The 57,671-nt window shown below is 35.7% G+C and carries 54 protein-coding genes (2 of these 54 running past the window's edge); 38 read left to right on the top strand and 16 right to left on the bottom strand.

Annotated features, from left to right (window positions below):
- The 6 genes from AAC069_RS01255 to AAC069_RS01230 all read right to left on the bottom strand — a co-directional run.
- Positions 1-1,098, bottom strand: partial view of an esterase-like activity of phytase family protein gene (locus AAC069_RS01255; RefSeq protein ID WP_339918718.1) — the 5' portion only. It extends 33 nt beyond the left edge of the window; the window shows 1,098 of its 1,131 coding nt (coding positions 1-1,098); it begins with the start codon at positions 1,096-1,098; its stop codon lies beyond the left edge, outside the window.
- Positions 1,099-1,104: 6 nt separating this feature from the next.
- Positions 1,105-1,512: a group III truncated hemoglobin gene (locus tag AAC069_RS01250; protein WP_339918717.1), complete on the bottom strand. Its 408-nt coding sequence runs from the start codon at positions 1,510-1,512 to the stop codon at positions 1,105-1,107.
- Positions 1,513-1,572: 60 nt separating this feature from the next.
- Positions 1,573-2,106, bottom strand: a complete 534-nt coding sequence (locus AAC069_RS01245) for a DUF4136 domain-containing protein (protein ID WP_339918716.1) — start codon at positions 2,104-2,106, stop codon at positions 1,573-1,575.
- 37 nt (positions 2,107-2,143) lie between these two features.
- A complete protein-coding gene (locus AAC069_RS01240) occupies positions 2,144-4,126 on the bottom strand; it encodes a urocanate hydratase (protein WP_339918715.1) in 1,983 nt (660 codons plus the stop codon).
- 211 nt (positions 4,127-4,337) lie between these two features.
- Complete coding sequence (locus AAC069_RS01235; protein WP_339918714.1) at positions 4,338-4,514, bottom strand: DUF5522 domain-containing protein; 177 nt, start codon at positions 4,512-4,514, stop codon at positions 4,338-4,340.
- Positions 4,515-4,777: 263 nt separating this feature from the next.
- Positions 4,778-8,740, bottom strand: coding sequence for a GEVED domain-containing protein (locus AAC069_RS01230; protein WP_339918713.1), 3,963 nt, complete (start codon positions 8,738-8,740; stop codon positions 4,778-4,780).
- 336 nt (positions 8,741-9,076) lie between these two features.
- Between AAC069_RS01230 and AAC069_RS01225 the strand changes: the two genes are divergently transcribed.
- The 5 genes from AAC069_RS01225 to hemL all read left to right on the top strand — a co-directional run bounded on the left by AAC069_RS01225 (position 9,077) and on the right by hemL (position 14,865).
- Entirely contained in the window at positions 9,077-9,415 is a 339-nt protein-coding gene (locus AAC069_RS01225) for a hypothetical protein (RefSeq protein ID WP_339918712.1), read from the top strand.
- A 411-nt stretch (positions 9,416-9,826) separates the two neighbouring features.
- Positions 9,827-11,659: a T9SS type A sorting domain-containing protein gene (locus AAC069_RS01220; RefSeq protein ID WP_339918711.1), complete on the top strand. Its 1,833-nt coding sequence runs from the start codon at positions 9,827-9,829 to the stop codon at positions 11,657-11,659.
- Positions 11,660-11,745: 86 nt separating this feature from the next.
- On the top strand, positions 11,746-12,651 hold the full coding sequence (locus AAC069_RS01215) for a pyridoxal-phosphate dependent enzyme (RefSeq protein ID WP_339918710.1): 906 nt from the start codon (positions 11,746-11,748) through the stop codon (positions 12,649-12,651).
- Positions 12,644-13,525, top strand: coding sequence for a glucosaminidase domain-containing protein (locus AAC069_RS01210; protein WP_339918709.1), 882 nt, complete (start codon positions 12,644-12,646; stop codon positions 13,523-13,525). The genes AAC069_RS01215 and AAC069_RS01210 overlap by 8 nt, the downstream gene beginning before the upstream one ends.
- A 53-nt stretch (positions 13,526-13,578) precedes the next feature.
- Complete coding sequence (gene hemL / locus AAC069_RS01205) at positions 13,579-14,865, top strand: glutamate-1-semialdehyde 2,1-aminomutase (protein ID WP_339918708.1); 1,287 nt, start codon at positions 13,579-13,581, stop codon at positions 14,863-14,865.
- 36 nt (positions 14,866-14,901) lie between these two features.
- Here the strand turns inward: hemL and AAC069_RS01200 are convergent, their stop codons facing one another.
- On the bottom strand, positions 14,902-15,357 hold the full coding sequence (locus tag AAC069_RS01200; RefSeq protein ID WP_339918707.1) for a hypothetical protein: 456 nt from the start codon (positions 15,355-15,357) through the stop codon (positions 14,902-14,904).
- Positions 15,358-15,483: 126 nt separating this feature from the next.
- Between AAC069_RS01200 and AAC069_RS01195 the strand changes: the two genes are divergently transcribed.
- From AAC069_RS01195 to AAC069_RS01175, 5 genes are all read left to right on the top strand, one after another.
- Complete coding sequence (locus AAC069_RS01195) at positions 15,484-15,858, top strand: hypothetical protein (protein ID WP_339918706.1); 375 nt, start codon at positions 15,484-15,486, stop codon at positions 15,856-15,858.
- A 103-nt stretch (positions 15,859-15,961) separates the two neighbouring features.
- Complete coding sequence (locus AAC069_RS01190) at positions 15,962-16,759, top strand: MbnP family protein (RefSeq protein WP_339918705.1); 798 nt, start codon at positions 15,962-15,964, stop codon at positions 16,757-16,759.
- Between the two features lie 143 nt (positions 16,760-16,902).
- A complete protein-coding gene (locus AAC069_RS01185; protein WP_339918704.1) occupies positions 16,903-17,940 on the top strand; it encodes a cytochrome c peroxidase in 1,038 nt (345 codons plus the stop codon).
- Positions 17,941-17,945: 5 nt separating this feature from the next.
- Positions 17,946-18,917 (top strand): transporter, encoded by a 972-nt coding sequence (locus AAC069_RS01180; RefSeq protein ID WP_339918703.1) that lies wholly within the window; start codon positions 17,946-17,948, stop codon positions 18,915-18,917.
- 178 nt (positions 18,918-19,095) lie between these two features.
- Positions 19,096-20,100 (top strand): 2-hydroxyacid dehydrogenase, encoded by a 1,005-nt coding sequence (locus tag AAC069_RS01175; RefSeq protein ID WP_339918702.1) that lies wholly within the window; start codon positions 19,096-19,098, stop codon positions 20,098-20,100.
- Positions 20,101-20,118: 18 nt separating this feature from the next.
- On the opposite strand, the gene nadB is transcribed toward AAC069_RS01175, so the two are convergent.
- Together nadB and nadA are read right to left on the bottom strand one after the other, a co-directional pair.
- Positions 20,119-21,702 carry an L-aspartate oxidase gene (gene nadB, locus AAC069_RS01170; protein WP_339918701.1) on the bottom strand — a complete coding sequence of 528 codons (1,584 nt, stop codon included), beginning with the start codon at positions 21,700-21,702 and terminating at the stop codon, positions 20,119-20,121.
- Positions 21,702-22,631, bottom strand: a complete 930-nt coding sequence (gene nadA / locus AAC069_RS01165) for a quinolinate synthase NadA (RefSeq protein ID WP_339918700.1) — start codon at positions 22,629-22,631, stop codon at positions 21,702-21,704. Before nadA ends, nadB begins: the two co-directional genes overlap by 1 nt.
- A 244-nt stretch (positions 22,632-22,875) precedes the next feature.
- On the opposite strand from nadA, the gene AAC069_RS01160 reads away from it, so the two are divergent.
- Entirely contained in the window at positions 22,876-24,684 is a 1,809-nt protein-coding gene (locus AAC069_RS01160) for a hypothetical protein (protein WP_339918699.1), read from the top strand.
- A gap of 55 nt (positions 24,685-24,739) precedes the next feature.
- On the opposite strand, the gene AAC069_RS01155 is transcribed toward AAC069_RS01160, so the two are convergent.
- From AAC069_RS01155 to ric, 7 genes are all read right to left on the bottom strand, one after another.
- Positions 24,740-25,174: an Rrf2 family transcriptional regulator gene (locus AAC069_RS01155; protein ID WP_339918698.1), complete on the bottom strand. Its 435-nt coding sequence runs from the start codon at positions 25,172-25,174 to the stop codon at positions 24,740-24,742.
- 44 nt (positions 25,175-25,218) lie between these two features.
- Positions 25,219-26,454 carry a hypothetical protein gene (locus AAC069_RS01150; protein ID WP_339918697.1) on the bottom strand — a complete coding sequence of 412 codons (1,236 nt, stop codon included), beginning with the start codon at positions 26,452-26,454 and terminating at the stop codon, positions 25,219-25,221.
- 116 nt (positions 26,455-26,570) lie between these two features.
- Positions 26,571-27,035 carry a hemerythrin domain-containing protein gene (locus AAC069_RS01145; RefSeq protein WP_339918696.1) on the bottom strand — a complete coding sequence of 155 codons (465 nt, stop codon included), beginning with the start codon at positions 27,033-27,035 and terminating at the stop codon, positions 26,571-26,573.
- A gap of 40 nt (positions 27,036-27,075) precedes the next feature.
- A complete protein-coding gene (locus AAC069_RS01140) occupies positions 27,076-27,792 on the bottom strand; it encodes an anaerobic ribonucleoside-triphosphate reductase activating protein (protein WP_339918695.1) in 717 nt (238 codons plus the stop codon).
- Positions 27,746-27,913, bottom strand: coding sequence for an anaerobic ribonucleoside-triphosphate reductase (gene nrdD / locus AAC069_RS01135; RefSeq protein WP_339918694.1), 168 nt, complete (start codon positions 27,911-27,913; stop codon positions 27,746-27,748). Before nrdD ends, AAC069_RS01140 begins: the two co-directional genes overlap by 47 nt.
- A 117-nt stretch (positions 27,914-28,030) precedes the next feature.
- Positions 28,031-30,142, bottom strand: coding sequence for a ribonucleoside triphosphate reductase (locus tag AAC069_RS01130; protein WP_339918693.1), 2,112 nt, complete (start codon positions 30,140-30,142; stop codon positions 28,031-28,033).
- Positions 30,143-30,299: 157 nt separating this feature from the next.
- Complete coding sequence (ric, locus tag AAC069_RS01125; RefSeq protein ID WP_339918692.1) at positions 30,300-31,028, bottom strand: iron-sulfur cluster repair di-iron protein; 729 nt, start codon at positions 31,026-31,028, stop codon at positions 30,300-30,302.
- A 339-nt stretch (positions 31,029-31,367) separates the two neighbouring features.
- On the opposite strand from ric, the gene AAC069_RS01120 reads away from it, so the two are divergent.
- The 27 genes from AAC069_RS01120 to AAC069_RS00990 all read left to right on the top strand — a co-directional run.
- Positions 31,368-31,799 carry a cytochrome c gene (locus AAC069_RS01120; RefSeq protein ID WP_339918691.1) on the top strand — a complete coding sequence of 144 codons (432 nt, stop codon included), beginning with the start codon at positions 31,368-31,370 and terminating at the stop codon, positions 31,797-31,799.
- Positions 31,800-31,910: 111 nt separating this feature from the next.
- Positions 31,911-33,245: a cbb3-type cytochrome c oxidase subunit I gene (locus AAC069_RS01115; RefSeq protein WP_187017805.1), complete on the top strand. Its 1,335-nt coding sequence runs from the start codon at positions 31,911-31,913 to the stop codon at positions 33,243-33,245.
- 408 nt (positions 33,246-33,653) lie between these two features.
- On the top strand, positions 33,654-34,445 hold the full coding sequence (locus AAC069_RS01110) for a CbbQ/NirQ/NorQ/GpvN family protein (protein ID WP_339918690.1): 792 nt from the start codon (positions 33,654-33,656) through the stop codon (positions 34,443-34,445).
- An 80-nt stretch (positions 34,446-34,525) separates the two neighbouring features.
- Entirely contained in the window at positions 34,526-36,301 is a 1,776-nt protein-coding gene (locus AAC069_RS01105; RefSeq protein WP_339918689.1) for a VWA domain-containing protein, read from the top strand.
- 8 nt (positions 36,302-36,309) lie between these two features.
- The gene (locus AAC069_RS01100) at positions 36,310-37,275 is read left to right on the top strand and encodes a PAS domain-containing protein (protein ID WP_339918688.1); all 966 of its coding nucleotides are present in this window, start codon (positions 36,310-36,312) and stop codon (positions 37,273-37,275) included.
- A gap of 296 nt (positions 37,276-37,571) precedes the next feature.
- On the top strand, positions 37,572-38,153 hold the full coding sequence (locus tag AAC069_RS01095) for a cytochrome c oxidase subunit 3 (RefSeq protein WP_339918687.1): 582 nt from the start codon (positions 37,572-37,574) through the stop codon (positions 38,151-38,153).
- A gap of 3 nt (positions 38,154-38,156) precedes the next feature.
- Positions 38,157-38,399 carry a cytochrome C oxidase subunit IV family protein gene (locus AAC069_RS01090; RefSeq protein WP_339918686.1) on the top strand — a complete coding sequence of 81 codons (243 nt, stop codon included), beginning with the start codon at positions 38,157-38,159 and terminating at the stop codon, positions 38,397-38,399.
- A 112-nt stretch (positions 38,400-38,511) separates the two neighbouring features.
- Positions 38,512-39,990: a copper-containing nitrite reductase gene (nirK, locus tag AAC069_RS01085; RefSeq protein WP_339918685.1), complete on the top strand. Its 1,479-nt coding sequence runs from the start codon at positions 38,512-38,514 to the stop codon at positions 39,988-39,990.
- Positions 39,991-40,029: 39 nt separating this feature from the next.
- Complete coding sequence (locus tag AAC069_RS01080; RefSeq protein ID WP_339918684.1) at positions 40,030-40,407, top strand: cytochrome c; 378 nt, start codon at positions 40,030-40,032, stop codon at positions 40,405-40,407.
- A gap of 32 nt (positions 40,408-40,439) precedes the next feature.
- Positions 40,440-41,201: a formylglycine-generating enzyme family protein gene (locus tag AAC069_RS01075; protein ID WP_339918683.1), complete on the top strand. Its 762-nt coding sequence runs from the start codon at positions 40,440-40,442 to the stop codon at positions 41,199-41,201.
- An 88-nt stretch (positions 41,202-41,289) separates the two neighbouring features.
- Positions 41,290-41,880 carry an SCO family protein gene (locus tag AAC069_RS01070; protein WP_339919013.1) on the top strand — a complete coding sequence of 197 codons (591 nt, stop codon included), beginning with the start codon at positions 41,290-41,292 and terminating at the stop codon, positions 41,878-41,880.
- A 7-nt stretch (positions 41,881-41,887) separates the two neighbouring features.
- Complete coding sequence (locus tag AAC069_RS01065; protein WP_339918682.1) at positions 41,888-43,147, top strand: alginate export family protein; 1,260 nt, start codon at positions 41,888-41,890, stop codon at positions 43,145-43,147.
- Between the two features lie 177 nt (positions 43,148-43,324).
- Positions 43,325-44,494 (top strand): molybdopterin molybdotransferase MoeA, encoded by a 1,170-nt coding sequence (locus AAC069_RS01060; RefSeq protein ID WP_339918681.1) that lies wholly within the window; start codon positions 43,325-43,327, stop codon positions 44,492-44,494.
- Between the two features lie 52 nt (positions 44,495-44,546).
- A complete protein-coding gene (locus AAC069_RS01055; RefSeq protein ID WP_225738176.1) occupies positions 44,547-44,876 on the top strand; it encodes a LysR family transcriptional regulator in 330 nt (109 codons plus the stop codon).
- A complete protein-coding gene (locus tag AAC069_RS01050; RefSeq protein ID WP_339918680.1) occupies positions 44,873-45,622 on the top strand; it encodes a sulfite exporter TauE/SafE family protein in 750 nt (249 codons plus the stop codon). The genes AAC069_RS01055 and AAC069_RS01050 overlap by 4 nt, the downstream gene beginning before the upstream one ends.
- Complete coding sequence (locus tag AAC069_RS01045; RefSeq protein ID WP_339918679.1) at positions 45,619-46,188, top strand: molybdenum cofactor guanylyltransferase; 570 nt, start codon at positions 45,619-45,621, stop codon at positions 46,186-46,188. The genes AAC069_RS01050 and AAC069_RS01045 overlap by 4 nt, the downstream gene beginning before the upstream one ends.
- Positions 46,185-46,427, top strand: coding sequence for a MoaD/ThiS family protein (locus AAC069_RS01040; RefSeq protein WP_339918678.1), 243 nt, complete (start codon positions 46,185-46,187; stop codon positions 46,425-46,427). Before AAC069_RS01045 ends, AAC069_RS01040 begins: the two co-directional genes overlap by 4 nt.
- A gap of 34 nt (positions 46,428-46,461) precedes the next feature.
- Positions 46,462-47,541 (top strand): HesA/MoeB/ThiF family protein, encoded by a 1,080-nt coding sequence (locus AAC069_RS01035; protein WP_339918677.1) that lies wholly within the window; start codon positions 46,462-46,464, stop codon positions 47,539-47,541.
- Between the two features lie 13 nt (positions 47,542-47,554).
- Complete coding sequence (locus AAC069_RS01030) at positions 47,555-48,001, top strand: molybdenum cofactor biosynthesis protein MoaE (protein ID WP_339918676.1); 447 nt, start codon at positions 47,555-47,557, stop codon at positions 47,999-48,001.
- A 196-nt stretch (positions 48,002-48,197) separates the two neighbouring features.
- Complete coding sequence (gene moaCB, locus AAC069_RS01025; protein WP_339918675.1) at positions 48,198-49,112, top strand: bifunctional molybdenum cofactor biosynthesis protein MoaC/MoaB; 915 nt, start codon at positions 48,198-48,200, stop codon at positions 49,110-49,112.
- On the top strand, positions 49,102-50,106 hold the full coding sequence (gene moaA, locus AAC069_RS01020; protein ID WP_339918674.1) for a GTP 3',8-cyclase MoaA: 1,005 nt from the start codon (positions 49,102-49,104) through the stop codon (positions 50,104-50,106). Before moaCB ends, moaA begins: the two co-directional genes overlap by 11 nt.
- A gap of 303 nt (positions 50,107-50,409) precedes the next feature.
- Complete coding sequence (locus AAC069_RS01015) at positions 50,410-51,888, top strand: MFS transporter (RefSeq protein ID WP_339918673.1); 1,479 nt, start codon at positions 50,410-50,412, stop codon at positions 51,886-51,888.
- 81 nt (positions 51,889-51,969) lie between these two features.
- Complete coding sequence (locus AAC069_RS01010; RefSeq protein ID WP_339918672.1) at positions 51,970-53,562, top strand: MFS transporter; 1,593 nt, start codon at positions 51,970-51,972, stop codon at positions 53,560-53,562.
- A 118-nt stretch (positions 53,563-53,680) separates the two neighbouring features.
- Complete coding sequence (locus tag AAC069_RS01005; protein ID WP_339918671.1) at positions 53,681-54,730, top strand: MFS transporter; 1,050 nt, start codon at positions 53,681-53,683, stop codon at positions 54,728-54,730.
- Positions 54,731-54,798: 68 nt separating this feature from the next.
- Positions 54,799-57,015, top strand: a complete 2,217-nt coding sequence (locus AAC069_RS01000; RefSeq protein ID WP_339918670.1) for a molybdopterin oxidoreductase family protein — start codon at positions 54,799-54,801, stop codon at positions 57,013-57,015.
- Between the two features lie 19 nt (positions 57,016-57,034).
- On the top strand, positions 57,035-57,604 hold the full coding sequence (locus AAC069_RS00995; protein WP_339918669.1) for a 4Fe-4S dicluster domain-containing protein: 570 nt from the start codon (positions 57,035-57,037) through the stop codon (positions 57,602-57,604).
- Between the two features lie 10 nt (positions 57,605-57,614).
- A protein-coding gene (locus AAC069_RS00990; RefSeq protein WP_339918668.1) for a Rieske (2Fe-2S) protein crosses the window boundary here: on the top strand, positions 57,615-57,671 show its beginning. It continues 456 nt past the right edge of the window; the window shows 57 of its 513 coding nt (coding positions 1-57); its start codon is at positions 57,615-57,617; its stop codon lies off the right edge, out of view.

Below are 57,671 nucleotides of genomic sequence, written 5' to 3'. Positions count from 1 at the left end.
CTGCTTATCAGAGAAATTATTATCCGATACAAAAAGTAAAGACTGCTTGCCATTAGCCAGTTTTGGGCCAAAAGTCAACCCTTCGATATTATCTATAAAAATACCTAAGTCATCCATGTTTAGGATTAGTTTTTTGGAGGCTGGTGTGAATTCTTGGTTTTGCAAAGAAGCAATGTTTTTTACATCAGTCGCTTTTGAGAAATCACATAAGTAAACTTTTATGGTACAGGCTTGTTTTCCCACGGAGTAGGAACGTTCTACCACTAGCAATTGATCTTTACTATAATACTGAATAGCAGACACTCCATTCACCGCAAAACCATCTTTCGGGTTGGGTTCGTGTGCGATAGGATCTAATTCATAACTATATTGAGCTGTATTTTTTTTTGATTTTACATCAAACTCATACAGCCGTATGAAGCCACCTTTAGTTATGGAAGCTTCGGTACCGTCTTCGTATAAAGGTTCCTCAATGTTGGTGTATAGCGTCTTATAGTTTTTGTTAAAAGTGATTCCTTCTAGAACGCCATTGCTACGAGGTCCTTTTTCTTCTTTTTGCATGTTGAGGTTCGCCGGTAGATCAAAGGCATTTACAAAGTTTCCATTAATACTGGCTGTTTGGATTGTTGGATTCTGCAGTACCGAAAAATCTTTGGCTATAACGCGAGCGCCTTCACTACTCCAAACTACGGTGTTGGTCATGGGGTTGTAACGTAATTCTTCGGGATCAATAGAGGAATCGGGTTGTTTCTCCCAGTTGCTGTATTTTTCTCCTGCAGCATTTTTTAAAGAAACTACATTTTGAAAGGCTAGACTATCTATTTTATTAACGCCCAAATGTATTTTGGCAGTATAAAAACGAGCATCATTATATACCGCTCTATCGTCACAAATAAAATAGTAAAGATCGTTTTTCGAATCATAATCGATACTAGATAATCCGCCAACGACTGTGTTTTTAAATTCTTTATTGAAAGGGATTTCAATACTGTTTAACAACGTAAGACTGGGATTGCTGATTGTGGTTTCATACGTTTTTGCAGTAGAGCAAGAGAGGAAACTAAAGGGTAAAAAAGCAAGTAATAATAATTTGCGCATCGATTTTTATTTCAAATTTAAAAGATCTCCGTTTTGAGCAGCATTTCTAAAATAGTCAATTTTATAATTGAACATTTCTGCCATATTCTTCGCGCGTAGTTTTGCTTCTTCGGCAATAGCGCCAACAAATAACTCATCTGTTGTGGTGGTGAATATTTCCATCCAGCGGTCAAAATGCTCTTTAGTAACCGGTAATTGTTTATGTGGAGGAAAAGGACTGCCTGAATAAGTATGTATTTCGAGTAAGATTGTTTGCCAAAAGCGGTACATCTTTTCCAAATGTTCTGGCCAGCGATTACCTATTTTTTCATTAAATATAGGACCGATGAAGTCGTCTTTTTGTACTTTAGAATAGAAAGTGTCAACAAGTAGTTTGATGTCTTCGAGGGTTGTAATGTCGTTAAGATTTGTCATAATTGGGTATAAAAAAAGCCTACGCAAAGGTAGGCCATTTCTATAATATATTGTCTTAAACTACTTAGAGTTTGGGGGGAACTGCGCTAAAATTTTGGCGACAAACTCATTAATTTGTTTTTCTTTTTGACTACGGTTTTCGGTTAAGTAGCCCACGCCTTCGCCTTCCCAAACTAGTTCTTTTTTCTTGGCATCGATCAGGTCAATGTATAAAGTTCCTTCTGTAGAAGAGCTTACGTAATTACGTCCTCCCCACATGTAAGGATTCCATCCATATCCCCATCCGTAACCCCATCCAGCATTGAATTGGTTTACTTCCAGTTTTTCTCTTTCTTTAGTAAAAATATTAACTAACAGATCGGGAGTGTTGCTTTTAGTCATTCCCATTTTGCCTAGTTCGTTATCAATGGCGTGAAGGATTCGTTTTTTGTCAAATTCAGATATTTGCACTTTGTCGATGCCGCTTTTATGAAAGGCATAGGTTTTATATTGAGTAAAATCTACATTTTTGTCATAATCTGCGTTTACTCTAATAGAGCTACAAGCACTTAATATGAAAAGGAAAAGTACGGGAAGGAGTTTAATTGCTTTCATGGCTAATTGTTTGATTACTAAAGATACATTCAAATTTTTAAAAATCCAATAAATTATCCGCAACAATATTAGGGATGGTGACCTTTAGTAAAGGTTCTGCTTCCATTGCTCTTTTTATTGCAAATAAAGCTCCTTCGTTACGAGCCCAACTTCTTCTTGAAATACCATTGTTAACATCCCAGAAAAGCATTGATTGTAAGCGTCTTGAAGCTTCTTTAGAACCATCAAGAACCATGCCGAATCCACCGTTTATAACCTCGCCCCAGCCAACTCCACCACCATTGTGGATAGATACCCATGTAGCTCCTCTAAAACTGTCTCCTATCACGTTTTGTATGGCCATATCAGCTGTAAAACGAGAGCCGTCGTAGATGTTAGAAGTTTCTCTGTAAGGGGAGTCGGTTCCTGATACATCATGATGATCTCTCCCAAGAACTACTGTTGTAATTTCGCCTTTGGCAATAGCCTGATTAAAAGCTTCAGCAATTTTTACACGACCTTCAGCATCAGCATATAAAATACGAGCTTGTGATCCCACGACTAATTTATTTTCTTGTGCGCCTTTTATCCATTGAATGTTATCTTGCATTTGTTGCTGAATTTCAATAGGAGCTGTTTTTGCCATTTCTTCCAGTACCTCGCAGGCAATAGTATCTGTTTTTAGTAAATCTTCTGGTTTTCCTGAAGCACAAACCCAACGGAAAGGCCCAAATCCGTAATCAAAACACATAGGTCCCATGATGTCTTGAACGTAACTTGGATACCTGAAATCGATGTTGTTTTCTGCCATAATATCCGCTCCCGCGCGGGAAGCTTCCAGTAAAAAAGCATTTCCGTAATCAAAGAAATAGGTTCCTTTGGCGGTATGTTTATTAATAGCGTTAGTGTGTTTTCGTAATGTTTCTTGTACTTTCTCCTTGAATAAAGAAGGGTTTTCGGCCATCATCGTATTCGCTTCTTCAAATGAAATTCCTACTGGGTAATATCCTCCTGCCCACGGATTATGTAAAGAAGTTTGGTCACTTCCTAAATCGATATGAATGTTTTGTTCGTCAAATTTTTCCCAAACGTCAACCACATTTCCTAGATAACCAATAGACACGGTTTCTTTGTTGGCTTTCGCTAAAGCGACTCTTTTTACCAATTCATTGATATCTTCTACCACTTCGTTGATCCAGCCTTGACTGTGACGAATGTGGGTGATTTTTGGGTTTACCTCGGCGCAAACGGTGATGCATCCTGCAATGTTACCTGCTTTGGGTTGGGCGCCACTCATGCCGCCTAATCCTGAGGTAACGAATAAACCGCCTTTAGGACTGACTTTTATTTTACGGAAACCATTAAGTACCGTAATTGTTGTTCCGTGTACAATTCCTTGCGGACCAATGTACATATAACTTCCTGCAGTCATTTGGCCATATTGGGATACGCCAAGCGCATTCATTTTCTCCCAATCGTCCGGTTGAGAATAATTAGGAATTACCATTCCATTAGTTACAACTACTCTTGGAGCTTCTTTATGGGAAGGGAACAATCCCATCGGGTGACCAGAATACATGGTTAAGGTTTGGTCTTCGGTCATTTCTGACAGGTATTTCATGGTCAACAGGTACTGTGCCCAGTTCTGGAAAACGGCTCCGTTTCCGCCATAAGTGATTAACTCATGAGGATGTTGTGCCACGGCATAATCCAGATTATTTTGAATCATCAACATAATGGCTTTCGCCTGCTCACATTTACCTGGATATTCATTAATAGGACGCGCACGCATTTCGTAATCTGGACGAAAGCGATACATATAAATGCGACCGTAAGTTTCCAATTCTTGTCGGAATTCTTGAATTAATTCGGCATGATGTTCCGCCTCAAAGTAGCGCAAAGCATTACGAAGGGCTAGTTTTTTCTCCTCTGTCGATAGAATTTCTTTTCGTTTTGGAGCATGATTGATGTCAACTTCATACGGTTTAGGTTGAGGCAGTATAGTTGGAATTCCTTGTTGGATTTGTTCTTGGAAAGTCATTTTAATGTTGATTCGTTAATTTGGTAAAGTGTTGATTCGTTAGAAAACACCTTTGGAACTTCCTTTGGGTGTTTTTTGGTAGCGAAACGACTATGGATACCGGATATCCGACCTATGGTAGGATTTATATATTTTAACCCTATACTTTAATGATTGATTATCCATTTTTATTGCGGAGTTGATTTTGTGACTGAATACGATTTGTTGATTTCTATTTTTTTATACTTCCCGTTTTCTTGTCATAACCATAAGGACAATGGCGACAGCCACTTTTGCAACAATAGCCTCTTTTTAAGTGGTGTTTTTCGGTAAAGCATTTGTAGCCTTCTGGGGTATAATAGAAATCTTCGCCTTCGATTAATTTATTTTCATTATTCTCGTCAATCATATTTTGGGGTATTCTATTGTGAAAATTATTTAGAATACTTCAATTTAGGTGGTTTGCTCAAACGATTGAGTTTTTCACTAAATAGAACTATTGTAGTAGTACAAATTTATAAATTTTATAGTTAATGTGTCTTGTTGTTGCTAAATATTTAATTTGCAAGCATATTGGGTATATAGGAATTCAAAAGTTAAATTGCCAATTCAGTTTGAGTAAAAAAAAAACATCCGCCACTGCGGATGCTTTTTAGAACTAAAATATTCAACCTAATAAATTATTTTTTTGCTGAGCACCGTGTCATTCTCCAGTGTAATTTTCAGAATTAAACCAACAGTATTTTTGTTCAGATGATTCAGAGTAAATTGTGCTGTATTTATCGCTTTGTAGCTATCTATTTTTCTGCCCGCCAAATCAAAAACGTCAATATTTTTGATTTGTTCGTTTGAAGATTTAACCGTTACCTTTTGATTGACAATTACCAAGACATCATTTGTTGTTTCAACTGAATTTGTTCCTAATGTTTTGTCTTTATTAGTGTAACGAAGTACAAAACGCTTGTCAAAATCACCTATTTCTGTCGTGAAAACATAAGGAGCTTTCTTTAAATCATGAATAATATCCAGTTCTTTGTCTTCTAAATAGATGTTTTGAGTGTCGAAAAGACCATCGATATGATCAATTCGGATGGAAAGTGAAGATGCTATGGCTGCATTATAACCCAAATTCACTTGGTCGTTTTCATCAAAAGGCAAAGCACGTCCTTGGATTGTTAGATTAGCTTCTGGAATGATTGAGTAGAAAGTCACATCGTTACCTCCTAAATTCTCACCATCAAATCCTCTGTCTAGACCTTGAGTAGCACCTGCTAGATAACCCACTAAAAGTTGACTAAAAGCATCTGAATTATTGGCAAGATTTAACCAAATCCTGTTTTTCTCTGTTTCTTTAGTAGTTTTTATCTTCGAGAAAGAGTTGTTTTTCCCAGTTTCACGCATACTATTAGTGAATGTTGCATTTGCTGTTGTGCCGTTTGCCATTGATGTAGCTGCTTTTATAAAAAACGACTGCCCACTAGCAATAAATTCAGATGGTGCTCCTCCGCCAGTTGCAGCAGCTGTTGTGGTAACAGTAGCTCCCGTTTTATTAACAGTAGCATAATCTTCAGAGGTGTAATTAAATACAAAATCTCCGTAAAATGGATTCGGAGCTGCGGTGCTAGGTTGGGAATTATGTGTCCAGAGATAAACAGTTCCATCTACTACTGGTACATTTGAAGGAAGGTCTATGAATTTCGCGATACTTAATCCTGAAGGATATGGATTTCCTATTAGGTTCCATTCGTCATCTTCGGCATTAACATCTACAACACCTATTAAAGTTCCTTTTGAAATAGGAGTCGTAATGGCTCCATTATTTGGAGTTCCGTTGAAAGCAGCTGTGTAGATTGTGTTCTCTGTATGTCCCCAAGGCGTTCTTATGATGTACCCTTTTCCTGGTATCATCGCCGTAGTATTACTCTCTGGCTGCCAGTTTCCACTACTCATTGCAACTGTAGGAATCCAAGAGTACATATAGGAATTAGCAGTAGAAAATTGTCCTAAGGTAAACGGCGTAACCGGTGAACTCCAGTAGGTGTAATCCAATTTTTTAATAGCTGTACTATTTCTTGCCACATTAACAATTCCGGTATTAATAGTGTTGTTAATTTGTACTAAACTGGCGCTGTTTCTTACGTTGAAAACCCCATTAGTATTTACATTTACCCAGTCAGCAACAGTAATGTTGTTGCTGGACTGTAAGTCTAAGTTCCCAGTTGATTTTACTGTTAGATTTTTTGCGTAAGCATTATAATTACTTCCTGAAATGATAGTATTGTTTGGTACAATCACACAGTTGTCAATAGTTGGAATTCCTGCAGGAAGCCAATTGCTTGTTGTGTTCCAATCGTTATTAGTGGTTCCTTTCCAAACTTTTGTTGTGTTAGTTACATTTATGATTGCACTTGTTGAACAGCCATTTGCTAAATTAGCTTTTGCAGTAAATGAATACGTAGTCTGTTCTAATTGTGCTAATGTAGGTTTTACATAAACGATTGTTGCTGGTGTTCCAGAGGTATATGATGTGGTACAAGCAGCATTGGTGTATGCGTCTATAGGTAGTGCACTTGTCCATTGAAATGAAGGAGATAGTGGTTTGTCACCAAATAATTTAATGTCATCTATTGCAACACCGTCATTCCATCCTGCTTTATATCTAATTCTGATTTTTAGAGATGTAATTCCTATATAAGCATTCAAGTTAAAATTCGGCGGTGTTACAAATTGGGTTCCAATTCCTACATCCCCAAGATATTGAACAATTGGTGTGGCCACCCAAGTGGTTCCACCGTTTGTTGAAATTTCTACATTAACAAATTCTACTGAAGCACTATTTGCATCACTATAACTCGAAAAGTATATTTTAAAGCTAAGTGATAAATTAAGAAAACCTGTAGTATTAACCGTTGCTGATTCTAATGCACTTTCCACTTTCCCGAAAGTTATTCCACCTGCAACTACATCAGAAGTTGACATTGCAAATTTATTAGTTCCAAATCCAGAAGAAATTGCTGGATACCAAACGGGAAATGTGGGGTAGGCTGGGACGTATGTGCTTGATTGTGTTTGCCAGTTAGTTTTGGTAGCATCAGGAGATGCAATGTTTTTGTTGGTGAAACTTCCCAATCCATTCTCGAAGTTTTCGTCAATCAAGTAAACTTGCTCATTACTTGCTGATGCTTGTAAATCGATGATGCTATTTTCGCCACATACTAATGGATTTGCATTTGCAAATGTTAAAGTTGGCACCGGTTTGATAGTGGCTATAACTGCAGTTCTAAACAATGACTCGCATATTCCGTTATAAGCTGTTACGTAATAAGTTGTTGTTATGGGTATAGATGGTGTTGTCCATGTTCTGGAAGTAGAAGCGACGTAGGAACCTCCAGTTTGTGAGGTGTACCACCGATATTCAGTTGTCCCAGCTGTACCTATTGCTCCAAGTATTACACTTCCGGTACCACAATTAAAACCATTGGTTATTGAAGTGATTTTGGCAGCACAATTAGCTACTACTGTAAATAGATAATCTTCTGTTTCGCCATAATTAACAATATTCCCACAAGCGCCAAAAGTGTTGTCAGATGCAGAATTTGATTTGTTAATTCGGAGTCTGATTTTATAATTTCCAGGAATTGCCGTTTCGGGTACTTTAAAACCAAAAGTTGTATTTATGAAAGCATTTGTGCACTGGTAGACAACTTCGGTCGGCTCATTAAAGATTCCATTTTTGTCCCAATCCACCCAAGCTTTCATATAATTAGCACCCCCAGTTGTGTTTGTAAAAATATTAATCCCTTCTCCTTGTGCTTGTGAAGCTCGGCTTCCTAAAGTTGTAAGATCTTGGTAACCTAGAGGAGAAGAACTGTATGTTGAGGAATTATTGGAATTTATTATGTTACCTATGAAATTCACCTCTTTTATGTAGTTTGAAGCTTGACCTCCGTTACTTACAGACGGTGTACAGTAATTTTCTGGTTGTACGGTGTCATATTCTACGATGGATAAATCGTCTAGAAACATTTGAGCTCCACTTTCACTAGAATACAATCGGAAACCAACATATTTTGTTTCATCTGAGTTAACAGTGAAACCCGCCGTATATTTTACATAAGAAGTTGCTGTGACATTATAAGTAGATGAGTTTAAAATTACTTGAGCATCTGACTCATTTATCATATAATTATTTGCAGTAACGCTTTTTACTATTTGAAGAAATCCAGAAGCACCTGATTGTTTTGCATAAGCGGTTACCACATAATATTTTCCAGCTTTAAATGGCAGGGTGTTTTTTGTTATCACGGAGCCATCGTAGAATTTATTGGGACCAGTTGATGGTGCGGTAATTTGTACGGATTTAGAGTTAGAGATGCCCCCTGTTACTTGATAAGCAAAAGTTGCACTAAAAAAATTTGACAAAGTAGAAACAGTTGAAGGAGTCGACTCCTCAAATCCTGTACTCCACAAAGTTGTTTGCCCATTCATCTCATTCACCAAAAACAACATCAGGAATAAGCTTAAAAAGACTATTAAAGATTGTTTATTCTTTTTTAACTTGATGGAAGAAATAGTATTAGGTTTTGCAGTAAAATTTTGAGAATTTGTATTTTCAAAAAAGTAATTTTCTTCCATAGATTTTTATCAGATTTTGGTCGTAAAACTAATTTATTTTCTTTTACAAATAACAAATAGGTTAAAAAACGTTAAATTTTTTTGTATTTAATCTGTTTTTTATGGTTTTAATCGGTGCTTTTGCACTAAATTAGGGTTTATAGTGTGGAATAGTCTAACACTTTGATTTGTTAAAAATAGTTTCATCCCGTTGTTGTAAAAGCGAAAAAAATGATTCAGAATTAGTTTTATTGTAGTTTTGTCCTTTTTTAAAATGACCACAAATTAATTATTCAAGCATCTATTTATTTTATTACTTTGCTACATTCACTTGTTAATACAAAATCTAAGCAACCAATGTTTCTAATTGTCACTAAATATTTAATTCCCAAAGGATATCGAGGCTTGACGGCATTTCCTTTTGTATTTGTAAAATATAGGAGCGATAAAGAAAATGCGATTTTTTTAAATCATGAAAAAATTCACTTGCGGCAGCAGTTAGAACTATTAATACTCCCTTTTTTTATATGGTACTTCCTGGAGTATCTTGTTCGATTAGTTCAATATAGAAATAGACATTTGGCCTACCGGAATATTAGTTTTGAGCGTGAAGCCTATGATAATGAATTGAATTTAGCCTATTTGAAAAGTAGGTCAATTCTAAGATTTACTAAATATTTATCTCTACATAAATAGTATTCTTTTTGTTAAAAGCTGCTTCTATCTTAAATTTCGAGTCGATGCCTTACGATTCGTTGTGAGGAGAATTATACTCGTTCGCTGAGTTGTTCCCTTTTTGTAATCCTATAACGTATATGTTTCTTTTTTATGTACAGTTTTTGAAATTAATTTAAGCTCATTAAATATGGTGTTTTTGATGTAAGATAATATTTTCTTTTTGGTTAAAAAGATGTATTTGGTCGGTTATTAATGCTTATTGTCGAGATAATTTCTTGTTTCTCATTTACTTTTGCCTAACTTTAAAAAAGTAATTTGCTGGTGGTTAGGATATGAGAAGGACAGGTTTTTTTTAGTTGTTTTTATTGTCTTTTTTCACTGGAGTTTGCAATTTAAAAAGCACAAAACATTTAAAATAACTTAATACTTATGAATACAAAACTACTTAATCGATTTTTTTTATTTGTTGTGGGCTTTTTATTTTCGATCCATGCAAATGCTCAAATGTTTATAAGTCCAAATAGTTACGTTTATTCTGAGAATGTACCTGTTTATATAGAAAAAGAACTTGAATTGAATGCTTCAAGTAGTAATTTTTATCTGAGAGGTGATGCTCAATTGTTGCAAGGTACTGTAAGTGCAAGTTCTAATAAGGGAGTGGGTAATTTATCCGTTTTTCAAGAAGGGACCACAAATAATTTTCAATACAACTATTGGTGTTCTCCAGTAGGAGGTAATATCGCTACTGCAGGAAATTCCCCATTTGGGATTACTCAACTTAAAGATATTATTGATTTAACCACAAGCGCAACCCCTACAATTTTGCCGTCAAATAATTATGATGGTTCCTCATCTCCTTTATCAATAGCTCCTTATTGGGTTTGGAAATTACCATCAACTTCATTGACAAATTGGGTTTATGTAGGCTCCACATCTAATTTAAATGCTGGAGAAGGTTTTACTATGAAAGGTACCTCGGGAACAAATGCAACAACTGTTAAAGGGGTGCAAAATAATCCTGGAAATAAACAACGCTATGATTTTAGGGGTAAGCCTAATGATGGGACAATTACAATACCAGTAGTTTTAGGAGAACTAATCCTAACAGGTAATCCATATCCATCTGCTATTGATCTATCCGCTTTTTTAACTGGGGCTACAAATTCAACTGGTATTGCGTATTTCTGGGAGCAGGATAAAACAGTAAGCTCACATTATATTGCAAATTATAAAGGAGGTTATGGTGCTTATTCCCCTTTAGGAGGTTCAGGTAATGGAGTGTATACTCCAGCGACTTTTTATTCCTATGATGGTTCTGGAAATGAGGTTGCTGCAACTGGCACAGGAGGAACCTATGGGAGAAGATTTTCACCAATTGGACAAGGTTTCATGATTGAGGGTAGTGCTACGGGAAATGTAGTGATGAAAAATAATTATAGAGTTTTTGTAAAAGAAGGGGCAGCTAATTTATCGCAGTTTGAAAAAAACGCAGCTAATAATAAGACCAATAAAAGTTCTGGTTTTCTTGAAAAAATTGAATCGGTATCAGGATTTGATTATACCACCGTTAGTACTGCACCCACTCCTCAAATTCGTTTTAACACATTATTGAATAATCAAGGCGTTCGTCAATTAGTTTTAGCATTTGTCCCAGAAGCTACTGACGGTGTTGATCGTGCTATGGATGCTTTGTCTACAAGTGACGATTCTCCTGCAGATATTTATTTTGTAATTGATGATAGTGAATACGTAATAGATGCTGTTAAATTTGAAGCTGACAAGAAAATTCCAATTGGATTTAGAAATACAAATAAAGCTAATTTTAAAATTTCTGTTAAAGAAGTTTTAAATTTCACCGAATCAGAAAGTATTTTTTTACACGATAAAATTTCAGATGTATATTATGATATTAAGAATAGTTTTCATGATTTAACGTTAGCCGCAGGAGTTAATAATACTCAATTCGAAATTACTTTTAAGAAAGGCGCATCATTAGGGATTGACGAGGTGGTAAAAGAAGATTTTGTATTGTACCAAAATAATACCACCAAGAATTTGACTATTAATAATCCAAAACAAAAAGAACTGGTTTCCTGTAGTTTATATGATATTGTTGGTAAGTTGATTTTCACTAAAAAAGAATTGGGTTCCAATGCTGATTATAGTTTTTCAACAGCTGGATTAAGTGATGGAATCTATATAGTTAAGTTAAGTACTACAGAGAATACTGACATCGGTCAGAAAATAATCATCAAAAACTAATTTATTAAGCGGTGAAATTGAATTGCGATTGCTACAGATTGCGTTTTAATTATATTAAATTTTACCTTTGTGAAAAATTATTTGGTTTGAATCAAAAACTCATTATAAAATTCCCAAATGCGATTTCGGTGACAATCAAACGTGAAGATTTGATTCATCCTTTTGTTTCAGGGAATAAGTTTAGAAAGCTAAAGTATAATTTGCTTCAGGCAAAAGAGGAAAATCAGGAAACGCTGCTCACTTTTGGTGGAGCCTATTCAAATCATATTGCCGCAGTTGCGTTTGCAGGAAAAGAGAATAGATTTAAAACCATCGGGATTATTCGAGGGGATGAATTACGCGACAAAATAGCAACTAATCCAACCTTGCAATTTGCCCAAGATTGTGGTATGCAATTCGAATTTATATCAAGAGAAGAATACCGATTAAAAAACCAAATTCCATTTTTGGAAAACTTAAAACAGCAACACGGTGATTTTTACCTTATCCCAGAGGGCGGTACTAATGAACTTGCCATAAAAGGTTGCCAGGAAATTCTAACCAAAGAAGACGCGCAGTTTAATTATATCTGTTGTGCAGTGGGAACTGGGGGGACTATTTCTGGAATTATTAATAGTGTTTTGCCTCATCAAAAAGTTTTAGGATTTCCTGCTTTAAAAGGTGATTTTTTAAAAGATGAAATTCGTAGTTTTGTAACCGACGTTCCAGATGAAAATTGGGAACTGATAACGGAGTACCATTTTGGCGGATACGGTAAAGTGAATCAAGATTTAATTAGCTTTATCAATCAGTTTTTTAAAAATAATAATATTCCATTAGATCCCATTTATACTGGAAAGATGGTTTTTGGCGTTATAGATATGATAGACACCAATTATTTTCTGTCTGAATCAAAAATTTTACTAATTCATACTGGTGGAATTCAGGGAATCGAAGGAATGAATTCAAAATTAAGAAGTAAACAATTACCATTAATAGATACTTATGTTTAAAAAAATCCTACTTATACTCACGCTATTTACTTTATTGAGTTGTAATGTAACAAAGCCAGTAATAGTAACAAAAAAAGCGACGCCTACAAGTTCAAAAAAAGTGGTAGCTCGTTCTGGCAAGAAAACAAATGTAGTCAAACCAGCGCTGAAAAAATCGTCAACACAAGAACAAGTTGAAGAAGAGAATGAAGTAATTGAATCAACCTCAGTAACCTATGTTGGAACTGATGTAATCGGCAAGTATATTTCTCAGTATAAAGATATTGCCATGAGTAATATGAGAATTTACGGAATTCCAGCGAGTATTATTTTAGCTCAAGGAATATTAGAGTCAGGCGCGGGAAGAGGTGAGTTATGCATTAGAGCAAACAATCATTTTGGAATAAAATGCCATGAGGGTTGGACTGGAGAATCTGTCAGACACGATGATGATTCGAGTCAGGAATGTTTTAGAAAATACTATGAACCGGCAGAGTCGTTTAATGATCACGCTTTGTTTTTGACGGGCAGAAGTAGATATGCTAGTTTATTCAATTTGGCAAAAGAAGATTATAAAGGCTGGGCAAGAGGACTCAGAAGAGCAGGTTACGCCACAGACCCTAAATACCCAGACAAATTAATATCGTATATCGAGCGTTACAATTTAGGACAATATGATGCACTTGTTATGGGTAAAGAGTATACTCCAATTGAAAGACAAGATACAAGAATAGCAGCTTTAGACAGCCAGAACAGGTCTCTATATGAAGTGCAAAAAGGAGATACTTTATATTCGATCTCAAAAAAATATAATTTATTGGTGACTGATTTAAAGCAAATCAATAACCTATCAGCAAACACCATTTCTATTGGGCAAAAACTGATAGTGAAATAGTAGAAGTTTAGAATAGAAAATAGCATATCGTAAATAAAACATCCAAAATATACATGTTATATAAAAGAAGTAGTCAGCTTTTTGCTGAAGCAGAAAAGGTAATTCCAGGAGGAGTAAATTCGCCAGTAAGAGCGTTCAAAGCAGTAGGGGGAACTCCAATTTTTGTTAAAAGTGCCAAGGGTGCATATATGTACGACGAAGATGGAAATCGTTTAATTGATTATATTAATTCTTGGGGACCTATGATTTTAGGTCATGCTTTTGAACCGGTGGTTCAAGCCGTAATCGAGAAAGCTAAGTTGGGAACCTCGTTTGGTATGCCCACGGAACTAGAAACACAAATTGCCGCTTTGGCCGTGTCTATGGTGCCTAATATTGATAAAATCAGGTTTGTAAATTCAGGGACAGAAGCCTGTATGAGTGCGGTGCGTTTAGCTCGTGGATTTACTAAAAGAGATAAAATTATAAAATTTGCAGGTTGCTACCACGGTCATTCTGATTCTTTTTTGATTCAGGCAGGAAGTGGAGCCGTAACCTTCGGTTCGCCTAATAGTCCTGGAGTAACTGCCGGAACAGCTAAAGATACTTTATTGGCTAAATTCAATGATTTAGAAAATGTAAAGACTTTAATCGAAGCTAATAAAAACGAAATTGGCGCTATAATAGTGGAGCCAGTTGCAGGAAACATGGGTTGTATTCCGCCAAATAAAGGTTTTTTAGAAGGTTTACGCCAACTTTGTACTGACAATGGTATACTGCTTATTTTTGACGAGGTCATGACCGGGTTTCGATTGGCACGCGGTGGAGTTCAAGAACTATTGAATGTTGATGCAGATATTGTTTGTTTCGGAAAAGTAATTGGTGGTGGACTACCGGTAGGTGCTTTCGCTGCTCGTGAAGAAATTATGAATTATCTAGCACCACTTGGTCCTGTTTACCAAGCAGGAACTTTATCAGGGAATCCATTGGCTATGGCCGCAGGATTAGCGATGTTGCAAACGCTAAATAATGATGCTGCTATTTTTGATAGATTAGCGGAGAAAACAGCCTATTTACATGCTGGAATCGAAAAAGTATTAAAAGCAAATAATGTTGTATTTACCATCAATAGAATAGGATCGATGATTTCAGTTCATTTTGATGCGACTCCCGTAGTTGATTTTAAAACTGCAGCAAATGGAGACAATGAAACGTTTAAAAAATTCTTTCATGGATTATTGCAAGAAGGAATTTATATTGCGCCATCAGCTTATGAAACTTGGTTTATTACTGATGCGCTTACTTACGAAGATCTGGATTTCACGATTCAGGCCATTGATAAAGTATCCAAAACTTTTTAATCAAAAAAAAACTTCCGGCTTTCACCGGAAGTTTTTTTATTTTTGCATTTCTTTTTTGCCATCTATTTTATCACCCATTTTTTTGTGCATTCTGTGTGCACCTCGTTTGTGGTGCTTTCCTTTCATAGCATCCCATTTTGCAAATTGATCAGCAGATAAAATACTTTTCATTTTGGCTTTCATAGCAATCTGCTCGTCTAGCATTTTGTTTTTTCTAGCAAAACGCTCGTCTGTTGTTGGTTTTGTTTTGTTATCTTTTCTGTCTTTCATCATCGCTTCTCGTTTCGCACTTTTTTCAGCAATGATGCTTTTCATTTGGTCTTGCTGTTTTGCGTTTAAGTCTAGCTCTAATGTCATTTTCTTTAACATCAATTCATTTTGTTGTTTTGGAGTGAATTTTTCCACTTCAGCTCTCTTAGGCATATCTTTTTTGTCTTGTGCAAAATTCGCTATGCTAACTGCTAATAAAGCAGCGATAAATAATTTTTTCATTGTACTTGTTTTAAAGTTATAAGGATAAGACCCTAATGTTTCCTTAAGGTTTAATCGTTAACAAAAGTTTAGTAATAAGGTGATATTTGTCACATAAAATTGAAAAGCGAAGGCTATCTTTACAAAGTGAAAAAATATGCAGTCATAATTCTTTTAGTTTTGTTTCTAAAACCAATTCTTCCGGTTATAGACTACGCTGTGAATTATGAGTATATCTCAAAAGTACTTTGTATCAATAAGGCTAAGCCAGAATTGAAGTGTAATGGAAAATGTCATTTGATGCAAGAATTAGCAAAAGCTTCAGATGATGACAAACCCCTTTCTTCTGATAAAAAGCAAAGCTCAAACTCCTTTGTAGATCTTTTTGTTACCGAGGCAGATTCTTTTAACTTTCTATTTTTTCAAAAGCCCACTACTCAAGAATTAAATTCTAGTTATGCTAATTTGTATTCACATTTAGATAGCTATGTTATTTTTCATCCCCCTATTTTTATTTCTTAATATACCGTTTTTTTGTGTCTGATTCCCTTTGGCGAAAGCCAATAAGGAAGTCCGTTGACGCATCTTATAGAACAAAATATAAAAAGAAATTACAATTATAAAAATGAAAAATATACTATACAAAGCCTTAGCTGTTTTAGCTTTGAGCGCTACACTTACTGCATGTTCTAATGATGAAGAAACAATTTCAGGAACAGGAATGGTGGCTTTAGAATTTGATAACTCTTTCAATGGAAACGATCTGATTCTTGAAACACAAACAAACACAACTGCTAGTAATGAAGTGCTTAAAATCACGTCCATAAAATACATTATTAGTAATATTGTTTTGACTAAGGAAGACGGAACTACATATACTTACCCAAAAAGCGAAAGCTATTTTATTGTGGATGAAGCAACGGCAGCAAGTCATGTTATTGACTTAAAAAATGTGCCAGCCGCTAACTATACTAAAGTAACTTTTGGTGTTGGAGTAGATAAAGACCAATGGAGTGCCGGAGCAGATGGTCAAGGAGATTTCTTAGCTACGGCACAAGCGGCAGGAATGATGTGGAGTTGGTCAGCAGGATATAAATTTGTGGCTTTTGAAGGTACTTTTACATCGGCTACCGTGACAACTGCAGTACCGTTTAAAGTGCATACTGGACAAACAGGAACAGACTATAACTACACAACAGTTAGTCTTGATTTACAGACAAAAGCTTTAGTGAGAACTACTATCACACCTCAAATTCACATTATTACTGATTTATCTAAAGTATTAAATAGTACAAATGTGATCAAGCTTTCTGATAACAATGCTAGTGGAACTGGAGCAAATATTATGGGTGGAAGTAATTTGCCTTTAATCACTCAAAACGTATCGACTATGTTTTCTGTAGACCACGTTCACAACGATTAATTTCATTTTTAGTAGCACAAGAGTAGTGTTTTAAACAAGTTCAGTCCCGTTTTTCGCTGTATCTTTTTTTAAAAATAAAAAAAGAATGCCGCTACAACCGGGGCTAGTCTACAGCTTTTGTGCTTCTTTCAAAAATCCAAACCATGAAAATAAAACATTTTCTTTGGCTACTTCTTCCCGTATTAATTAGTTGCTCAGATAAGGATGATGACTATGTGAATCTACCATTAGATTTTGCAGTGCCTTCAAATTTTCCAGATTTAGCATATGATATCACTGCAAATCCTCCAACAGAAAAAGGATTTGAACTGGGTAAAAAACTATTTTATGATGGTCGTTTAGCTTCTGACGGACTGGTATCTTGTGGGTTTTGTCACTTACAGGAAAATGCCTTCACCCATCACGGACACACCGTAAGTCATGGTGTGAATGATGCTCAAGGAACAAGAAATGCACCTGCTATTCAGAACATGGCTTTTCAACGTGTTTTTATGTATGATGGAGCTTCCTCTCATTTAGATCTGCAACCGATCATTCCTTTGACAAGCGAAATAGAAATGAATGGCGATTTAAATACTATTCTGGCTATGATGAAAGGGGATAAAACCTATCGTGAATTGTTTAAAGCTTCTTTTACTGATGGAACTGTTTCTGTCGAGAACATGCTCAAAGCACTTTCGCAATTTATGGTTATGCTGACTTCTTCTAATTCAAAATTCGATCACTATAGACGTAATGAAGCGGGAGGTACCCTTACGAGTGATGAAACAGCTGGTTATGCCGTTTTTAAAACTAAATGCGCTTCTTGTCACGCTACTGATCTAATGACTGATGATGCTTTTAGAAACAACGGATTAGCCATAAACCCATTAATAAATGATGTTGGACGTTACCGCGTTACTGAGCTTGCACAAGATTATTACAAATTCAAAGTATCCAGTTTGCGTAATGTAGAAGTAACTGCGCCGTACATGCACGATGGTCGTTTTGGCACACTCGAGGCAGTGCTTAATCACTACAGTTCTGGAATTGTTGATTCTCCGACATTAGACCCTATTTTAAAACAAAATACAAAACTCGGAATCACACTTTCCGAAACCGAAAAAACACAGCTAATCGCATTTCTAAAAACATTAACCGACAATCAATATCTTACTGATAAACGATTTTCCGAATTTTAAATACCATGAAAAAAACAATAATAATAAGTCTGCTTACTTTTTTATCCATTCAGTTGGTGAGCGCTATTCCTATAAAAGACAGTATTTCCAGTTTTACGTTCCAAAAAATGCAACTCGCGGCGGCAATGGATTTTGACTGCGACGCCTGTGGCTGTTCTGCCAGTGGAGGAAGTATGGGGTGTAGCTCTATGCTGAATAGTAATTTTGTAGGTATTCGTTATTTTAACCAAAGTTATTCCAGTAGAGATGGGATTTTTGCCAACTCTCCTTGGATTGATGAAAATTTCAATACGGCTCAAATTTGGACTAAAATCCCACTTACTGATAAAATCCAAATTGCAGCCTTGATTCCGTATCATTTTCACAATCGAGAATTGACTACCGGAACGGAAAACATCAGCGGTCTGGGGGATATTACGCTTATGGCAACGTATTCTGTGTATCAGACACAAAAAGACAGCACCGTTTTTACACACAATATACAAATAGGAGGGGGTGTAAAAATACCCACAGGTAAGTTTGAAGAAGCGAATAATTTAGGGACTGTAAATCAAAGTTTCCAACTGGGAACCGGAAGTTGGGATTACCTTTTTCTTACCGAATATATGATTAAGAAGAAAAACTTGGGATTGAATAGTATGCTGAATTATAACATCAAGACCGAGAATTCTAAGAAATATCAGTTTGGTAATCAACTGAATTATGGGAGTACACTGTTCTATCTTTTAGATTTGAAGACCGTACAGCTGGTTCCGCAAATAGGAATAGCGGGTGAAGTGTATGAAAGTAATAAGCAACACGGCGAAAAAGTAGTTAATACAGCTGGGGATATTCTGTTTAGTAAGTTTGGTCTTGAAGTAGGTAAAGACAAATTTTCAGTAGGGATTAATGCGATGCTTCCTGTCAACCAGAATTTATCAAGCGGGAATATAGAGGCTAATTATAGATGGAGTGTAAATTTAAATTATACTTTATAGAAATTAGTGAGATTACAGTTTTTCTTAAACCAAAAAGCAATAATAGTTCTATAGAATTAGTATTGCTTTTTGGTTTATAAGTATCTTTGAATTAGTATTCTAGTACTCCTGTTTTTACTCAACCTCTTTTTTAAGAAGAAGTATTATTTTCAATATTATGACAGCAAACCAAAAGCTAATGGCACAAAAAATTTCTTTCTTTTCAACGCAATCGTACGATAAATCTTTTTTTGAAAAGTACAACGCCAGTTTTGGTTTTGAATTAGAGTTTTTTGAGGTTCAATTGAATTCTCGTACAGTAAGTTTAATTGAAAACACAGCTATTGTTTGTGTTTTTGTAAATGATGTTGTAGATGCTGAAGTAATTGAAAAACTCGCAGAAAAGGGAGTGAAAATTATTGCTTTGCGTTGTGCAGGTTTTAATAATGTTGATCTTATCGCTGCTAAAAAGTTGGGTATACGAGTTTGTCGTGTTCCATCTTATTCTCCCGAAGCGGTTGCTGAGCATGCCATGGCAATGATTTTAACTTTAAATCGTAAAACACATAAAGCCTATAATCGAGTACGGGAACAAAATTTCTCATTAAACGGGCTTTTGGGTTTTGATTTGCATGGTAAAACAGTAGGAATCATTGGTACGGGAAACATAGGCAAAGCATTTGCTAAAATTGTATTAGGCTTTGGTTGTAAAGTTCTAGCCTTCGATATAATTAAAGATCAAGAAATAGAGAAATTAGGAGTGCGATACGAAACCTTAGAGACTATTTTTAAATTGGCTGATATCATTTCTTTGCATTGTCCATTAAGTGATACAACAAAGCATATGATTAATAAAAGTTCGCTCTCGCAAATGAAAGATAACATTATGCTAATTAATACCAGTAGAGGTGCTTTGATCAATACATCAGATATTATCGAAGCGTTAAAAAGTGCTAAAGTTGGTTATCTAGGAATTGATGTATACGAACAAGAAGAAAAATTATTCTTTAAAGATTTGTCTGAAAACATTATTCAAGATGATGATATACAACGATTAATGAGTTTTCCAAATGTTTTGGTAACTGCGCACCAAGCCTTTTTTACTAATGAAGCGCTTACACAAATAGCTACAACTACTTTTGAAAATGTATCCAATCTAATCAGTAAAAATGATGTTGATAATAAAGCAGCGCTATTAAATTAAATAAATAGTGTTTTTATACTAAGTACAAAGAGCATCTTCAGGATAATCAAGTAATGGATTCGTAATTGCTTTAGTAGCTACTTTAGTTTTCATAAAACCTCCACGATTATCGGTTCTTTCGATGGAATGCTGCACTATTAAATAACCCACAGTAATCATGTTTTGCAGTTCCCTTAGTTTAGTATTGATTTGATGGGTTTTAGATAGTGCTTCAAGTTCGTTTTTCCATAGCAGCAGTTGTGTCTTTGCACTAATTAAATCGGTGTCATTACGGACGATTCCGGCATTTTTACGCATTAAAAGTTGTAATTCGGTTTTCATATTAGTCATAAAACCGGAACTGATTTCGGGCTGGTTTAGTGCAGTCCAATCCGAAATTATGTTTTTAGAATCTTGTTTTTTTAAGGAGGCTTTCGCCAAATAACGATAGATTTTATCTGAATATACTAAGGCTTCCAGTAGGGAGTTGGAGGCCAATCGGTTGGCGCCATGCAATCCTGTTTGGGAACATTCGCCGCAGGCAAATAAATTTTCAATAGATGTTTTTCCGTCTTTATCCACCACAATGCCACCGCAAAGATAATGCTGGGCAGGAACTACTGGAATCCAATCTTTGGCAATGTCTATACCGATGCTTTTGCAACGCTCATAAATCATGGGGAAATGTTTTGTAAAAGCTTCCATATCTAAATGGGTGCAATCTAAATAAACACATTCTTCCCTAGATTTTTTAAGTTCCATATCAATACTTTGCGAAACAATATCTCGGGAAGCCAATTCTTCTCTTTCGTCGTAATCAAGCATGAATCGCTGTCCGTTTTTAGTACGTAAATAAGCGCCAAATCCACGAACGGCCTCCGAAATCAAAAACGCTGAGCCAGAAGATCCTTCATATAATGCAGTGGGGTGAAATTGTATAAATTCCATATCCTTGATGACCGCATTTGCACGGCTAGCCATAGCAATGCCATCTCCTGTAGCAATCACAGGATTAGTCGTGTGTCCATAAAGATGCCCAATTCCGCCAGCGGCGAGCAATGTAAAATCAGATTGGAAGGTGATGATTTTATTCGTCTTTTGATTTAAAGCATAAGCACCGAGACACCGATTATTTTCGGTAATTAAATCAAGGGCAAAATGATGGTCTAAGACGATAATATTTTCTTTTTTACGCACCTGCTCTAGTATGGTACGCTCAATTTCAAAACCAGTCTGATCTTTATGATGTACAACTCTGTTTTGAGAATGGCCACCTTCTTTTCCTAGGTCAAAACTTCCCAGAGCATTGGTGTCAAACTTAGCGCCCCAAGCGATGAGTTCATTCAATCTGTCGGGGCCTTCGGTAACCACCATCTTTACTACAGCGACATCACAGAGTCCATCACCACAAATCAAGGTGTCATCAATGTGTTTTTGATAGGAATCTTCAGTTTCATTAGTGACAATGGCAATTCCGCCTTGGGCATATTTAGTGTTTGATTCGTCTACCGAAGCCTTAGTGATAATGGTAATTTTTCTATTGGGGAATCGATCTGCGATTTTTATGGCAAAGGTCAATCCCGCCACTCCAGAACCTATTATTAAGTAATTTGTTAGTGTCATTATTTTGATAATTCTAGCATGCGTTCAATAGGCAGTAATGCTTTTTTACGAATATTTTCGGGAACAACGATTTCTGGAGTTTCATTCAGTAAACAGTTGTAGACTTTTTGTAAGCTGTTCATTTTCATATATGCACATTCACTGCAAGCGCAAGTGTTATCGTCTTTAGCTGGCGCCGGAATCAATATTTTTCCTGGTACTTCCTGTTGCATTTTATGAAGAATTCCTGCTTCGGTTGCGACAATAAATTTGTTGTTAGAATTTGTTTTTACATATTCAATCATTCCCGCTGTTGAACCAATGTAACTTGCCGTTTTTAAAATGTGTGTTTCTGATTCAGGATGAGCAATGATGGTCGCATCAGGATGTAGTTTGTGAACTTCTATTAATTTGTCTAGTGAAAAAGCTTCGTGAACCACACAGGATCCATCCCAAAGCAGCATATCACGACCCGTTTTTTCAATAATATATTTCCCTAAGTTCTTGTCTGGCGCAAAAATAATTGGTCTGTCTTTTGGTACTGATTCTACTATTTTTACCGCATTTGATGACGTACAAACAATGTCGCTTAATGCTTTGATTTCGGCAGAGCAGTTCACATAGGTGATGACAATATGGTCTGGATGCTGGTCTATGAATTGTTTGAACAAATCTGGCGGGCAGGATTCTGCTAACGAACAGCCTGCTTTTAAATCGGGTAAAATTACTTTCTTGGTCGGGTTTAATATTTTGGCGGTTTCAGCCATAAAATGAACTCCTGCAAAAAGGATAATAGCAGCATCCGCTTTCATAGCTTCCTGCGATAAACCCAAACTGTCGCCCACATAATCAGCTATATCCTGAATATCGGCTTCTTGATAATAATGGGCTAGAATAACCGCATTTTTCTCCTTTTTTAATTCCAATATTCTCTCCTTAAGATTTTTCATTCTACACTCTGATTTTTGTTATTTTTTATTTAAAAAAGAAGGTAACTTGCTTAAAATAAAATTGTTAATAACGAATTTATTTTAATTGATGTAAAAAGAATAAGTCAAATTCTCTTGTATTTTTTTATTCTTTTTTAGACGTAAAAGTAGGTTGATATAGGGTGGTTTAGTATGATAATTATCAGGTTTTAAACAGTTTGCTTTATCGAAATTTGTAATCTATTTGAACAAATAAATTTTACAGATGACAACAACAAAACCGTTACATACTTTCCATATCCCTGTAATGGGACTTGCCTACACGATAGACAGTCCTATTCGAGTGGCAAAGTATGGCATATCCTCTGTGATTTCGATCATAGACGATGATTTAATTGAAAAAATGAATGCCTTTTACAGCACTAAATTCAATTTGCCTTATCAAGAAATAACCCAAAAAATACACGATTATCGTGCAGAACGTGTTACTTCTTATTTGAATTTAGTAGACAAAATTGTAAAAGATAAATTCGAGAGCTTCAAAAACGAACTAACCGATAGTAAATTGGCTTTGGAGAACTACATTGCGATGTTGCCAAACAAGTCTGAGATAAAACTTGGCTTACAGCATCTAATTGATGAGGGTGTTGCTTTTAAAGATAACATTAAAAGTTTTCTTGAAAGCAATCTGACTGCTGGCGATATCGATGTCAATATCATGACTAAAGTAGACAAGGATAATTTCATTAAAGACGAGCAATTGCCAACGGAATTTAATGATGCTCATGCTTCTCTTCGTGGTTTTGCTAACAGTACTTTGACTTCATCAGTGGTACTTTCTGCAGGGATGAACCCGAGATTGTACAGCTATTTTGAAAATTTCGATGTCTTTTTTCCAGACGAAAACAATCAGCTCAACAAGAAAATTATCCTTAAAGTAAGCGATTTCAGATCGGCTATGATACAAGGTAATTTCTTGGCAAAAAAAGGACTTTGGGTTTCTGAATACAGAATCGAGTCGGGTTTGAATTGTGGAGGTCATGCCTTTGCAACTGACGGCTATTTGCTAGGTCCTATTTTAGAAGAATTCAAAGCAAAAAAAGAGCAATTGATCGCTTCGGCTCACGATTTAATGGTGAAAGCTTTAACTATTAAAGGAAAGCATATTCCTGAGCAACCATTGGAATTAAAAATCACCGTACAAGGCGGAGTGGGAACTGCTGAAGAGCATGACTTTTTATTAGACCATTACGCAGTGGATTCTGTGGGTTGGGGTTCCCCATTTTTATTAGTTCCAGAAGCGACTTCTGTGGATGAAGGAACACGTAAATTATTGGCCAACGCCAAAGAAGACGATTTGTATTTGAGTCATATTTCCCCATTAGGAATTCCTTTCAACACGTTGAGAGGTACGACAAACGAGATGCTCAAGCAAAAACGTATCCTAGAAAATAATGCAGGTAGTTCGTGTCCTAAAAAGTTTTTGGCGTTAAGCAAAGAATTTGGAGCAAAAGGAATTTGCTCCGCTTCCAAGAAATTCCAAGACTTAAAATTGGAAGAATTGGATGCTAAGAAAGAAACTTTGTCAACTGTAATGTTCGAAAACGCTAAAAACAAAATCACGGAGAAATCTTGTCTTTGTGTAGGTTTGGCAAACGCCTCTTATTTAGAGAATGATATGAAAATCAAAGGACAGGCTCAGGGTGTCGTGATATGTCCCGGACCTAATATGGCCTATTTCGATCAGGAAGTTTCCTTATCTAACATGGTGCAACACATTTACGGAAATGCTTCAGTGCTGACCGACACAAACCGTCCCAATATGTTTATCAAGGAATTAAAAATGTATGTAGATTATTTGAAGAATGAAATCGCCACAGTTTCCGAAGAGATTACTGCTGGCCAAATTAAAAAATGGAACTTATTCAAACACAATTTGGAAGAAGGAATCGGGTATTATCAAAATTTGTTTGTATCCACAACCGCTTCAATGGCTGATAATGCCAAGGCGCAATACTTACTTCATTTTTATAAAGAGGAATTATTTGGGATTAAAATTCCGCAATTGGCATAAATGAAAAAGTCGGCTTGAAATTTTTCAAGTCGACTTTTTTTAATCTTATTTTGTGTTAATACCTCAAGAAAGTATCACCCGATTTAATTCCCAGTGCAAGTTCCTCTAGATTGGTATTTTCGAGCATGAAAGTCAATTCATTTCTAATGATTTTAAATTTGTCATGAACAGGACAAGGATGTTCTTCAGAGCAGTGACTTAAGCCTAATCCGCAACCGGTAAAAACACGGTCACCATCAATCGCTGATACGATTTGTATGAGCTTGATTTGGCTCATACTTTTTTTAGGAATTTCAAAACCACCACCAACTCCTTTTATAGAATGGATAATATTATTTTTGGAAAGTATTTGTAAAATTTTGGCTGTAAAAGCTTCAGGAGAATCTATTTTTTGCGCAATGTCTTTCAATCCCACTCGGTTGTCTTGATACGATTGAGAAGCGATAAAAATAGTGGCACGAATGCCGTATTCACAGGTTTTTGAAAACATAATTTGTTTTTTTCAAAATTACGAAATAAGTTTTATTATAGGTATTAAATAGGATAGTTTTGGATACTAACTTGTTTTCTTTTTATATGACTCAATAAATTTCCCGTTATCATCAAAAGTCCCGTTGCTAATGGTACACTACCAATAAATAAACTTAGATAATAATTTGGAAGTATTCCCATGTCAAAATACAAATACAAACCTTGTAGAAATAACAAGATCTCGGTAGCTACAAAACCGATCAAGAAAATCTGGATTCCCCCTTTATGAAATGCGTTTTGAATATTTAAAAATTTATTTTGCAAAGCAAAGCCAAAAAGAAATCCAGTTATAATGCCAAGCATTGTAAGGTGAATATATCCAATAACAAAATTCCTAATTTGGTGTGACATCTGAGCCAATTCAGGTACTAAAACAACCAACTGTATACCGATTTTTAATACCAACGAAAACAATGCAAAACCATAAACTGTTTTTTCTAAAGAAGATAAAGCACCAAAAAACACTTGTAATTGTGATCTAGCGTTTTGAATAAAAAGTACAGCAGCAACCAATTGTAGCACTACACCAACAACATTTATCCAATAAAAAACAGGATTGGGGAGAAACCAACTTACAGGCAAAGCCAAAGTCATTATCGTTGCAATAACGAATAAGGTATAGAACAAACGAAATTTTTTCTCGTCAATTTTTAATTTTATTTGTTTGAAGAACAAGGCTAAAACAGCGAATAAAAACCAACCATTAAACTGAAAATGTAGAAAATACTGAATGCATATTTGATAAAAAGCACTCGATTTACCCAATAATCCAACTGCGGGCCCCAGACACCAAACTCCGAAAGTAGAGAAAACCATAAAAAGCAAAGCAGTACGCAACATTTTTTTTTCGGGGAAAGTAGCGGGTTTTGCGTCTTTCCAAATCAGCCGAACGAAATAGTAACTGCAAAAAATATGTAAAGTAGAAAAAAGGATAGAAATAAAAGCATAACCATGAGCGGGAAAATCGAGCATCATGCCAACCACAGCCAGTTCGGTAATCCAAAATAAGCGATTGAAAATCCGTTTTTCTTGTGTTGCTTTTGGAACAAAATTATAAACGATTAAACAGTACAACATCATATAAACCCAACCCAACATGGCCACGTGAGAATGGCCATGCATTAAAAACTGAAAATTCACGCCTTCAATAGGAGATACATACATCCAACGAAGGAGTAATCCCATCAACGAAGCAATGAAAAAGTTTGCAAAACAAATTACTATCCAATGTTTTTTCATAATCAATTTATAAAAGGAGCTCTGATTTTTTAAAGAAGTTTAAAATAAAAGCATTAAGATATTAAGGGTGTTAAGCCTTAACTTTTCTTAATTTCTTAATGGTAAAAATATAATTTTTATAACCAAAAAGTAGCTTCATCATTTTCGATAAAAGGCAATTTGGAATGGATTTCTTCAATTTTTGCCAATTGCTCAACGCTTGCTTTTAACTGAATTTCACCAAACAATACACGCTCTTCAAAACGAATGTGTGCGTCCAATTCTTTCTCAATAAAACTTAGGTTTTCTTTCAAATCTGTAGTTGCCGTAAATAAATCTGTAAGACGGCTATGTTCTGATAAAGCTTGTTGAATTAAGGGATTGTCATTCCCTAAAATCGTGAAAATATATTTTTCTTCTAATTCAAAATGAGGTTTTAAATGATTGTCAAAAAACCAATCGGTATACGATTTAATGCGTTCTAGGGGAACTTCTTTTTTTAAACCAGTGCGTATTTTCCAGCATAGTAATAAACCTTGATGATGGTCGTGGCTTAATGGTTGTAATTCAATTGCTCTTTTTAATGGTTTAGTATCGCTCATGACATGTTTTAATTAATGGTTTATAAATACAATGGAATAATCACCCTCTAAAATGTATTTTTATTTTTTCTGTCGAAAGGTTTTCTTTTTCTAATTCTTTAAAAGAATAGCCTAATTTTTCAATCGTAGTCGTTCCGTTTACGAAATGCTGAATGTAATAATTTCCAGTATATCCTGCTTTTTCCAAATAAAGTATCATTCGATGAATATCCTCTTTCTTTAATAAATCGGAATGTACCGTGGTACGAACTTCAAATGGCATTTTGCTTTCCAGCAATAAATGTAGTGACTTTTCGAAAGGGACAAAAAGATTCGATTGTGTTATTTTTTCGAAATTCTCTGGCATGGCCTTAAAATCAAGAGCTACATAGTCAATCAACTCTTTTTCGATTAATTCCTCAAGTACTTTCGGTTGCGAACCATTGGTGTCTATTTTGACCAAGAAACCCATTTTTTTGACATCTTCAATAAATAAAACACTTTTTTTGTGAAGTAAACATTCGCCTCCGCTAAAGACGACAGCATCTAGTAATTGTTTCCTGCTGTTCAAAAATTCTAAAGTTTTTTCGAAAGAAATACTGCCTTTCCCAAAAACAATTTCGGGATTATAGCAATATAAACACCGCATATTACAGCCTGCAAACCAAAGTATGCAAGCTGATTTATGTGGGTAATCTAGTAGGGTAAATGGAGTGATGCTATAAATGGGTTTAGCAACATTTTCCTTCTGTAAAATGGGTACGTTGTTTGTGTTCACCTTTTTTTCCTATGTTAAAACTTTCTACAGGTCTGTGATACCCCATTACGCGAGTATATACCAGGCATTTTGTTCTCAATTTTTGATTCTCTTCTAAAATCTGATTTGCTGATGTTTTCATAGCTATTTAGTTTAAAATTGTTTAATTTATTTGAGATTAATTATTTAAAGTTTTTAGATTATTGATGTAATAAAATTTCAGGTTAGTAGTTCAGCCTTAAACCTTAAACCTTAAACCTTAAACCTTAAACCTTAAACTTTTCCCCTTCTCTTCAATCAAAATTTCATCACATTTCGGGCAATATTCATGTTCGCCATTCAAATATCCATGTAGAGGACAAACGCTAAATACAGGAGTCACCGTGATATAAGGTAATTTGAAGTTGGAGATTACTTTTTTTACAAACTGCTTACACGCTTCAGGAGAACTGATTTTTTCACTCATATAAAGATGAAGCACGGTTCCACCAGTGTATTTGCATTGCAGTTGATCTTGCAACAGCAAAGCTTCAAAAGGATCTTGTGTAAAATCTACTGGAATTTGAGAGCTGTTGGTGTAATAAATATTCTCCTCCTGACCCGCCTGAATGATGTCGGCATAGCGCTTTTTGTCTTCCTTGGCAAAACGGTAGGTTGTCCCTTCGGCAGGAGTTGCTTCTAGATTATACAGATTTCCTGTTTCTTCTTGGAACTCTTTCATTCGGTTGCGAATGTGGTCCAAAATACCAGCTGCAAATTCAATCCCAGTGTCAGAAGCAATAGTATCTTCATTATTAGTAAAGTTCTGAATCATTTCGTTCATTCCGTTTACACCAATGGTCGAAAAGTGATTTCTAAAATGTTGCAAATAGCGCTTGGTGTAAGGGTACAATCCACGGTCATACATTTCTTGAACAAATACTCTTTTTTTCTCCAAAGTCGCTTTAGCAATAAATAAAAGATGATCTAGTTGTTGGTATAATGTTGCTTTGTCGCCTTTGTACAAATAACCTAAACGCGCCATGTTTACAGTTACAACACCAATACTTCCGGTCATTTCGGCACTTCCAAACAATCCATTGCCACGTTTCAATAATTCCCGTAAATCCAGTTGCAAACGACAACACATACTACGAACCGCATTGGGTTTATAGGCGTTTTCGTTTTCAATTTGGTTGCCATTTTCATCTAGAACATATTGACTTCCAATGAAATTTTGAAAATAAGATGAACCAATTTTGGCTGTATTTTCAAAAAGCAATTCGGTATTTTCACCATCCCAATCAAATTCTTCCGTAATATTTACTGTTGGAATAGGGAAGGTAAAGGGTTGTCCGTTGGCATCACCTTCGGTCATCACGGTGTAATAGGCTTTGTTGATAAGGTTCATTTCTTTTTGGAAATGTTCGTAGCGCAAGTCTGTTAGTTTGTTAACACCTCTTTCTTTGGCTCTAGCCAAAACAGTTTCACGATTATTATTTTCGAAAAAATGCAAATCATTTTTGGTCGGAATCTGGGTTTTCAAATCTTCGGGAACGACCCAGTCCAGAGTAATATTCGTAAAAGGCGATTGTCCCCAGCGAGCAGGAACATTCAAATTATACACAAAACTTCTAACAGCCTTCAGTACATCATCAAAATCCAAATCATCTGCAAAAACGTAAGGAGCTAAATAGGTGTCAAACGAACTAAAAGCTTGCGCACCTGCCCATTCGCTTTGCAAAATCCCAAGAAAATTGGCCATTTGCCCCAAAGCTTCTCTAAAATGAGAAGGAGCTTTGCTCTCGACACGTCCTCGAACTCCGTTGAAACCGTCGTTTAGTAAAACACGCAAACTCCAGCCAGCGCAATAACCCGTTAGGCAATCCAAGTCGTGAATATGAATGTCTCCATTTCGGTGTGCATAACCTTCTTCTTTGGTGTATACCTTATCTAACCAATAATTAGCAATCACTTTTCCAGCAACATTATTAACCAGTCCTGCGTTGGAATAGGAGGTGTTGGCATTGGCATTGATGCGCCAATCGGTTTGTTCGATATATTCTTCAATGGTTTGTGTACTATCTACATAAGTAGTGTCGTCGTTCAAACCGTTTACATGTTCTCTTTGTAGTTTTCGAGTGTGCCGAAACAACATAAACGAACGCATCACTTCAAAATAATTATTCTCAAAGAAAGCTTTTTCGATTAAATCCTGGATTTCCTCAACAGCCGAAAGTTCTTTGGTTTCGAGTATTTCACTAACACTATCAAAAACACTTTCATCAACAACTACAGAGACACTTTTGAAACTCTTTTCAATAGCATCTTTAATTTTAAAAGATTCAAACGGTTCGTATTTTCCATTTCTTTTGATAACGTAATTCTCCATAGTTGTTGTTGTTTAAGTTGCTAAGTGACTAAGTTTCTGAGTGAATGAGTTTTTTATGTTACTGACATAAAAATCAGAGTCTTATTAGCTTAATGTTTTGCTTTTTTTGAGTTTATTTTACTTAAAAGTGAGCAGCTTAGAAATTTAGAATCTTTTTTTACTGTTCTGCAAATGCTTTTTCTAAAGCAACTGCTTTTGGGAACAAAATGTTGTTTTCCAAATGGATGTGTTTGTGTAAATCTTGTTCAAATTCTTGTAGCATCGCAAAAGTTACTTTGTAGGTGTTACAAGCATCTGCTGGCGGAGTGTAATTGTTTGTTAATTCTACAATTTTAGCAAAACGATCTCCTTCTGCTTCGTGCTCAGCCATCATCATCGCAATCGGATTTTTAACGGTTCCAAAATGAGGTTGTGCAATTAATTCATCAGAAATTGATGCGGTAACCATTTTTTTAATGAAAGGAAACAACATCAATTCTTCTTTTTTCATGTGTTGTGCTAGTTCTCCTGCGCAACCTTTAAAAAGTTCATTGATTTCAAACAATTCAGGATGACTCGCTCCGTGAACTTTACATAATTTATCCAAAAATTGAAGTAGGGTAGGTGTTTTTTCCTCTACATAACGATGGTGTGTTTTTTCGATGTAATCAGCTAAAAGATCTAATGGCCATGCATTAAAATCGATTCCAGAATCACTTTTCGTATTCAAAATAGCATCAATTTCGATTTGTAAATCTGCGGGCTGTACTGCTTTTTTTTCGCAAACTTCATCTACAGTTCTATTTCCTTTGCAGCAAAAGTCAATGCCGTATTTTGAGAATAAAGCGGCTGTTCTAAAATCTTTTGCTACATATTCTCCAATTGTTATTTTTTCTAAAGTTTCCATATTGTTGTTTTTTATATTTATTTGATTAAGCAAATTTAGTAATTATTTTAAATAAAAGACAATTTTATCCGTAATTAAAATTAATTTTATAATTATCTAGTTAATAGGTGTATGTGTTATTATTAATGTTTTTAATTGAAGTAGTAATAGTAGTAGGCTCATAACGGATATAGCGTTCGAATGAAATTCAATTTGTAAAATGATATTTGAAAAAAGGATAAAATAAACTCAAAATAACAATAAAAGATAAAGTTATCTTTTATATCTTTGCGAAATAATAAAAGACAAAACTGTCCTTTATTTAAAATCAAATTATTTAATAACTAAAAACAGATTATTATGCTTTCAAAATCACAAGCACGAGCATTTTTTCTGGGAGGAACATTAGTCACCTTTTTAATCTTTATAGGATTGACTATTTATTCGTTTATGCCCAGAAATGATCAAACGCATTATGGCGAGATTACCAAAGAGGTAGTGAGGGGAAAAGAAATTTGGGAATCCAACAATTGTATGGGATGCCATAGTATTATGGGAGAAGGTGGTTATTACGCCCCTGAATTGACAAAAGTTTTAGATCGTCGAGGTGAAGGTTACGTCAAGGCCGTTTTAATGTCGCCAGTTCCATGGGCGCCAAGAGGACGAAAAATGGTGGCTTATAAAATGAGTGAAGCCGATGCCAATGCAATGGTCGCTTATTTTAAATGGATTGGAAAACTAGATTTGAATGGGTTTGAGCATGTGGTTTCGCCTTTAGCCAAACAAGAATAATTTAATAATAAAGGATATGAACTCGCCACTAACAAGAAGTTTGTTGAAAACAAACACCATTAAATAGAAGGCGATAGCATATTTGACCAATAACAAATAAATTTTACTAATATGAAATATAAATCACAAAAAGTAGCCTATTGGTTTTTTGCCCTGTGCATGCTACTCTTTTCCCTCCAAATCGTCTACGGTTTTATCATGGGATTTGACCGAATAGGAATACAAGGATTACACGAAATAATCCCTTTTAACGTAGCTCGTGCCGTACACACCAATTTACTGGTTGTCTGGTTGTTAACTGGCTTTATGGGAGCGGCTTATTACATCATCCCCGAAGAGGCGCAGCATGAATTAATAAGCGTCAAATGGGCTTATGTACAATTAATTTCCCTTGCCATAGTTGGTGTTGTAGCCATTGTAGGCTTTCACTTTAACCATTGGGAAGGACGAAAATTTCTAGAAATCCCTAGAGAATTAGACTATTTAGTAGTCGTTAATGTATTGCTTTTCTTATTCATAATTATAGGGACTTTATACAAAGGAAAACAAAAAACAACCACTGCCTTAGTTCTAGTAATGGGTTTATTCTTTGCTGCTTTACTCTATATCCCAGGAATGATTTGGTTTGATAGCCAAGTAATGGATTCATTCTTCCGCTGGTGGGTAGTTCACCTATGGGTTGAGGGTGTTTGGGAATTAATCATGGGAGGTATTTTATCTTTCTTATTAATCAAATTAACCGGAGTTGACAGAGAAGTAATCGAAAAATGGTTATACGTAATCGTAGGTTTGACATTCTTATCTGGAGTTTTAGGAACAGGTCACCATTATTACTACATCGGAGTAAATAAAATTTGGTTAGTAGTAGGTGGAATTTTCTCAGCCTTAGAGCCTTTAGCTTTCTTAGCCATGGCATTATTCGCTGTCAATATGTATAGAAAAGGAGAAAAAAGCCATCCAAACAAGATTGCTTTATTCTGGACAATTGGAGCCTCAATTGTTTCATTCATTGGAGCAGGTTTGTTAGGTTTTGCACACACATTACCGCAAACTAATTTATACACACACGGTACATTAGTTACAGCAATGCACGGTCACTACGCCTTCTGGGGTGCTTATGCCATGATTGTATTAGCCATTATTAGCTATGCACTTCCTAATTTAACAGGACGTAAACGATATGCAAGTACACAAGGAATGATGGCATTCTGGTTATCAAACATAGGAATGTTAGGAATGACCGTTGCCTTTGGAGTTGCGGGTGTAGTACAAGTATATTTAGAACGAAAAATGAAAATGGACTTTATGGTTGTACAAGACGAAATTGCAATTCACTTTGTTGTTTTACTGATCTGTGCCACGATGTTTACTACTGGAATTGTACTATTTATTTATGATTTCATAAAATACGGTACACCTACAGATGAAGCTTTAATTGAAGATTAAATTACTAATCTGAGTCTGATTAATAGACAGAGAAAAATGTTTTGCGCGTGACCCGCCGAAAAAAGCGGGTCCGGCTATCCGTTCTCGCTTTTTTTATCTTGCAAATAAGCAAGATAAAAAAGAGCTCCACTACACACGAGTGATAGCGAACTGGCGAAGCAATCCCTCAACTAGCATAGTAGTAAATCAAGATATTTTTGAATTAAGAGTAACGAGTTCAGATGGAGTTTTCAATCTGCAATCAAAAATCGTTAGTCAAAAATCTTATCTCTTTTTATTGTCAATTGGTCAAACTCAGTTTACTAATTCACTTTTTTTTAACCGAAACTTTTAATGCTATTTTTAGAGCTGCATATCCATAAAATAGTGTTTTAGGTTTCGGTTTTTTCATACTTAAAATAAAATAATATGTTAGTAGATATAGCGTTAGCGACACCTTATTACCAAGAAGCAGGTAAGGAAATAGCCGTTTTTAATCAAGCCTATAAAAACAAAGTCCCCTTTTTATTGAAAGGGCCTACCGGAACAGGAAAATCTCGTTTTGTAGAATTTATGGCACATCAGTTAGACAAAAAACTAATCACCATTAGTTGCCACGAAGAAACCTCATCCACTGATTTGATTGGTCGATTTATCATCAAAGGTGCCGAAACTGTCTGGCTTGATGGCCCATTAACTACGGCCGTAAAACAAGGTGCCATTATCTACCTCGATGAGGTAGCTGAAGCGCGCCCAGATGTAATCGTTGCCATTCATTCCTTGACAGACCACAGACGTGAATTGTTTATTGATAAACTAGGCGAAACGATAAAAGGGCATCCTGATTTTATGCTTGTCGCTTCTTTTAACCCAGGTTATCAAAGAGGTTTCAAAGAACTGAAACCATCGACACGTCAACGATTCATCGCCGTTTCTTTCGAATATCCAGAAGCGAAACTCGAAACAGAAATTTTGGTTAATGAAACTGATATTGACCTCGATACAGCGAAGAAATTAGTAGCTATAGGAAACAAAATCAGAAACTTAACCGAATTAGGTCTTACCGAAACCGTTTCCACTCGTTTACTAGTAAATGCCGCCAAGATTATTCAAAGCGGACACCCCAAAAGAGCGTCGGTTCACGTAGCAGTTGTAGAACCGTTAACAGACGATTTACAAACACTAGTTGCATTAAAAGATTTGTGCGATTTGATGATATAAAAGTTTAAGGTTCAAAGTTTAAAGTTTTAAATTGTTGTAAAACGGACTATTTTAAAACTAAAACTAAAAATTAAGAAAAAATGGGATTTGAATTAGACGAATATTTAGTAGGAAAATTTTTCAAGCAATTGAAAAAAAGCAGAAAAATTGATCCCAAAATTGTAGCTAGAACGGTACTATTAAACGATGTTAAACCACGTTTAACAATCTTGGCGCGCGCATTAACGGGCGATCCTATCGATATTTATCCTGCTGAAAGAGAAGGCGGTTATAAAAACAATAATTTTTTCCTTCCAATATCTTTTTCGGACTTAGAGACTACGAATGAGAATCTTACTTTCTATCTCTTTCGGGTGGTGTATCTGAGTATTCAAAAACGTTTGGAATTCAACTGGAAACCTTCTGAAAGTGCCCAATCATTAGAACTTTCACAACAAAAAGCATTAGAGACATCCGAAGAAATTTTATCCATTTTATTCACCGAATTTTCTATTGATGCCGATTTCCATTCGAAAGTAAAAAATCATTTCACTCAAAAAGCAACCGATAAGGTTGCCACCGATTATTCTTGGTTATACGGTAAATGGATGCAAAATGAAATCGAGTTAAACAGTGATAAAAAGCTAGAGAATTTTTCGGATAAAACAAAAAAAGGAAACGAGCCGCAACCTACAACAACTTTGAAAGCAACTGCTGTAGAAGAAGTAATAACAGTTGAATTAGACAAAAAACAACAAGAAGATTATGTGATGCTGCATAATTTTGAAAAGGTAGAAACTGCCGAAGAGTTCAACGGTGTTTGGCGTGATTTTGATGGTTCAGATGAATTAGAGGAACATCAAGACGCGTTAGAAGAGTTGAGCATGAAATACACCGTGCGAGTTGATGATACGGCACATTCGGTTTATCAAGCAGATTTTGTTGAAAACACCACCATTTCCGAGAGTGCCGAGGTAGATGCCAAAGGTTTTCATATTAAGTATGACGAATGGGATTTTGACAAACGCAATTACAAAGACGATTTCTGTAAAGTCTACCCCAAATCACAGCTTAAAATAGATGCCAATTATTATAAAAATACAATTACAAAGAACGCTGCAACCTTAATGGGTTTGCGCAAAATGTTGACGAGCGTTAACAATAAAATGCAGCAACAAAAACGTCAAAATCAAGGAGAAGAATTTGATCTTGATGCGTTAACAGATTTATATGTAGATGTTCATTCTAAACGCACACCGTCTGAGAATGTTTATATTTCGAATAGAAAAAAAGACAAAGATTTATCGATTCTTCTGCTTTTGGATATCAGTCTTTCCAGCGACAGCTATGCAGCAGGAAACCGGGTGATTGATGTCGAAAAAGAAGTTTCTATTCTTTTTGGAGAAATGCTGAATGAATTCAATATTGACTTTTCGATTGATAGTTTTTATTCTAAAACGCGTAACTATTCGACCTACTTAACGGTTAAGGATTTTGACGAAAAATGGGACGTAGCTAAGCATAAAATTGGAGCCATTGAGCCAAGCGGATATACTCGAATTGGTGCTGCTTTGCGACATGCCGGCGCACGATTGGACAGCAGAAGCACCAAAAACAAATGGGTTATTCTAATCACTGACGGAAAACCAAATGATTACGATAAATACGAAGGTAAATACGGTATTAATGATGTGAAGCAAGCACTTCGAGAACTCAATGGAAGGAATATTAATTCCTATGCGTTAGCCATTGAAGCTCAGGCAAAATATTATCTACCACAAATGTTTGGGCAAAATCACTACCAAATTTTAACGACTCCTGTTGAGTTGTTGCAATCCTTGGTGAAATTGTACGAAAAAATTAAACATCAAAAATAATTAATGCGATGAATGAAGTATCAAATACTACGGCACTTCCAGAAGGACACCCAATTTCGGTTTACTTTCAGGAAAAGGAAATTATAAACACACTGTTAACAGAATTAGCAGCAGTAAATCCAGGGGAAGAATTACAGAAATACACTAATATTTTCAATCAATTACACACAATTGAGAAACGATTTGCACGCAAAGAAAATCAACTTTTTTCGTTTTTGGAGCTAAAAGGTTGGGTAGGGCCATCACAAGGAATGTGGTCTTTTCATGATAATTTGAGAGAACAATTTAAAATTTTACGTCAGCATATCGATACAAGGGATTTCGAAAAAATTAAGGAGAATGCTCCGTTTTTAATTAATGGAATTTACCGATTATTGGAGGTTGAAGAAATTGTTTTATTCCCCAATGCCTTAGACCTATTGACCGAAAAAGATTGGATTACCATGCGTGAAGGCGAAGAAGAAATTGGATGGATGCTGTCACAACCACCTGTTCCATATCCAGCGGTTGCTTATGTTCACCCAAGTGAAGATTTTATGGTAAGGGAAATGCCTTTCTCTTTAGAAAACACTTCTCATTATGACGAAGGACATATGACGGTAGAACAAGTGAACTTATTGTTCAGAACCCTGCCTTTGGATCTTACTTATGTGGATGAAAACGACAAAGTTATTTTTTACAATAGGGGTGAAGAACGTGTTTTTCCTCGAAGTGCTGGAATCATTGGTCGTGAGGTAAAATTTTGTCATCCGCCCAAAAGTGTAGGAACCGTTCTTAAAATTTTGGAAGAATTTAGAAAAGGCACCAAAAGCGAATCCTCGTTTTGGATTAACTTCAAAGATCGCTTAATCTACATACGTTATTTTGCAGTTAGAGACGCCAATAAAAATTACAAAGGAGTCATAGAAATGTCTCAGGACATCACCGATATCAAGAAAATTGAAGGTGAAAAACGACTACTGGACTGGGAATAGTTTAAATAATAAAGAGCCATTTTTCCTGACCCCCTCTTTGCTTCAAATGGATTCCAACTTCTAATAGGTGAAGGGTACGTTTATAATATTAGGATAATGTAAAATCAATAGGATGTACCCAAAAGTCAAAATAAAAGTCCAAAGCGAGCAACTATTGTTTGTTTTGTTTCCGTTTTTTATCATGATGTTTTTCGGTTTTATTTTTTTCGAAAATAATAAAGCCAAGACTAATTTTCATGAAATAAAAACGTCAAACCGAATAGTTTCGGAAACCAAATCTGAAAATAAAAACTAAAATGAACACATTAAAAATCGATTACAAAAACATCTTTTATCCGCCCGGAGGGATTTTGATGTGGATTATCATTTATCTGGAATTAATAACTTTCGGAATGGCATTAATTGCCTTTGTTTATTATGGACACCAAGAGCCAGAAGTATTTCATCAATCCCGTTTACAACTCAATAGTGCTTTTGGTGCTATTAACACTATTTTCTTATTGACTAGTGGTTTTTTTATGGCAACTGCTGTACACCAATTTAAGGAAAAAAATATTGCAAAATCATCTTTTTATTTTAAGCTAACTATGCTTGGTGGTTTGTTATTTCTACTTTTAAAAAGTGTAGAATATTACCATAAAATTGAATCTGGAATTACATTAGAAACAAATGTTTTCTTTAGTTTTTATTGGTTGCTTACTGCTTTTCACTTGATCCATGTTATTATGGGGTTGGTAATTTTGATTTGGACAAACTACGGGATGACTAAGGAAAATTCGGATACAGCTGTTGAAGACATTGAAGCCTGTGCCGCTTTCTGGCATATGTGTGATTTGATTTGGCTGCTACTTTTTCCAACTCTTTATTTAATCTTTTAAGAAATGAAAAAATCACTATTAGTTACTTATGGATTGTTGATTGTATTGACTATAACTACTGCTTTAATTTCAAATTCAACTTCATTTTCGAATGTAGCGGTCGCTTTGATAATGGGACTTTCAGGTATTAAATTCTTATTGGTGGCTTTTCAATTTATGGAATTAAAAAAGGCAAATTCGGCTTGGAAATACACTTTGATTATTGTTTTAGCACTGATAATTTCGCTGGTATTATTAATTTCTTAAGACCCTTAAAATAAAGTTAAAAACATGACTTTTATCATAATAAAAGATGTTTTTATCCTTTAATTTTGAAATAAGAATACGAAGCGAAAATAAAACCCAAAAAGATCATATTATGTATAACATTAAACAACAGACAAAGAATACTATTGTATTAGTAGCTCTTGCTTTAGGACTTTTTTCTTGTGGTAAAACAGAAGAGAAAGATGCTAAATATTATGAAAGTATAAAAGTAGAGGGGCAGCAAGTCGCTGAGCTTACTGCACCACCATTTGTTCCAAAACCAGTAGGTGATCGAGCGGCAAAAAAGCTGATCGTGAACATGGAGATTAAGGAGCAAGAAGGCGAAATGGTTGATGGGGTGAAATATACCTATTGGACATTTGGAGGATCAGTTCCGGGTAGTTTTATTAGAACTAGAGTTGGGGATGAGGTAGAATTTCATTTGAAAAACCATCCAGACAACAAAATGCCGCACAATATCGATTTACATGCGGTGACTGGGCCAGGGGGAGGAGCTACTTCGTCACTTGTTGCACCAGGACACGAAAAAGTGTTTAATTTCAAAACATTGCTTCCTGGATTGTATGTGTACCATTGTGCAACAGCGCCTGTAGGAATGCACATCGCAAACGGAATGTATGGTTTGATTTTGGTGGAGCCAGAAGGTGGTTTGCCTCCAGTAGACAAAGAATACTACATCATGCAAGGAGATTTTTATACTAAAGGAGCTTATGGAGAACAAGGGCACCAAGCTTTTGATATGGATAAAGCGATTAAAGAAACTCCTGATTATGTAGTGTTTAATGGAAAAGTAGGAGCTTTGACTGGCGAAAAAGCATTAACAGCTAAAAAAGGAGAAACAGTACGTATTTTTATGGGTAACGGTGGACCTAACTTAGTGTCTTCTTTTCACGCCATTGGTGAAATCTTTGACAAAGTACATATTGAAGGTGGTGAACTAATTAATAAAAATGTGCAAACCACTTTAATTCCTGCAGGTGGTGCCGTTATAGTTGAACTTAAAGTAGAAGTTCCCGGAACATTTATATTAGTTGATCACTCGATTTTTAGAGCTTTTAACAAAGGAGCTTTAGGGATGTTGAAAGTAGAAGGTGAAGAGAATAAAAAAGTATATTCAGGAACAATACAAGAAGGAATTTATTTGCCTGAAGGTGGAACGGTCCAAAATATGCCAAAAGTAGCTGGAAAAGAAAAACCTACGGTTGCTAAAACAGTTGCGCAACAAGTTAGCGCGGGTAGAGAGTTGTATGGAAGAACATGTTTTGCTTGTCACCAACAAGAAGGACAAGGTGTTCCAAATGCGTTCCCTCCATTAGCCAAATCTGATTTCTTGAATGCAAACCCAGATAGAGCGATTGGTGCTGTGTTACGCGGATTGAGTGGTGAAGTTACTGTGAATGGTAAAAAATTCAATAATGTAATGACGAGTCAAAACTTGACTGATGAAGAAGTTGCTGATGTGTTAACTTATGTATACAACAGTTGGGGAAATAATAAAACGGTGATCAGTCCTGCCAAAGTAAAAGCTATTAGAGCGACACCAGCTCCAAAAGCGAAAGACAGCCATTAAGAATAAGCAAAATAGTTACAACAATAAATTAATAACAAGATGAAAAAGTATGTTTTTACAATCGCAATGTTGACAGTGGCTTTACAAGGATTTAGCCAAAGTGCGGCCAAAGGAAAAGGAGTTTATGATAAGGTTTGTATTGCTTGTCATCAAGCTACTGGATTAGGAATTCCGGGTGCTTTCCCTCCATTGGCTAAATCAGATTACCTGAATAAAGATGCAAATCGGGCTATTAAAGGTGTTGTAAAAGGCCTTACCGGAGCAATTATTGTAAATGGTAAAAAGTTTAACAGTGCCATGCCTGCTCAAACATTAAGCGACCAACAAATAGCGGATGTGTTTACTTATGTTTATGCCAATTGGGGTAATAACAAAACGGTGGTAACAGTAGCAATGGTAAAAGCCCAAAGAAAATAATTACAACTAAAATGAAACTTGCCGTGTCAAATATGAAACGATTTTTGCCAATATTTTTATTTCTTATAACAGCATCGCTATGGTCTCAAGTTGTTAAAATGGTTGCTATAGAAAGGGGGACTTTTGTTCCCCTCTATGGTGCTACAAGTAAAGAACCAGTAGAAGTAAAAGCTTTTTACCTTGATGTTTATCCTGTAACAAATGCACAATATTTAGCATTTCTAAAAAAATACCCAGGAAATACGCGTTCTAAAATAAAAGGACTTTTTGCTGATAAAAGCTACCTGTCTCATTGGGCTAGTGATTTTAATTATGGCAAGGGAAATTTAAGCAATGCACCGGTTACAAATGTTTCCTGGTTTGCCGCCAAGAAATACTGCGAATGTCAAGGCGAACGATTGCCTACTATGGACGAATGGGAATATGTAGCCATGGCCGATGAAAAAAGAATCGATGCGCGTACTAAGGAAAGCTTCAATAAATACATTATGTCGTGGTATGAAAAGCCAAATACTTATGCTAATCCTGTAGGTGAAACATTTAAAAACTATTGGGGTGTTTATGATATGCATGGATTAGTTTGGGAATGGACTGGAGACTTCAATAGTATCTTTCTTTCTGGGGAATCTAGAAAAGACAAGGATACAGATAAGAATTTATTTTGCGGAAGCGCCTCTATCAATGCCACTGATTTGATGAATTATGCCGCTTTTATGCGTTATGCTTTTCGAGGAAGTTTAAAAGCAAGTTATACCACTAAAAACCTAGGTTTCCGTTGTGCTAAGGATAAATAACCGTTTCAAAAACAATTCAAATTTTAAAGAAATGAAATTAATTAGTAAATTAAGTATTAGTTTAAAACTAGTTTTAGGTTTAACCGTAATGCTGATGTCGCTTCAATCGTGCAATAAAAAAAAGGAAGAAAATAAATCGGGAGAGAATGCAACTGAAAAACCAGCTGCTAAACCTATTTCAGATTTATCAATCTATAATTTGCCATCAAAATGGACTACTCAAGATAACAAGAATATCGAGATGGTAGATCTAAAGGGAAAAGTGCTTGTAATGGTAATGATTTACACTTCTTGTAAGTCGGCTTGCCCAAGATTAGTAGCTGATATGCGAAATATAGAATCTCATTTACCTGATAATATTAAGAAAAACGTCAAGCTTGTCTTAGTTAGTATCGACCCAGAGGTTGACACTCCCAAAAAATTAAAAGCTTTTTCTATAGAAAATAAAATGGAGGGGGAGCAATGGTTATTCTTGCGCTCAACGGAAGAAAACACTCGTGAATTTGCAGCAGTATTAGCGGTAAATTACAAAAAAATATCACCGATGGATTTTTCACATTCGAACATTATTAGTGTTTTTAATGCCGAAGGAGAACTAGCATTTCAGCAAGAAGGTATTGGTGTAAATTCGGATGAAACCATAAAAAAAATAACAGAAGAAGCTGAAAAGCTAAATTAAATATTACATGAAAACATTTAAAAAAATAAGTTTGTCAGTGCTAGGGATGATGAGTCTAACGACTTTTGCTCAGGAATTCGACGCCAACCTTCAATTGAGACCTCGTTATGAATATCGAAATGGATTTAAAAGCTTAATTAAAGATTCCGAAGATGCAACATCATTTGTATCGCAACGTTCTCGTTTAATTTTGAACTTCAAACAAGACAAGTTAAAAACTAAATTAAGCCTGCAAAACATACGTACTTGGGGCGATGTAGCTACCACAACCACAGCTGATAAAAATGCAATTGCGGTATTCGAAGGTTGGGCACAATATGATTTTGATGCCAATTGGAGTGCACGTTTAGGGCGTCAGGTAATTTCTTATGACAACCAGCGCATTTTAGGAGAAATTGACTGGTTGCAACAAGGACAAAGTCATGATGCAGCAGTAATCTCTTTTCATCCAAAAAATAATCAGTTGGACTTAGGGTTTGCATTAAATGCCGATAAAGAAAATTTAGTAGCGCCAACTACGCCTTACACTACCAATTATAAATCCATGCAATACGCTTGGTATCATACTGCATTTAGCAAATTAAACATGAGTTTGTTATTGCTAAATACAGGTTATGAATATGCAAAAACAGTTACCGACTTAAAAGTAGATTACAAACAAACCTTTGGAACCTACCTTTCTTACAAAGAAAATAAATGGGATACAAACCTAAGTTTATATGCGCAAACAGGTAAAAGTAGTGGTCAAGATGTAAGCGCTTTCAATGCGGGTGCTTATTTAGGCTATGCTGTTACGCCTAAGTTTAAAGCAGCGTTGGGTTATGAATTCCTTTCTGGAAAAGATCAAAATGACACCAGCACTGATTTTAAATCTTTCACACCTCTTTTTGGAACTAATCATGGCTTCAATGGTTTGATGGATTATTTCTACGTAGGCAATCACATAAATAGCGTCGGATTACAAGATGCATATTTAAAACTAAATTACACCCAAAACAAATGGCAGTTTAATTTAATTCCGCACGTATTCTCAGCTCCAAATACGGTTTTGGATGCTTCCAATGCAAAAATGGACAGCTATTTAGGAACAGAACTTGACTTCACAACTAGTTACGCAGTACAAAAAGACATTACAGCTTCAGCAGGATATTCTCAAATGTTTGGTTCAACAACATTAGAGCGACTAAAAGGAGGAAACGCTAGCAATACAAACAACTGGGTTTGGGTTATGGTTTCATTTAGTCCTAGAATCTTCGCTACAAAATAGTTAGGTTTAGGTTTATTAGTTCGAAAAAGACTGTGTTTGGTTTCACAGTCTTTTTCATTTTTAATAATGATGAGGCTACGCTTTTACGCAATTGCTAAAAAGCACAATTAATAAATAGAACCCGATTGATAAGTCAATTCCGTATCGTATTTTTGGATTCAATTAAAAAATTAAAACATGGTTTCAGTACAAGAGGCATTTTCGATACTAAAAAACAAGTTACCCGAACCAAAGGAAGTAGAATATCTTTTGTCAAAAGTTCGTAAACATGTTTTATCACAATCTTTGTATTCTCCTATAAATATGCCCCCGTTTCGGCAATCAGCGATGGATGGTTTTGCTCTAAATTTTCACGATAGTTTCAATTATGAAATTATTGGGGAGATAAAAGCAGGAGATAGCCATCAAGTGCAATTACTACCCGGACAAGCAGTCAAAATATTTACAGGAGCAGCAGTTCCTGACTCGGCTTCAGCGGTGATCCAAATCGAAAAAGTTACGGTTAAAGAGCATATTTTAAAACTAGAAGAACATCCAAAATTAAGTTCAAATATCCGTCCAATTGGCGAACAAAATGCCAAAGGGGATCTGGCTCTTGAAAAAGGTTCGGTACTTAATGCCGCAGCCATTGGGTTTATAGCAGGTTTGGGATTTACCAAAGTAAAAGTGTATCAAAAACCCGCAATAGGAATTCTGATCACAGGTAACGAATTGGTAAAACCCGGAAATCCATTAGAATACGGAAAAGTGTATGAAAGTAACGGAATTATGCTAGAGTCGGCTCTAAAAGAGGCGTTTTACGATACCGTTACCTTGTATGAAGTAAACGATAATTTCGAAAACACTAAAAACAAAATACAGCAAGCCTTATCCGAAAATGATGTGGTACTAGTTTCTGGCGGAATATCAGTAGGAGATTATGATTTTGTAGCGCAGGCTTTAAAAGAACTAGAGGTGGAAACCTTATTTTATAAAGTAAATCAAAAACCTGGAAAACCTTTATTTGCGGGCAGACTAAAAGATAAAATGGTATTTGCTTTGCCGGGAAACCCAGGAGCTTGTTTAACTTGTTTTTATGTGTATGTGTTGCCTACACTAACCATTCTTTCGGGAAAACCAACAAACTTCAATCAAACTGATCGCAAAACAATCAGCCATGATTTTAGCGTGAATAACAGCCGTTGTCAATTTCTAAAAGCCAATGTTGTGGGTGATGCTGTTACGATCTTATCACATCAAGCTTCCTCGATGCTGAACTCGTTTTCGGTTGCCAATAGTCTCGTTTTTGTGTCTGATGGTAATTACGAAATCGTTAAAGGTTCACAAGTTGACATTTATCATATATAATTGATACTTCTTTTCGTTATATTTGTAAAAGTATAACGAACGTATTTTAGTTTTGAAGATAAAGAGTAAAATTTGGATAGAAACAGAGGAAGGCATTCTCATTAGCGAAGGCCGTGTTCAATTATTGAAATTGATTGCCGAAACGGGTTCGCTCAATAAAGCAGCCAAAGCGATGAATCTATCCTACCAAAAAGCCTGGAAATTAGTAGACGTTTCTAATAAAGCGGCAAGCAGTCCTTTGATAGCAACCCAAGTGGGTGGAAGCAAAGGAGGAGGGACGGTATTAACTCCCTATGGTGAATCACTCATAACCTCTTTCGAATCTATTAATGCAGCCTGTTGGGAGTTTCTTGACGAACAGCTCAAAAAACATTCTCTATGACTGCAATAGATTTATTTGATACCCCTTTGTTATTAATTTTGTTAGCTATCGTTGCTTTTTTGTATGCAAGCGTGGGACATGGAGGCGCAAGTGGGTATTTGGCATTAATGAGTGCTTTTGCTTTTCCGGTAACGTTTATGAAACCAACTGCTTTAGTACTTAATATTTTGGTTTCGGGAATTGCCTTTTACTTTTATTACAGAGAAAAAAAATTCAAGTGGAACTTATTTTATCCTTTTGCAATAACCTCGGTTCCTTTTTCATTTTTGGGCGGATATCTTACGGTTTCCACTTTTTATTATAAAATAATTTTGGCGACAGCCTTAGTATTTGCGGTGATGAGGTTGTTGGGTTTCTTGGGGAAAACTAAAGAGGAGATAACGCCTGTAAATATATACATAGCCTTATTTGTGGGAGCTGTCATCGGACTTTTGTCTGGTTTGATAGGTATTGGCGGCGGTATTATATTGAGCCCTGTAATCCTTCTTTTAGGTTGGGGGACAATGAAAGAAACAGCAGCAGTTTCGGCCTTGTTTATACTTGTCAACTCGATATCCGGAATTTCTGGTTTCTTGCTCCAAGGCGGATTGCTGCCAGAATCGTCATTGCCATTGATTGCCATTGTTTTTATAGGTGGTTTTTTTGGAGCCTATTACGGAAGCAAAAAATTCAATACACTGGTTTTACGAAATGTATTGGCCGTAGTGCTCTCCATAGCGATTTATAAATTATATGTAACCTCATGAAAAATAATGTAACCGCATTTATATTGGCAGGCGGAAAAAGCCAACGCATGGGAACCGACAAAGGCTTGTTACTTTTGAACGGAAAACCATTTGTGAGTCATATTTGTGAAGCTTTAAGCCCTATTGTAGGGGAGAATATTGTTATCGTGTCCTCAAATACCGACTATGATTTTTTGGGTTATATCCGAATTGAAGATATAATAGAAGACAAAGGACCTGTGGGCGGAATTTATACTGCTTTACAACAGTCCAAAACAAAATTAAACTTTGTACTAAGTGTGGACGCGCCTTTGGTCACAACCGAATTGTTGCTTTGGATTCTGGAAAATCACTCGGAATCCTTTTTAATGACGCAAGTGCAGGCCAATGACAAAAGCTATCCTTTGATTGCTATTTATGACCAATCGCTGGTGACTGTTTTTGAAGAAAATCTGAGAAACGACCAATTAAGATTGCTACGCGTACGAGATGAGGTTGCGCACCAAACCATTGTAGTTCCCGCAAAATGGAATGATCAAGTGCAAAATATAAATACACAAGAAGAATATCAAAAAATAATATCATGATTATAAATATCAAATATTTTGGTTTACTGGTTGATATCACTAAGAAGAAAGAAGAGCAAATGGTGTTGGATGAATCCAATTTTTCGGTTGCTTTTTTAAAATCTAAAATGGAATCAGCGTATCAAGAATTACAAAAAACCAATTATTCTATTGCCGTGAATCAGGCAATGGCGGGCATGGATACCAATATAAAAGACCAAGACATAATTGCATTTCTACCGCCATTTGCGGGAGGATAATCCCCTAACCCCTGAAGGGGAATAAAATTCTATAATGAAAAATTCAACACGATATACCAGACAAATAGCGCTACCAGAAATAGGAGTGTTAGGACAGCAGAAATTACAGAACGCTCGTGTTTTAGTAATTGGTGCGGGTGGTTTGGGGTGTCCCGTTTTGCAGAATTTGGCTGCCGCTGGAGTGGGGTCTATTGGAATTGTAGATGGTGACATCGTTGAAGAAACCAATTTGCATCGTCAATTATTATACACTTTAAAAGATTGCGGAAAAAGCAAAGCAGCAACAGCCGTTACGGTGATTAAAGAGCTGAATCCTAATGTTGAAGTTAGGGTGTTTCCTGAGTTTTTTAATACTCAAAATGCCTTTGAAATTGTAAGCAATTATCAGATTATCGTAGATTGTACAGATACTATTAGTGTTCGATATTTGATTAATGATGTTTCACTGGTCAAAAAAGTTCCTGTGGTGTACGCATCAATTTACAAATTTGAAGGGCAAGTTTCAGTTTTTAATTATAAAAATGGACCAAGTTATCGTTGCTTATTTCCTCAAAAGGAGGGTTTGAATGCTATTCCAAATTGTGTTACTTCGGGAGTTTTGGGCATTTTGCCAAATACACTTGGTGCGCTTCAAGCTACCGAAGTACTAAAGATTATTCTGGAAATAGGAAGTGTACTGGCGGGTAAATTATTGCTTTATGATGCATTGCAGTATCAAACGCAAATAATTGATTTTACAAAAAATCCTAAAGAAATTGAAAACGGACTTAAAAGCGGATTTTTAATTCTAAATAAGGATTCTGATAAAGTAGTTATTGCACTAACGGAAGAAACTTTTTTAGAAAAGTGTCGTCAAGACCATTGCGTAGTTATCGACATTAGAGAAGTCTACGAAGAACCGAAATTCAACGAGCAAAATGTCGTGAACGTACCACTTGCTGAGTTGGAAAACTATTGCGGTAAGCTTGATAAATCGCAAGAGATTGTTTTATTCTGTCAAAGCGGACAACGCAGTCAATTGGCTTTGGACTATTTAAAAAAAGAAGGATTTACAAAGCTTTCTCATCTTGAAAAAGGAATTGAATCCATAAAAATACATTTAGAAACAAAATAATAATACCAATATAATGGCAACAACAAAACGTAAAAAAAGTTCTTTCATACAAGGAGCGATAACATCAGATTTCATTGGGAATTCTATTGCGAAGCATCAAAGTAAAACAACTATCGGCGCTCATAATATTTTTTTAGGGCAAGTTCGTGCCGATGTTATTGATGAAAAAACGGTTGTAGCTATCGAATATTCCGCTTACGAGGAAATGGCCGAACAAACTTTTTATGAAATTCGAGAAGCGGCTTTCGCCAAGTATGAATTGTCATGTTTACATATTTATCACAGTCTAGGAACGGTAAAAACAGGGGAGATTTGTCTTTTTGTTTTTGTGTCGGCACCAAGACGAAAAGCGGTGTATGAAGCCTTGGAGTTTTTGGTAGAAGAGATAAAAGAAAAGACAGCCGTTTTTGGTAAAGAAATAATGGAAGACGAATCCTACGCTTGGAAACAAAACAGTTAATAGGTTTAAAAATGGAACGCAGATGAAATTGATTTAACGGATTTAAAGCTGATCTTTCTTTTAGTTTTAAAAAGATTATTTCGATTAATGATTTAAAAAATTAAATTATATCAGCAAAAATCTGCTCAATCTGCGTGCCAGAAAGAATAATATAAACACAGCTAAAAGCCTCGTGCCAATAGTCAAAAGCAACAAAATGGTAGACATTACACATAAAATAATTACGCTTCGCACCGCAACGGCACAGGCCATCGTAAAAGTAGGCTCGCAAGAAACGATGAAAGCGATATTGGACAAAACAGTTCCTAAAGGCGATGTGGTAGAAGTAGCAAGAACTGCAGGACTTTTTGCAGTAAAAAACACATCGAATTCTATTCCGGATTGCCACCCCATGCCAATTGAATATACGGGAATTGACTATGAATTTTTGGAGGATTCAGTTTTGATTAAGGTTACCGTAAAAGCAATTTATAGAACTGGTGTTGAGGTCGAGGCCATGCACGGTGCTTCGATTGTGGCATTAACGATGTACGACATGCTGAAACCCATTGACAAACAAGTGGAGATTTCGACCATTAAATTATTGCACAAAAAAGGCGGAAAATCAGACTACGGTAACAAAGAAGTACAGGATTTATCGGTAGCGGTAATGGTCTGTTCGGATAGTGTTTCTAGTGGAAAAAAAGAAGATAGAGCAGGAAAAGTAATCTCGGATAAAATTAAGAATTTAGGATTAACTGTTTCCAATTATATCATTATTCCGGATGAGGTATTAGATATTCAGGACACCATTAATAAATTATGCGCTAAGAATATAGACTTGGTTATTTTGACTGGAGGAACAGGATTGTCTGATAGAGATGTCACACCAGAAGCGGTGATTCCGTTGCTTGACCGTCGCATTCCTGGTATCGAGGAAGCGATTCGCGCTTACGGTCAGGATCGCACGCCTTATGCGATGTTATCGAGAAGCGTTGTCGGTTTTAAAGGAGATACGTTAATTATGGCCTTGCCTGGTTCTACCGCAGGAGCTGGAGAATCAATGGATGCCGTTTTTCCTTCGGTTTTGCATTTGTTTAAAATTTTAAAAGGATTCAACCATGGAAAATAACATTCAAATGCAGGATACTCATGGTCGCGGACACAGCTATTTGCGTATTTCAATTACAGAGAATTGTAATTTGAGATGTACGTATTGCATGCCGGCTGAAGGGATTTCGCTTACGCCAAAAGCCCATCTGATGACTGCAGATGAAATTGTTACTATAGCACAAACTTTTGTAAATCAAGGTGTAAATAAAATCAGGTTAACTGGAGGAGAGCCTTTAGTTCGAAAAGATGCTAAAGATATCATTCAGCGACTTGGGAAATTAGGAGTCGAACTTACGCTGACTACTAATGGAATCCTAGTTCATGATTTTATAGATACGTTTAAGGAAGCGGGTGTTCATACACTAAACCTAAGTATTGATAGTTTGCAAAAGGAGAAGTTCAACCAGATTACCCGCAGGAATTATTTTGATAAATTCAATGAAAACTTGGAGTTGCTTGACGCCAATGGTTTCCAGTTGAAACTGAATGTGGTAGTTATGAAGGGCTTTAACGATAATGAAATCATCGATTTTATTGAGTTGACCAAAGACCGAAATATCCAAATTCGGTTTATAGAATTTATGCCTTTTGATGGCAATCAATGGAACAAAGAAAAGTTGGTTTCTTATGCCGAAATCCTTTCACAAGTCAATGATAAATATACTGTTAACAAAGTGGAACGCTTGATCGATAAACCACACGATACCGCCAAGAACCATAAAATAACATCCTACAAAGGGAGTTTTTCGGTGATTAGTTCCGTTACAAATCCTTTTTGCAGTAGCTGCAATCGCATCCGTTTAACCGCTGACGGTAAACTTAAAAACTGTCTTTTCTCGAATTCTGAAACGGATTTATTGCAAACGCTCCGTTCTGGAGGAGCTATTGAACCACTTATTTTTCAGAATATAAAATCCAAACACGCCATGCGTGGCGGTATGGATGACGATGCTAAATTTCAAAATCCAAAACTCTTTTCTCAAAATAGAAGTATGATAAAGATTGGGGGATAGTTTTAGATTGCAATGGGTTCAATGTGTATATTGTCTTCATGAACGGAGTTGTTTTTTGCGCTTAAATAGTTTTTTCTAAAATATTTTCATTGATCTGGTTGGGTATTTTTATACACTAGCCTTATTTCCAATTATTTATTTATAGCTTAAAATAAAAAATGCAAGCTGTACATTGCTCAGGAGCCACATTTAATGTTCAGCTGACAAATATCATGTTTTAATGACTCGTTTGTTATTAATTTTGCTTCATTAAATGAAGGATGTTTTTATCCGATTTTAATTTTAAATTAATTCGAGGGTATCATGAGCAGTTTAACAGCATCACACAAAATATTATTTCTAAACACATTAGCATTTACGATTTGCTTTGCTTGTTGGACTTTGAACGGTGTTTTAGTTACTTTTTTAGTTGAAAGAGGTATCTTCAATTGGACTGTTGTCGAAGTGGGATGGCTTTTAGGAATTCCCATTTTATCAGGGGCTATTTTCCGCCTTCCTATCGGGATTCTTACCGACAAATTTGGCGGTAAAATTATATTTTCAATCTTATTATTTCTATGTTCTATTCCGCTATTTTTACTTCCTTTTGCAGATAGTTTTTGGACTTTTGCAGTGTTAAGTTTTCTTTTTGGATTGGTAGGGACTAGTTTTGCTGTAGGTATAGCTTATACTTCTGTTTGGTACCCACAAAATTGGCAGGGTAGAGCCTTGGGGATATTCGGAATGGGAAATGCAGGTGCAGCTATCACCACTTTTATAGCACCAACACTATTAAATAATTTTTCTAAAGGTGACCCTATTAACGGTTGGAAAATGTTACCAGTAACTTATGGAGTTGTCTTGGTCGTTATTGGAATCCTTTTTATACTAGTAGCTAAAAATAAAAAACCGGAAGGAGAATCTAAAAATATAAAAACACTTTTAACTCCATTAAAATCAGTTAGAGTTTGGCGTTTTGGGGCCTATTACTTTCTAGTTTTTGGTTGTTTTGTAGCTTATTCTCAATGGTTGCTACCTACGTTCATGAATGTATATCATACTTCACTAGTTATGGGAGGAATGTTTGCCACTATGTTCAGTTTGCCTGGAGGAGTTATTAGAGCTTTTGGAGGATATCTTTCTGATAAATTTGGAGCCAGAAAAGTAATGTATTGGGTGTTGGGTTCAACTATGGTAATCAGTTTTTTATTGATGTTTCCTAAAATGGAGATCTTTACTTCAGGACCTGGTGTAATGGCTAATAATAGTGGTGTTGTATCTAAAGTAACCCCTACTGGATTAGTGTTAAATAATAACGATTATACGATTAAACCTAAGGTTGATGCAACATTAACCAATGAATCTATTTTACCCGTTAAAACTTCTTGGCAAGAAATTGTAGTAAAAGAAAATCAGGCTGTTAACAAGAAAGAATTGTTAGCCAAGGGAGTTACACAAATCAAATTTGCAGCCAATATGTGGGTGTATGTTATACTAGTTGTGCTTATAGGTATTTCGTGGGGAATTGGTAAAGCGGCGGTCTACAAACACATCCCAGAATATTTTCCAAATGAAGTAGGAGTTGTGGGAGGAATGGTTGGATTAATCGGAGGATTAGGAGGTTTTTTCGGACCAATTATATTTAGTTACCTCTTAAATTTCACGGGTCTTTGGACGAGTTCATGGCTCTTTATATTTATAATTTCTACCGCTTGTTTGATTTGGATGCACAAAACTATTATTAATATCATGAGAAAGAAAACACCCGGATTTACAAGAGATATCGAGCACATCAATCACTAAAAATAGCAAATCGAAATATGAAATATGCATAGCTACTATGCGAATTACGTATCACCAATATAAACCAATAAATAAAAACATATGAAAACTTGGCTAGACAAATGGGAACCAGAAGATGAGAAATTCTGGAGTGAAACAGGAAGTAAAATTGCCTGGAAAACCTTAATAATAACTACACTTACTCTTATCTTGTCATTTGCCTCATGGTTTATTATGAGTGTAATAGTGGTGAAATTACCAGGACTGGGATTTACTTTTACAAAAGATCAACTTTTCTGGCTAGCTGCCGTTCCTGGTTTAGCTGCCGGTTTATTGCGTATTATACATACTTTTATATTACCAATTTTTGGTACGCGTCATGTGGTTACTTTTGCTACGTTTATTAAATTAATTCCTGTTGTAGGAATTGGAATTGCGGTGATGGACCCAACAACACGATTTTGGGTATTCATGATTTTGGCTTTTACGACCGGTTTTGGCGGAGGAGATTTCTCTTCCTATATGCCAAGTACGAGTTTATTCTTTCCTAAGAGATTGAAAGGTACGGCGCTTGGAATTCAGGCGGGTATTGGAAATTTTGGAGTTTCATTAGCTCAATTCGTTACGCCAATGGTATTGAGTGTAGCGCTGTATGGCGCCCCTTCAATATTTACAAAAATTGACGCCAAAGAAACTAAGGTGGTAATTGAAAACGCAAGTATTGAAAAACAACAACAGGTATTTGCTGCATTAGAAGATAAAACACAAACCGCTATCTTGTCTAATGTGAAGAAAAAAGTAATGGACTCTGTGAGTACAGCAGTAAATTCTTCAGACAAAGTGGTTTTGTTTATTTCATTACCAGTAAACGTAAGAGCAAAAGTACTTGCTAATGCAAACCCAAAAGTAGCTGAAAAAATATTAAATCAGATTCAAGAAGGAAATAAAGCAGTTATCAATTCAAATATGTACATCCAATCGGCTGCCTTTTGGTACATTCCTTTCTTGTTGATTATGTCTATCGTGAGTTGGTTTTACCTAAGAAGTATCCCAATGAAAGCGTCAATTAAAGAGCAATTAGATATTTTCAGTAACAAGCATACTTGGTTTTGTACCATAACTTATGTGATGACTTTTGGAACTTTTGCTGGATTGGCTGCTGCATTTCCATTGATGATTAAATTTTTATATGGTGACTTTCCAAATGCTCCGGATCCATTAGTTTATGCTTTTTATGGACCACTTATTGGGTCAGCAAGTAGAATATTATTTGGTTTTATCGCAGATAAAGTGGGAGGTGCTATTTTAACAACAATAACTGGATTAGGTATTTTGGGAGGTGCAATTATTTTGGTAACCCAAGGTCTTGTGGCACCTACTAGTATGGAGCAGTTCCCAATGTTTGTAGGAGTTATTTTAGTAATGTTCTTCTTTACAGGTATAGGTAATGCAGGTACTTTTAGACAATATCCTATTATCTTTTCTGAAAATCAACGTCAAGCGGCTGGCGTAATTGGATGGACAGCGGCAATTGCAGCATTTGGCCCATTTATTTTTGCTTTGTTAATAGGGAACAATATTACTGCTAATGGTGGTGCAAATCAGTTCTTTATCGGCTTGATTATTTTTACTATATTAGCTACAATGATCAATTGGTGGTTTTATAACCGTAGAGGATGTGAAAAACCAAGTTAGATTATAATTTCGTATTTGTTTTAAAAATCAGAAAATAAAATAATAATCTACAAGGTTTTAGGATCTTGTAGATTTCATAATAAAATGACTTCGATCACTATTTATTAAATTATAGGAAATGAAAAACAGAACTTTTAATACCAAGGCCTTACTTATAGCCACCGGAATGTCAATATTTTCTATTGTGCTGGTATTTTTCGGTTCCAGAAATTTGCAAAATTTTGATGCTGCGCTTATTACCTATTTGTTTGGAACAATATTCGCTTTTTTTGGTATTGTATATCGTTATTCGGTTTGGTTACAGAGACCGCCCACATGGATTTATTTCAAAAGAGGAATCATGTACTTGGTTACCGGAAAAGTATTTTCGCATTTTTGGTTTGCTTCTAAAGAAACTATTGAAAATATAGCTTTTCAGAAATTTATTTACCCTAGAGGGAAATACCGTTGGATGGCGCATTTTATGATTGCAGTAGGTTGTACTTCGGCTTTTCTAATCACCATTCCTTTGACTTTTGGATGGATTCATTTTACAATGGCTCCCAATAGTATTTCGTTATATGAAGCGCATTTCTTCGGTTTTAAAGTAATGGATTTTGAACTGGGTTCTATCATGGCTTTTTTAACTTTTCATGCGTTAAACTGGTCTTCTTATTTGGTGATTTTAGGATCGTTGTATTATTTGAGGAGACGATTGACTAATCCAGGGTTAATTGCTACACAAAGTTTTGAAGGCGATTTATTGCCACTTATATTATTGATTGCAATATCTGTTACAGGATTAGGTTTGACTTATTCGTATCAATTTATGAAGGGATTTGCTTTTGATTTCTTGGCAGTAATTCATGCGGTTACTGTAATCATGTTTTTGATATGGATTCCATTTGGAAAATTCTTTCATATCATTCAGCGTCCTGCTCAAATTGGGGCTCATATTTATAAAAAAGAAGGTATGAAAATGGGAATGGCAGTTTGTGAACATACTGGAGAAGAGTATGCAACTAATTTGCATATCAATGATTTAAAGATTGTCACTAAAGAATTAGGTTTTAATTTTGATCGTGAAGATGGAACGTCTCATTTGGATTTAAGCCCTGAGGGAAAAAGATCTCGTTTGGCTCAAGCCCATTTGAAAGCAAGACAAGAAGGTGGTAATTTATTTGGATAATTAAAAAATAATCAGCGAGCAGTGATCTCTATCATTGTCTGGGTTAAAAATATAGAAAACGACAAAAAATGGCAAAATTACCCGTTTCAGCAGAAAAAATAGTAGAAGATTTTGGACCCCACTTAAATTATAGCCCTAAAGAAGGATATGACGGAAGGGATGAACCCGATGAAATTGTGAAGACACACTGTTGTTTTTGTGGTATGCAATGCGGGATTCAATTGTTAGTTAAAAGTAATAAAGTAGTGGGTTTTGAGCCATGGATGGAATTTCCTTTTAATGAAGGACGTCTTTGTCCAAAAGGAGTTCAACGCTACTTGCAAAATAACCACCCTGACCGTTTGTTAGGCCCAATAAAAAGGGTAGAAGGGAAAGGTTTTGAAACTACTACTTGGGATGAAGCCATGGATAAAACGGTTTCGGAAATTAAACGCATTCAGGAACAATATGGAAAAGATGCTTTTTCGATACTTTCAGGCGTTTCATTAACCAATGAAAAAAGTTACCTGATGGGTAAATTTGCTCGTGTGGCTGTGAAAACAAAAAATCTAGATTACAACGGTCGTTTGTGCATGGTAAGTGCAGGTGCGGGAAATAAAAAAGCTTTTGGTTTAGATAGAGCTTCTAATACTTATTCGGATTTAGAATATGCCGAGGTGATTATTGTGGCTGGAGCCAATATCAGTGAGACTTTTCCAACATTAACGCATTGGATTTGGAAAGCCAGAGATCGTGGAGCCAAGCTGATTGTGATTGATCCAAGAATGATTCCATTGGCTAGAACTTCAGACATTCACTTAGATGTAAGACCAGGAACAGATTCAGCTCTTTATGGAGCTATGTTGAAATATCTTGTAGATAACGACTTGCTGGACCATGATTTTATTGATAATTATACCTCTGGATTTGATATTACTATAGACTCAGTTAAGGATTACACCTTAGAATGGGCTGAGGAAATTACAGGAATTAAAAAAGAAAAAATAAAAGCAGCTGCTGAATTATGGGGTAGGGCTAAAACCAGTTTTTTACTTCATGCGCGCGGAATCGAGCACCATTCAAAAGGAGTAGATAATGTTTTGGGCTGTATAAATTTGGTTCTTGCTACTGGACGCATTGGGAAACCATATTGCGGATATGGAACAATTACGGGTCAAGGAAATGGTCAAGGCGGAAGAGAGCACGGTCATAAATGTGATCAATTACCTGGAAATCGTGACATTGAAAATCCGGAGCATCGTAAGTACATTTCAGAAGTTTGGGGGATTGATGAAAAAGACATGCCTGGAAAAGGGCTTACAGCTTATGAAATAATTGAAGCCATTCATAGAGGAGAAATTAAAGGGCTATTGTCTATTTGTTTTAATCCATTAGTGTCATTGCCAAACAGTAACTACGTTAGAGAAGCGCTAGAAAAACTAGAGTTTTATGTATGCATAGACTTTTTCTTAAATGAAACAGCTCGCCATGCTGACATTGTTCTAGCTGGTTCTTTACAGGAAGAAGAAGAAGGTACAACAACATCAGCAGAGGGAAGAGTGATACGTATTCGTCAGGCAGTAACGCCTCCAGGAGATGCGAGAACAGATACTTCCATAATTTTAGAATTAGCGAAACGCTTGGGTGAAGAAGATAAATTTACCTATGATGATAGCGAAGCTATTTTTAATGAATTACGTGTTGCTTCAAAAGGCGGAACGGCTGATTATAATGGAATTACTTATAAAAGAGTAGAAGAGAATATGGGAATATTTTGGCCATGTCCAACAGAAGACCATCCTGGTACTCCTCGTTTATGGGAAGATAAAAAATTTAAAACACCTGATGGTAAAGCACATTTTAATCCGGCTCCATATAAACTTCCAGGTGAAGTCACTGATGCGGATTATCCAGTGATATTAACCACAGGACGAGTGGTTTCACAATATTTAAGCGGAACACAAACCCGAAGAATAGGGAAATTGGTAGATCAATATCCAGAACCTTTATTGGAAATTCACCCCGCACTAGCAAAGAAATTCGGCATTAAACAAAGAGAATTGGTTAAAGTTTCTACTCGAAGAGGAGAGGGAATTTTTCCTGCTAATATCGTAGAAACCATTCGGGAGGATACTGTTTTTATACCGTACCACTGGTCAGGAAAAAAATCAGCAAATTTATTGACACCAGGGACATTGGATCCGATATCAAAAATACCAGAATTTAAAGTATGTGCCTGTCATCTGGAACCGCTTAACGAGATTGCAGCACCATCTAAGGCCTCAAAAGCATACGCAAGTGTTTAACCTATAAAAAATCTAAAAAATGAACTATACCAGTTTCAATACAAACGAAGAATTTTTTGTAGATATGCAACGTTGCATTGGCTGTAAAGCCTGTGAAATGGCTTGCGCAGAATGTGAAACAAACGGTCAGGACTCTATGATTCATGTTAATTATGTTGATCGAGCTTCTACCACACAAACTACTGTTCAGGTGTGTATGCATTGTGATGATCCAGTTTGTGCTAATGTTTGTCCAGCAGATGCTATATCAAAAGACGAATTTGGGATAGTACATACTGCTAATACGGAGCGATGTATTGGTTGCTCTAATTGCGTTGAGGCTTGCCCTTTTGGTGTTCCAAAGAAAATAGAAGAATATGATATGATGATGAAGTGTACTATGTGCTACGACAGAACAAGTGTAGGAAAAAAACCTATGTGTGCGACGGTTTGTCCTAGTGGGGCTTTATTTTATGGTACCAAAGAAGAAATAACAGAAATGAGACCAAATAGTTCACCGGTGAATACTTTTGTTTTCGGAAAAGAGATTGTAAATACAAAAGTGAATATCATGATGCCTAAAGGTAGTACTGAGTTGATCATTTTTTAAATATATACCCATGTCAAAAGAAGATAATTTAAATAAGAACTGGAAAAAAGATTTTCCAATTCTAAAA

Source organism: uncultured Flavobacterium sp., from assembly GCF_963974175.1.
GTDB lineage: Bacteria > Bacteroidota > Bacteroidia > Flavobacteriales > Flavobacteriaceae > Flavobacterium.
The sequence above is the reverse complement of the archived record's forward strand: the minus strand, read 5'-3'. Positions and strand labels throughout refer to the sequence as shown.

Excerpts from the sequence above, each read along its gene's own strand:
- AAC069_RS01250 (WP_339918717.1), bottom strand. The coding sequence starts at position 1,512 with ATGACAAATCTTAACGACATTACAACCCTCGAAGACATCAAACTACTT.
- AAC069_RS01245 (WP_339918716.1), bottom strand. The coding sequence starts at position 2,106 with ATGAAAGCAATTAAACTCCTTCCCGTACTTTTCCTTTTCATATTAAGT.
- AAC069_RS01240 (WP_339918715.1), bottom strand. The coding sequence starts at position 4,126 with ATGACTTTCCAAGAACAAATCCAACAAGGAATTCCAACTATACTGCCT.
- AAC069_RS01235 (WP_339918714.1), bottom strand. The coding sequence starts at position 4,514 with ATGATTGACGAGAATAATGAAAATAAATTAATCGAAGGCGAAGATTTC.
- AAC069_RS01230 (WP_339918713.1), bottom strand. The coding sequence starts at position 8,740 with ATGGAAGAAAATTACTTTTTTGAAAATACAAATTCTCAAAATTTTACT.
- AAC069_RS01225 (WP_339918712.1), top strand. The coding sequence starts at position 9,077 with ATGTTTCTAATTGTCACTAAATATTTAATTCCCAAAGGATATCGAGGC.
- AAC069_RS01220 (WP_339918711.1), top strand. The coding sequence starts at position 9,827 with ATGAATACAAAACTACTTAATCGATTTTTTTTATTTGTTGTGGGCTTT.
- AAC069_RS01210 (WP_339918709.1), top strand. The coding sequence starts at position 12,644 with ATGTTTAAAAAAATCCTACTTATACTCACGCTATTTACTTTATTGAGT.
- hemL (WP_339918708.1), top strand. The coding sequence starts at position 13,579 with ATGTTATATAAAAGAAGTAGTCAGCTTTTTGCTGAAGCAGAAAAGGTA.
- AAC069_RS01200 (WP_339918707.1), bottom strand. The coding sequence starts at position 15,357 with ATGAAAAAATTATTTATCGCTGCTTTATTAGCAGTTAGCATAGCGAAT.
- AAC069_RS01190 (WP_339918705.1), top strand. The coding sequence starts at position 15,962 with ATGAAAAATATACTATACAAAGCCTTAGCTGTTTTAGCTTTGAGCGCT.
- AAC069_RS01185 (WP_339918704.1), top strand. The coding sequence starts at position 16,903 with ATGAAAATAAAACATTTTCTTTGGCTACTTCTTCCCGTATTAATTAGT.
- AAC069_RS01180 (WP_339918703.1), top strand. The coding sequence starts at position 17,946 with ATGAAAAAAACAATAATAATAAGTCTGCTTACTTTTTTATCCATTCAG.
- AAC069_RS01175 (WP_339918702.1), top strand. The coding sequence starts at position 19,096 with ATGGCACAAAAAATTTCTTTCTTTTCAACGCAATCGTACGATAAATCT.
- nadB (WP_339918701.1), bottom strand. The coding sequence starts at position 21,702 with ATGACACTAACAAATTACTTAATAATAGGTTCTGGAGTGGCGGGATTG.
- nadA (WP_339918700.1), bottom strand. The coding sequence starts at position 22,631 with ATGAAAAATCTTAAGGAGAGAATATTGGAATTAAAAAAGGAGAAAAAT.
- AAC069_RS01160 (WP_339918699.1), top strand. The coding sequence starts at position 22,876 with ATGACAACAACAAAACCGTTACATACTTTCCATATCCCTGTAATGGGA.
- AAC069_RS01155 (WP_339918698.1), bottom strand. The coding sequence starts at position 25,174 with ATGTTTTCAAAAACCTGTGAATACGGCATTCGTGCCACTATTTTTATC.
- AAC069_RS01150 (WP_339918697.1), bottom strand. The coding sequence starts at position 26,454 with ATGAAAAAACATTGGATAGTAATTTGTTTTGCAAACTTTTTCATTGCT.
- AAC069_RS01145 (WP_339918696.1), bottom strand. The coding sequence starts at position 27,035 with ATGAGCGATACTAAACCATTAAAAAGAGCAATTGAATTACAACCATTA.
- nrdD (WP_339918694.1), bottom strand. The coding sequence starts at position 27,913 with ATGAAAACATCAGCAAATCAGATTTTAGAAGAGAATCAAAAATTGAGA.
- AAC069_RS01130 (WP_339918693.1), bottom strand. The coding sequence starts at position 30,142 with ATGGAGAATTACGTTATCAAAAGAAATGGAAAATACGAACCGTTTGAA.
- ric (WP_339918692.1), bottom strand. The coding sequence starts at position 31,028 with ATGGAAACTTTAGAAAAAATAACAATTGGAGAATATGTAGCAAAAGAT.
- AAC069_RS01120 (WP_339918691.1), top strand. The coding sequence starts at position 31,368 with ATGCTTTCAAAATCACAAGCACGAGCATTTTTTCTGGGAGGAACATTA.
- AAC069_RS01115 (WP_187017805.1), top strand. The coding sequence starts at position 31,911 with ATGAAATATAAATCACAAAAAGTAGCCTATTGGTTTTTTGCCCTGTGC.
- AAC069_RS01110 (WP_339918690.1), top strand. The coding sequence starts at position 33,654 with ATGTTAGTAGATATAGCGTTAGCGACACCTTATTACCAAGAAGCAGGT.
- AAC069_RS01105 (WP_339918689.1), top strand. The coding sequence starts at position 34,526 with ATGGGATTTGAATTAGACGAATATTTAGTAGGAAAATTTTTCAAGCAA.
- AAC069_RS01100 (WP_339918688.1), top strand. The coding sequence starts at position 36,310 with ATGAATGAAGTATCAAATACTACGGCACTTCCAGAAGGACACCCAATT.
- AAC069_RS01095 (WP_339918687.1), top strand. The coding sequence starts at position 37,572 with ATGAACACATTAAAAATCGATTACAAAAACATCTTTTATCCGCCCGGA.
- AAC069_RS01090 (WP_339918686.1), top strand. The coding sequence starts at position 38,157 with ATGAAAAAATCACTATTAGTTACTTATGGATTGTTGATTGTATTGACT.
- nirK (WP_339918685.1), top strand. The coding sequence starts at position 38,512 with ATGTATAACATTAAACAACAGACAAAGAATACTATTGTATTAGTAGCT.
- AAC069_RS01080 (WP_339918684.1), top strand. The coding sequence starts at position 40,030 with ATGAAAAAGTATGTTTTTACAATCGCAATGTTGACAGTGGCTTTACAA.
- AAC069_RS01075 (WP_339918683.1), top strand. The coding sequence starts at position 40,440 with ATGAAACGATTTTTGCCAATATTTTTATTTCTTATAACAGCATCGCTA.
- AAC069_RS01070 (WP_339919013.1), top strand. The coding sequence starts at position 41,290 with ATGCTGATGTCGCTTCAATCGTGCAATAAAAAAAAGGAAGAAAATAAA.
- AAC069_RS01065 (WP_339918682.1), top strand. The coding sequence starts at position 41,888 with ATGAAAACATTTAAAAAAATAAGTTTGTCAGTGCTAGGGATGATGAGT.
- AAC069_RS01060 (WP_339918681.1), top strand. The coding sequence starts at position 43,325 with ATGGTTTCAGTACAAGAGGCATTTTCGATACTAAAAAACAAGTTACCC.
- AAC069_RS01050 (WP_339918680.1), top strand. The coding sequence starts at position 44,873 with ATGACTGCAATAGATTTATTTGATACCCCTTTGTTATTAATTTTGTTA.
- AAC069_RS01045 (WP_339918679.1), top strand. The coding sequence starts at position 45,619 with ATGAAAAATAATGTAACCGCATTTATATTGGCAGGCGGAAAAAGCCAA.
- AAC069_RS01040 (WP_339918678.1), top strand. The coding sequence starts at position 46,185 with ATGATTATAAATATCAAATATTTTGGTTTACTGGTTGATATCACTAAG.
- AAC069_RS01035 (WP_339918677.1), top strand. The coding sequence starts at position 46,462 with ATGAAAAATTCAACACGATATACCAGACAAATAGCGCTACCAGAAATA.
- AAC069_RS01030 (WP_339918676.1), top strand. The coding sequence starts at position 47,555 with ATGGCAACAACAAAACGTAAAAAAAGTTCTTTCATACAAGGAGCGATA.
- moaCB (WP_339918675.1), top strand. The coding sequence starts at position 48,198 with ATGGTAGACATTACACATAAAATAATTACGCTTCGCACCGCAACGGCA.
- moaA (WP_339918674.1), top strand. The coding sequence starts at position 49,102 with ATGGAAAATAACATTCAAATGCAGGATACTCATGGTCGCGGACACAGC.
- AAC069_RS01015 (WP_339918673.1), top strand. The coding sequence starts at position 50,410 with ATGAGCAGTTTAACAGCATCACACAAAATATTATTTCTAAACACATTA.
- AAC069_RS01010 (WP_339918672.1), top strand. The coding sequence starts at position 51,970 with ATGAAAACTTGGCTAGACAAATGGGAACCAGAAGATGAGAAATTCTGG.
- AAC069_RS01005 (WP_339918671.1), top strand. The coding sequence starts at position 53,681 with ATGAAAAACAGAACTTTTAATACCAAGGCCTTACTTATAGCCACCGGA.
- AAC069_RS01000 (WP_339918670.1), top strand. The coding sequence starts at position 54,799 with ATGGCAAAATTACCCGTTTCAGCAGAAAAAATAGTAGAAGATTTTGGA.
- AAC069_RS00995 (WP_339918669.1), top strand. The coding sequence starts at position 57,035 with ATGAACTATACCAGTTTCAATACAAACGAAGAATTTTTTGTAGATATG.